Source organism: Actinocorallia aurea (genome assembly GCF_054783995.1).
This window is the reverse complement of the sequence record NZ_BAAGPQ010000011.1, coordinates 1-54,934: the sequence shown is the minus strand read 5'-3', so window position 1 is coordinate 54,934 and position 54,934 is coordinate 1. Positions and strand designations below refer to the sequence as shown.

59 protein-coding genes and 2 pseudogenes (1 of these 61 cut by a window edge) are annotated in these 54,934 nt (G+C 71.8%); 31 read left to right on the top strand and 30 right to left on the bottom strand.

What is annotated here, in order from left to right; translation table 11 throughout:
- Positions 1-622: the 5' portion of an SDR family NAD(P)-dependent oxidoreductase gene (locus ACYVOM_RS11905; protein WP_460303354.1), read on the bottom strand. Its footprint begins 140 nt before the window's first position; the window shows 622 of its 762 coding nt (coding positions 1-622); the start codon lies at positions 620-622; its stop codon lies beyond the left edge, outside the window.
- A gap of 119 nt (positions 623-741) precedes the next feature.
- Here ACYVOM_RS11905 and ACYVOM_RS11900 point away from each other — a divergent pair, with 119 nt between their 5' ends.
- Positions 742-1,257, top strand: coding sequence for a hypothetical protein (locus tag ACYVOM_RS11900; RefSeq protein ID WP_460303353.1), 516 nt, complete (start codon positions 742-744; stop codon positions 1,255-1,257).
- A 4-nt stretch (positions 1,258-1,261) separates the two neighbouring features.
- On the opposite strand, the gene ACYVOM_RS11895 is transcribed toward ACYVOM_RS11900, so the two are convergent.
- Complete coding sequence (locus ACYVOM_RS11895) at positions 1,262-1,825, bottom strand: TetR/AcrR family transcriptional regulator (RefSeq protein WP_460303352.1); 564 nt, start codon at positions 1,823-1,825, stop codon at positions 1,262-1,264.
- Positions 1,826-1,893: 68 nt separating this feature from the next.
- Here ACYVOM_RS11895 and ACYVOM_RS11890 point away from each other — a divergent pair, with 68 nt between their 5' ends.
- The gene (locus ACYVOM_RS11890; protein WP_460303351.1) at positions 1,894-2,391 is read left to right on the top strand and encodes an FBP domain-containing protein; all 498 of its coding nucleotides are present in this window, start codon (positions 1,894-1,896) and stop codon (positions 2,389-2,391) included.
- Between the two features lie 32 nt (positions 2,392-2,423).
- Here the strand turns inward: ACYVOM_RS11890 and ACYVOM_RS11885 are convergent, their stop codons facing one another.
- Positions 2,424-2,732 carry a hypothetical protein gene (locus ACYVOM_RS11885; RefSeq protein ID WP_460303350.1) on the bottom strand — a complete coding sequence of 103 codons (309 nt, stop codon included), beginning with the start codon at positions 2,730-2,732 and terminating at the stop codon, positions 2,424-2,426.
- A gap of 90 nt (positions 2,733-2,822) precedes the next feature.
- On the opposite strand from ACYVOM_RS11885, the gene ACYVOM_RS11880 reads away from it, so the two are divergent.
- Both ACYVOM_RS11880 and ACYVOM_RS11875 read left to right on the top strand, forming a co-directional pair.
- A complete protein-coding gene (locus ACYVOM_RS11880; protein ID WP_460303349.1) occupies positions 2,823-3,614 on the top strand; it encodes a metallophosphoesterase family protein in 792 nt (263 codons plus the stop codon).
- A 50-nt stretch (positions 3,615-3,664) separates the two neighbouring features.
- Positions 3,665-4,090 carry a glutaredoxin domain-containing protein gene (locus tag ACYVOM_RS11875; RefSeq protein ID WP_460303348.1) on the top strand — a complete coding sequence of 142 codons (426 nt, stop codon included), beginning with the start codon at positions 3,665-3,667 and terminating at the stop codon, positions 4,088-4,090.
- An 18-nt stretch (positions 4,091-4,108) separates the two neighbouring features.
- Here ACYVOM_RS11875 and ACYVOM_RS11870 read toward each other — a convergent pair whose 3' ends face one another.
- The 3 genes from ACYVOM_RS11870 to ACYVOM_RS11860 are packed head-to-tail and all read right to left on the bottom strand — an operon-like array spanning position 4,109 to position 6,107.
- On the bottom strand, positions 4,109-4,681 hold the full coding sequence (locus tag ACYVOM_RS11870) for a dihydrofolate reductase family protein (RefSeq protein WP_460303347.1): 573 nt from the start codon (positions 4,679-4,681) through the stop codon (positions 4,109-4,111).
- A 29-nt stretch (positions 4,682-4,710) separates the two neighbouring features.
- Positions 4,711-5,442 (bottom strand): SRPBCC family protein, encoded by a 732-nt coding sequence (locus ACYVOM_RS11865; protein ID WP_460303346.1) that lies wholly within the window; start codon positions 5,440-5,442, stop codon positions 4,711-4,713.
- On the bottom strand, positions 5,439-6,107 hold the full coding sequence (locus ACYVOM_RS11860) for an ArsR/SmtB family transcription factor (RefSeq protein WP_460303345.1): 669 nt from the start codon (positions 6,105-6,107) through the stop codon (positions 5,439-5,441). The genes ACYVOM_RS11865 and ACYVOM_RS11860 overlap by 4 nt, the downstream gene beginning before the upstream one ends.
- Positions 6,108-6,241: 134 nt before the next feature.
- Between ACYVOM_RS11860 and ACYVOM_RS11855 the strand changes: the two genes are divergently transcribed.
- Genes ACYVOM_RS11855 through meaB form a run of 3 tightly spaced genes read left to right on the top strand, consistent with a single transcriptional unit; the run spans position 6,242 to position 9,751 of the window.
- The gene (locus ACYVOM_RS11855; RefSeq protein ID WP_460303344.1) at positions 6,242-7,669 is read left to right on the top strand and encodes a class I adenylate-forming enzyme family protein; all 1,428 of its coding nucleotides are present in this window, start codon (positions 6,242-6,244) and stop codon (positions 7,667-7,669) included.
- Entirely contained in the window at positions 7,662-8,801 is a 1,140-nt protein-coding gene (locus ACYVOM_RS11850; protein ID WP_460303343.1) for a thiolase family protein, read from the top strand. Before ACYVOM_RS11855 ends, ACYVOM_RS11850 begins: the two co-directional genes overlap by 8 nt.
- Entirely contained in the window at positions 8,798-9,751 is a 954-nt protein-coding gene (gene meaB, locus ACYVOM_RS11845; protein WP_460303342.1) for a methylmalonyl Co-A mutase-associated GTPase MeaB, read from the top strand. Before ACYVOM_RS11850 ends, meaB begins: the two co-directional genes overlap by 4 nt.
- A gap of 223 nt (positions 9,752-9,974) precedes the next feature.
- On the opposite strand, the gene ACYVOM_RS11840 is transcribed toward meaB, so the two are convergent.
- The gene (locus ACYVOM_RS11840; protein WP_460303341.1) at positions 9,975-10,559 is read right to left on the bottom strand and encodes a 3'-5' exonuclease; all 585 of its coding nucleotides are present in this window, start codon (positions 10,557-10,559) and stop codon (positions 9,975-9,977) included.
- 343 nt (positions 10,560-10,902) lie between these two features.
- Between ACYVOM_RS11840 and ACYVOM_RS11835 the strand changes: the two genes are divergently transcribed.
- A complete protein-coding gene (locus tag ACYVOM_RS11835; protein ID WP_460303340.1) occupies positions 10,903-11,118 on the top strand; it encodes a hypothetical protein in 216 nt (71 codons plus the stop codon).
- Positions 11,119-11,166: 48 nt separating this feature from the next.
- Here the strand turns inward: ACYVOM_RS11835 and ACYVOM_RS11830 are convergent, their stop codons facing one another.
- Entirely contained in the window at positions 11,167-11,967 is an 801-nt protein-coding gene (locus ACYVOM_RS11830) for an acyl-CoA thioesterase (protein WP_460303339.1), read from the bottom strand.
- A 155-nt stretch (positions 11,968-12,122) separates the two neighbouring features.
- Entirely contained in the window at positions 12,123-12,800 is a 678-nt protein-coding gene (locus tag ACYVOM_RS11825; protein WP_460303338.1) for a TetR/AcrR family transcriptional regulator, read from the bottom strand.
- 137 nt (positions 12,801-12,937) lie between these two features.
- On the opposite strand from ACYVOM_RS11825, the gene ACYVOM_RS11820 reads away from it, so the two are divergent.
- From ACYVOM_RS11820 to ACYVOM_RS11795, 6 genes are all read left to right on the top strand, one after another.
- Positions 12,938-15,109, top strand: coding sequence for an acyl-CoA dehydrogenase (locus tag ACYVOM_RS11820; protein WP_460303337.1), 2,172 nt, complete (start codon positions 12,938-12,940; stop codon positions 15,107-15,109).
- Positions 15,110-15,119: 10 nt separating this feature from the next.
- A complete protein-coding gene (locus ACYVOM_RS11815) occupies positions 15,120-15,905 on the top strand; it encodes an enoyl-CoA hydratase (protein WP_460303336.1) in 786 nt (261 codons plus the stop codon).
- A gap of 94 nt (positions 15,906-15,999) precedes the next feature.
- Positions 16,000-17,196: a PP2C family protein-serine/threonine phosphatase gene (locus tag ACYVOM_RS11810; protein WP_460303335.1), complete on the top strand. Its 1,197-nt coding sequence runs from the start codon at positions 16,000-16,002 to the stop codon at positions 17,194-17,196.
- A 413-nt stretch (positions 17,197-17,609) separates the two neighbouring features.
- The gene (locus ACYVOM_RS11805; protein WP_460303334.1) at positions 17,610-18,437 is read left to right on the top strand and encodes a peptidoglycan-binding domain-containing protein; all 828 of its coding nucleotides are present in this window, start codon (positions 17,610-17,612) and stop codon (positions 18,435-18,437) included.
- Between the two features lie 30 nt (positions 18,438-18,467).
- Entirely contained in the window at positions 18,468-19,349 is an 882-nt protein-coding gene (locus ACYVOM_RS11800; RefSeq protein ID WP_460303333.1) for a peptidase inhibitor family I36 protein, read from the top strand.
- 5 nt (positions 19,350-19,354) lie between these two features.
- Positions 19,355-20,302, top strand: a complete 948-nt coding sequence (locus tag ACYVOM_RS11795) for a peptidase inhibitor family I36 protein (protein WP_460303332.1) — start codon at positions 19,355-19,357, stop codon at positions 20,300-20,302.
- On the opposite strand, the gene ACYVOM_RS11790 is transcribed toward ACYVOM_RS11795, so the two are convergent.
- Entirely contained in the window at positions 20,275-21,234 is a 960-nt protein-coding gene (locus ACYVOM_RS11790) for an NBR1-Ig-like domain-containing protein (RefSeq protein WP_460303331.1), read from the bottom strand. The genes ACYVOM_RS11795 and ACYVOM_RS11790 overlap by 28 nt on opposite strands.
- Positions 21,235-21,980: 746 nt before the next feature.
- Here ACYVOM_RS11790 and ACYVOM_RS11785 point away from each other — a divergent pair.
- Together ACYVOM_RS11785 and ACYVOM_RS11780 are read left to right on the top strand one after the other, a co-directional pair.
- Positions 21,981-22,733 (top strand): annotated as a pseudogene (locus tag ACYVOM_RS11785) (Scr1 family TA system antitoxin-like transcriptional regulator); the annotation flags it as partial.
- 55 nt (positions 22,734-22,788) lie between these two features.
- Positions 22,789-22,908: pseudogene (locus tag ACYVOM_RS11780) on the top strand (DUF397 domain-containing protein); the annotation flags it as partial.
- An 80-nt stretch (positions 22,909-22,988) separates the two neighbouring features.
- Here ACYVOM_RS11780 and ACYVOM_RS11775 read toward each other — a convergent pair.
- The gene (locus ACYVOM_RS11775; RefSeq protein ID WP_460303465.1) at positions 22,989-23,336 is read right to left on the bottom strand and encodes a MerR family transcriptional regulator; all 348 of its coding nucleotides are present in this window, start codon (positions 23,334-23,336) and stop codon (positions 22,989-22,991) included.
- 63 nt (positions 23,337-23,399) lie between these two features.
- On the opposite strand from ACYVOM_RS11775, the gene ACYVOM_RS11770 reads away from it, so the two are divergent.
- The 3 genes from ACYVOM_RS11770 to ACYVOM_RS11760 all read left to right on the top strand — a co-directional run bounded on the left by ACYVOM_RS11770 (position 23,400) and on the right by ACYVOM_RS11760 (position 25,792).
- On the top strand, positions 23,400-23,717 hold the full coding sequence (locus ACYVOM_RS11770) for a putative quinol monooxygenase (protein ID WP_460303464.1): 318 nt from the start codon (positions 23,400-23,402) through the stop codon (positions 23,715-23,717).
- Between the two features lie 318 nt (positions 23,718-24,035).
- The gene (locus tag ACYVOM_RS11765; RefSeq protein ID WP_460303463.1) at positions 24,036-25,418 is read left to right on the top strand and encodes an FAD-dependent monooxygenase; all 1,383 of its coding nucleotides are present in this window, start codon (positions 24,036-24,038) and stop codon (positions 25,416-25,418) included.
- A gap of 98 nt (positions 25,419-25,516) precedes the next feature.
- Entirely contained in the window at positions 25,517-25,792 is a 276-nt protein-coding gene (locus tag ACYVOM_RS11760) for a DUF427 domain-containing protein (protein ID WP_460303330.1), read from the top strand.
- 178 nt (positions 25,793-25,970) lie between these two features.
- On the opposite strand, the gene ACYVOM_RS11755 is transcribed toward ACYVOM_RS11760, so the two are convergent.
- The 8 genes from ACYVOM_RS11755 to ACYVOM_RS11720 all read right to left on the bottom strand — a co-directional run bounded on the left by ACYVOM_RS11755 (position 25,971) and on the right by ACYVOM_RS11720 (position 32,516).
- A complete protein-coding gene (locus ACYVOM_RS11755; RefSeq protein ID WP_460303329.1) occupies positions 25,971-26,597 on the bottom strand; it encodes a C39 family peptidase in 627 nt (208 codons plus the stop codon).
- Positions 26,598-26,860: 263 nt separating this feature from the next.
- Complete coding sequence (locus ACYVOM_RS11750) at positions 26,861-27,652, bottom strand: acyl-CoA dehydrogenase family protein (protein ID WP_460303328.1); 792 nt, start codon at positions 27,650-27,652, stop codon at positions 26,861-26,863.
- 5 nt (positions 27,653-27,657) lie between these two features.
- Positions 27,658-28,752 (bottom strand): acyl-CoA dehydrogenase family protein, encoded by a 1,095-nt coding sequence (locus tag ACYVOM_RS11745; protein WP_460303327.1) that lies wholly within the window; start codon positions 28,750-28,752, stop codon positions 27,658-27,660.
- Entirely contained in the window at positions 28,749-29,180 is a 432-nt protein-coding gene (locus ACYVOM_RS11740) for a nuclear transport factor 2 family protein (RefSeq protein WP_460303326.1), read from the bottom strand. The genes ACYVOM_RS11745 and ACYVOM_RS11740 overlap by 4 nt, the downstream gene beginning before the upstream one ends.
- The gene (locus ACYVOM_RS11735; RefSeq protein ID WP_460303325.1) at positions 29,170-30,378 is read right to left on the bottom strand and encodes a metal-dependent hydrolase family protein; all 1,209 of its coding nucleotides are present in this window, start codon (positions 30,376-30,378) and stop codon (positions 29,170-29,172) included. Before ACYVOM_RS11735 ends, ACYVOM_RS11740 begins: the two co-directional genes overlap by 11 nt.
- The gene (locus ACYVOM_RS11730) at positions 30,378-30,704 is read right to left on the bottom strand and encodes a hypothetical protein (protein WP_460303324.1); all 327 of its coding nucleotides are present in this window, start codon (positions 30,702-30,704) and stop codon (positions 30,378-30,380) included. Before ACYVOM_RS11730 ends, ACYVOM_RS11735 begins: the two co-directional genes overlap by 1 nt.
- Positions 30,688-31,959 carry an aromatic ring-hydroxylating oxygenase subunit alpha gene (locus ACYVOM_RS11725; RefSeq protein WP_460303323.1) on the bottom strand — a complete coding sequence of 424 codons (1,272 nt, stop codon included), beginning with the start codon at positions 31,957-31,959 and terminating at the stop codon, positions 30,688-30,690. The genes ACYVOM_RS11730 and ACYVOM_RS11725 overlap by 17 nt, the downstream gene beginning before the upstream one ends.
- A gap of 23 nt (positions 31,960-31,982) precedes the next feature.
- A complete protein-coding gene (locus ACYVOM_RS11720) occupies positions 31,983-32,516 on the bottom strand; it encodes a carboxymuconolactone decarboxylase family protein (RefSeq protein WP_460303322.1) in 534 nt (177 codons plus the stop codon).
- Positions 32,517-32,836: 320 nt separating this feature from the next.
- On the opposite strand from ACYVOM_RS11720, the gene ACYVOM_RS11715 reads away from it, so the two are divergent.
- From ACYVOM_RS11715 to ACYVOM_RS11675, 9 genes are all read left to right on the top strand, one after another.
- Positions 32,837-34,963 (top strand): branched-chain amino acid ABC transporter permease, encoded by a 2,127-nt coding sequence (locus ACYVOM_RS11715; RefSeq protein ID WP_460303321.1) that lies wholly within the window; start codon positions 32,837-32,839, stop codon positions 34,961-34,963.
- Between the two features lie 4 nt (positions 34,964-34,967).
- Entirely contained in the window at positions 34,968-35,654 is a 687-nt protein-coding gene (locus tag ACYVOM_RS11710; protein WP_460303320.1) for an ABC transporter ATP-binding protein, read from the top strand.
- Positions 35,651-36,358, top strand: coding sequence for an ABC transporter ATP-binding protein (locus tag ACYVOM_RS11705; protein ID WP_460303319.1), 708 nt, complete (start codon positions 35,651-35,653; stop codon positions 36,356-36,358). Before ACYVOM_RS11710 ends, ACYVOM_RS11705 begins: the two co-directional genes overlap by 4 nt.
- The gene (locus ACYVOM_RS11700; protein WP_460303318.1) at positions 36,355-36,744 is read left to right on the top strand and encodes a hypothetical protein; all 390 of its coding nucleotides are present in this window, start codon (positions 36,355-36,357) and stop codon (positions 36,742-36,744) included. The genes ACYVOM_RS11705 and ACYVOM_RS11700 overlap by 4 nt, the downstream gene beginning before the upstream one ends.
- Positions 36,745-36,756: 12 nt before the next feature.
- Positions 36,757-37,065, top strand: a complete 309-nt coding sequence (locus ACYVOM_RS11695) for a hypothetical protein (RefSeq protein WP_460303317.1) — start codon at positions 36,757-36,759, stop codon at positions 37,063-37,065.
- A gap of 13 nt (positions 37,066-37,078) precedes the next feature.
- The gene (locus tag ACYVOM_RS11690; RefSeq protein ID WP_460303316.1) at positions 37,079-38,377 is read left to right on the top strand and encodes an amidohydrolase family protein; all 1,299 of its coding nucleotides are present in this window, start codon (positions 37,079-37,081) and stop codon (positions 38,375-38,377) included.
- A 64-nt stretch (positions 38,378-38,441) separates the two neighbouring features.
- Entirely contained in the window at positions 38,442-39,608 is a 1,167-nt protein-coding gene (locus tag ACYVOM_RS11685) for an acyl-CoA dehydrogenase family protein (protein ID WP_460303315.1), read from the top strand.
- 131 nt (positions 39,609-39,739) lie between these two features.
- The gene (locus ACYVOM_RS11680; protein ID WP_460303314.1) at positions 39,740-40,381 is read left to right on the top strand and encodes a TetR/AcrR family transcriptional regulator; all 642 of its coding nucleotides are present in this window, start codon (positions 39,740-39,742) and stop codon (positions 40,379-40,381) included.
- Between the two features lie 41 nt (positions 40,382-40,422).
- Positions 40,423-40,860 (top strand): hypothetical protein, encoded by a 438-nt coding sequence (locus tag ACYVOM_RS11675; RefSeq protein ID WP_460303313.1) that lies wholly within the window; start codon positions 40,423-40,425, stop codon positions 40,858-40,860.
- A 45-nt stretch (positions 40,861-40,905) separates the two neighbouring features.
- Here ACYVOM_RS11675 and ACYVOM_RS11670 read toward each other — a convergent pair whose 3' ends face one another.
- The 10 genes from ACYVOM_RS11670 to ACYVOM_RS11625 form a co-directional block, all read right to left on the bottom strand.
- Entirely contained in the window at positions 40,906-41,184 is a 279-nt protein-coding gene (locus ACYVOM_RS11670) for an SCO4225 family membrane protein (RefSeq protein WP_460303312.1), read from the bottom strand.
- On the bottom strand, positions 41,177-41,728 hold the full coding sequence (locus ACYVOM_RS11665) for a lamin tail domain-containing protein (RefSeq protein WP_460303311.1): 552 nt from the start codon (positions 41,726-41,728) through the stop codon (positions 41,177-41,179). The genes ACYVOM_RS11670 and ACYVOM_RS11665 overlap by 8 nt, the downstream gene beginning before the upstream one ends.
- Positions 41,729-41,788: 60 nt before the next feature.
- A complete protein-coding gene (locus ACYVOM_RS11660) occupies positions 41,789-42,733 on the bottom strand; it encodes a serine/threonine-protein kinase (RefSeq protein WP_460303310.1) in 945 nt (314 codons plus the stop codon).
- A 36-nt stretch (positions 42,734-42,769) separates the two neighbouring features.
- Entirely contained in the window at positions 42,770-43,015 is a 246-nt protein-coding gene (locus ACYVOM_RS11655) for a DUF2630 family protein (protein WP_460303309.1), read from the bottom strand.
- Positions 43,012-43,755, bottom strand: a complete 744-nt coding sequence (locus ACYVOM_RS11650) for a pyridoxamine 5'-phosphate oxidase family protein (protein WP_460303308.1) — start codon at positions 43,753-43,755, stop codon at positions 43,012-43,014. The genes ACYVOM_RS11655 and ACYVOM_RS11650 overlap by 4 nt, the downstream gene beginning before the upstream one ends.
- A 112-nt stretch (positions 43,756-43,867) precedes the next feature.
- Positions 43,868-44,737, bottom strand: a complete 870-nt coding sequence (locus ACYVOM_RS11645) for an alpha/beta fold hydrolase (protein ID WP_460303307.1) — start codon at positions 44,735-44,737, stop codon at positions 43,868-43,870.
- Between the two features lie 83 nt (positions 44,738-44,820).
- The gene (locus ACYVOM_RS11640) at positions 44,821-45,540 is read right to left on the bottom strand and encodes an alpha/beta fold hydrolase (RefSeq protein WP_460303306.1); all 720 of its coding nucleotides are present in this window, start codon (positions 45,538-45,540) and stop codon (positions 44,821-44,823) included.
- Positions 45,541-45,669: 129 nt separating this feature from the next.
- Entirely contained in the window at positions 45,670-46,602 is a 933-nt protein-coding gene (locus ACYVOM_RS11635; protein ID WP_460303305.1) for an alpha/beta fold hydrolase, read from the bottom strand.
- Between the two features lie 85 nt (positions 46,603-46,687).
- The gene (locus ACYVOM_RS11630) at positions 46,688-47,299 is read right to left on the bottom strand and encodes a TetR/AcrR family transcriptional regulator (protein ID WP_460303304.1); all 612 of its coding nucleotides are present in this window, start codon (positions 47,297-47,299) and stop codon (positions 46,688-46,690) included.
- Between the two features lie 4 nt (positions 47,300-47,303).
- Positions 47,304-47,591 carry a hypothetical protein gene (locus ACYVOM_RS11625; RefSeq protein WP_460303303.1) on the bottom strand — a complete coding sequence of 96 codons (288 nt, stop codon included), beginning with the start codon at positions 47,589-47,591 and terminating at the stop codon, positions 47,304-47,306.
- Between the two features lie 200 nt (positions 47,592-47,791).
- Between ACYVOM_RS11625 and ACYVOM_RS11620 the strand changes: the two genes are divergently transcribed.
- The gene (locus ACYVOM_RS11620) at positions 47,792-51,154 is read left to right on the top strand and encodes an ATP-binding protein (RefSeq protein ID WP_460303302.1); all 3,363 of its coding nucleotides are present in this window, start codon (positions 47,792-47,794) and stop codon (positions 51,152-51,154) included.
- Positions 51,155-51,207: 53 nt separating this feature from the next.
- Positions 51,208-52,005, top strand: a complete 798-nt coding sequence (locus tag ACYVOM_RS11615) for an alpha/beta hydrolase (RefSeq protein WP_460303301.1) — start codon at positions 51,208-51,210, stop codon at positions 52,003-52,005.
- Between the two features lie 246 nt (positions 52,006-52,251).
- Here the strand turns inward: ACYVOM_RS11615 and ACYVOM_RS11610 are convergent, their stop codons facing one another.
- Positions 52,252-53,631: a DHA2 family efflux MFS transporter permease subunit gene (locus ACYVOM_RS11610; protein ID WP_460303300.1), complete on the bottom strand. Its 1,380-nt coding sequence runs from the start codon at positions 53,629-53,631 to the stop codon at positions 52,252-52,254.
- An 83-nt stretch (positions 53,632-53,714) separates the two neighbouring features.
- On the opposite strand from ACYVOM_RS11610, the gene ACYVOM_RS11605 reads away from it, so the two are divergent.
- The gene (locus ACYVOM_RS11605; RefSeq protein ID WP_460303299.1) at positions 53,715-54,389 is read left to right on the top strand and encodes a TetR/AcrR family transcriptional regulator; all 675 of its coding nucleotides are present in this window, start codon (positions 53,715-53,717) and stop codon (positions 54,387-54,389) included.
- Positions 54,390-54,934: the final 545 nt, after the last annotated feature.

The window sequence follows — 54,934 nt, the reverse complement described above, 5'->3', positions numbered from 1 at the left end:
AGTAGGCCTCCAGCTTGTCTCCGGCCTTCCCGTACGCGGGCGTGAGGAACGTGCCGGGGGCGATCGTGGTGACGCGGATGCCCAGCGGGGACAGGTCGCGGGCCGCCACGAGCGTCATGCTGACGACGCCGCCCTTGGCCGCCGCGTACGGGAGCTGCCCTACCTGTCCCTCGTACGCCGCGATGGACGCCGTGTTGACGATGACGCCCCGGGACCCGTCGATAGGCTCCTGCTTCCCTATCGCGGCGGCCGACAGCCGCATCACGTTGAAGACCGCGGTCAGGTAGAACTCCAGCGTCCTGCGGAACCCGTCGAGGTCGAGGGGCTCCCCGTCCTTGCCGATGAGCCTTCCGCCCGAGGCGGGCCCGCCGTGCGCGTCCACCGAGAACCGGAACGGCGCGAGCGCGTTCGCCTCGGCGATCGCCGCCTTCACGTCCTCCTCGGACGTCGCGTCCGTCCGCACGTACCGGACGCCGAGTTCGTCTTCGAGCGCCTTGCCCTTCTCGTCGGCGAGGTCCGCGACGACCACCTCGGCCCCCGCGGCCCGCAGCCGCCGCACGGTCGCCTCCCCGAGCCCGCCCGCGCCGCCGACCACCAGCGCCGAACTCCCCGAGATCTCCATAAGGGTTTCCTCCTCGCGTAAGTAAGGCTCTACCAAATTGAGAGCCACATTCTCATGCAGGCGCACGGCACGACAAGCCGCCCCGGGTTTCGGGACGCGCCGCGAGGGCGATGGGAGGGATGGGCAAGATCACGGAGGTGCGCATGGGCCACGACGCCCGGGCCTGGGCCGACTTCGCCGCGGCCGTCATGGCCGCGTCCGGTGCGCTGAGCGGTCTCCTGATCGTCGCCGTGACCATCAACATCGACCGGATCCTCGCCTACCCGGGGCTGTCGGCCCGCGCCGCGGCGACCCTGATCCTCTTCGCCTCGCCCCTGGTCTTCTGCGCCCTCGTCCTGACGCCCGCCCAGCCCCGCTGGGCCCTGGCCGCCGAACTCGTCGCCGCGGGCGTCCTCCTCGGCTGGGCTCTCACCTCCGCCCACGCCCGCGCGGCCCGCGCCCCCGACCTCCGCGACCGCAGCCGTCCCCTGCGCGCCGTCTCCACCGCCCTGTGCGCCGGCTCCCTCATCCTCGCCGGCGCGACCCTCCCCCTGCACACCGCCGGCGGCCTCTACTGGCTGCTCCCCTGCGTCCTCACCTCCTTCACCGCGGGCCTCCTCACCACCTGGGTCCTCCTCGTGGAGATCCTCCGCTGACGGCTCAGGGGGTGGCGGCGAGGGCGTTGTGGAGGGCGGTGAGGGTCCAGGTCCAGGAGGAGGCCGTCGGGCGTTGGGTGTGGCTGAAGGCGCCGGTGAGTTCGAGGGTGATGTAGCCGTGGAGGGCGGCGCCCAGGAAGCGGATGGCGTCGGTCTGGGCGGGCTCGGAGAGGGGGTAGGCGCGCAGGAGGGAGCGGGTGAGGGCGGAGTGGCGGGGGGCGGCGCTGGCCAGGGCGGTCTCGGGGTCTAGGTCGAACCGGGTGGCGGCGTAGCGGCCGGGGTGGGCGTGGGCGTAGTCGCGGTAGGCGTTGGCGAAGGCGAAGAGCGCGTCCTTCCCGGCCCGGCCGGCCAGGGCCTCGGCAGCGCGGTCGGCCAGCTCCTCCAGGGCCAGGAGGGCGACGCGGGTCTTGAGGTCGTGGGCGCTGGAGATGTGCGCGTAAAGGCTCGGGTCCTTGACGCCGAGCCTGCGGGCGACCGCCGAGACCGTCAGATGCTCGAAGCCGACCTCGTCCGCCAGGTCGGCGGCGGCCCTGGTCAGACCGTCGAGGGTGATGCCCGACCGCGCCATGCGACCTCCCGGACTAGATGAATTAATGTTTTGCCTAATTCTATTAGTTGCGGGTAGCCTCGCGAAACATGCGACACCTTTCCGAAGCGGAGATCCGCGCCTCGTTCGTCAACTGCTCCAAGGGCGAGGCCAAGCGGATCGACGTGCCTCACGACCTCGCCGAGCGCCCGTGGGACGACCTGGACTTCTTCGGCTGGCGCGATCCCGGCGCGCCCGACCGCGGCTACCTCGTCATCGAGCAGCCGGGCGGCCTTGTGGGCGTGGCCTTGCGCGCCGCCCCTTCGGCCTCCCGCGGCTTCACCTCCCGCGGCATGTGCTCGGTGTGCCTGACCGTCCACTCGAGCGGCGGCACCTCCCTCATGACCGCCCGCCGGACGGGCGAGGCGGGCCGCCTCGGCAACACCGTCGGCCTCTACTTCTGCGCCGACCTGGCCTGCCCGCTCTACGTCCGCGGCAAGCGGCGGACGAAGGCCGCCCAGGGCCTCGACGAGACCCTCACCGTCGAGGAGAAGATCATCCGCGCCGAAGCCAATCTCGCCGCCTTCCTCGCGAAGGTCACCGCCTGAGGGGCCTCACCGCCTGAGGGGCCCGCGACCGCTCAGCGGGGCCCGCGCCCTGCGTCGTCCGCGGGCCTGCCGTTCGCCATCCGCACCTCGGCGAGCAGCAGCAGCGCGCGGTCCCGCAGCGCCTCGAACTCCCCGTCGGTGTTCAGATCGAGCGCCCGGCTCGCCTCGAGTTCGTCGACGAGCAGGGCGAGCGCCCCGGCGAAGCGGCCGGTCGGACCGTCGAGGTGGATCTCCTCGCGGATCTCGACGAGCAGCATCTCCACCTCGTCGAGCATCCTGAGGTCGGCCCTGATCCGCAGCGCCTGCCGGACCACCCGCCACAGCCTTCGTCCTCGCCCCATCCACGCAGCATCCACCTTCGGCCCCCGAAGGGGAAGGGTCCGCAGCCCGTCGGCCCGCGATCCGGCCCACCGCCTGCCAGGATGTGAGACGTGAGCACGCCCGAGAAGATCCTGGTCGCGGGGGACTGGCACGGCAACGGCGCGTGGGCGCGCGACGTGATCCGCCGCCTGCCCGCGCTGCTCCCGGACGAGAGCCCGCGCCTCGTCCTGCACTGCGGCGACTTCGGCGTGTGGCCGGGCGGCGAGGAGTACCTGCGCGAGGTCGACACCGCGCTCGCCGAGGCCGACGCCGTCCTGGGGTTCGTCGACGGCAACCATGAGCAGTTCCCCGTCCTGCACGCCGCTCCCGAACTCGACGGCAGGGGCCGCGTCCGCGACAGGGTCTGGCACCTGCGCCGCGGCCACCGCTGGACGTGGCACGGCAGGACCTGGCTCGCCCTCGGCGGCGCCGTCACCCTCGACGCGGTGGCCCGGACCGAGGGCGAGACCTGGTGGCCGGAGGAGGAGATCACCGAGGCCGAGGCGGAGGCCGTCCGCGCGGCGGGCCCCGCCGATGTGATGGTCACCCACGACTGCCCGCCCGCCGTCGGCCACGAGTGGGGCCCGCCCCCGTCCTGGTGGGCCCGCGCCGACGTCGACCGCAACGAGGCCCACCGCGCCCTCCTCCAGGCCGTCGTCGACGACATCAGGCCGTCCCATCTGATCCACGGCCACCTCCATCGCCCGTACCAGCGCACCGCCCCCATGCCCCACGGCCCCGTGTGCGTCACCGGCCTCGCGGCCGACGGGGACCCCGCCAACTGGTCGGTCCTGAACGTCAGGACCATGGACTGGTCGCCCGTCCCCGCGGACTCTCAGAGCCCTGTCACGCGCGGTTCGTAGCACGGGCGGCTTTGCGCGGTCGGGGAGTCATGTGCCAGCGTGGCCGTGTGATGCGCAGGTGGGGTTTCCTTCTGGGGCTGCTCGGGATGGCACTGGTCATCGGGGGAGTGCAGGCGGCGAAGGGGAACCACGGGGCCGCCGTCGCGTGGATCGTCGCTTATGCCGCGTTCGGCGCTCTGCTGTCGCCTCTGGCCTTCCCGCGTTCGGTCTCCGCCGCGGAGGCGCGGCGGCGCAGCGAGGGCGACGGCCGCCCCGTCGTGTACTGGCGTCCGGGCTGCCGCTACTGCCTGAGGCTGCGCCTCCGCCTGCTCGGCGTCGCCCGCCGGGCCCACTGGGTCGACATCTGGCGCGATCCCGAGGGCGCCGCCGCGGTCCGCGCCGTGACCGGCGGCGACGAGACCGTCCCCACCGTGATCCTGGCCGACCGCGCGCACGTCGACCCCGCCCCTTCCTGGCTCCGCCGAAACCTCACCTGAGCGGGGCCGCGGCGGCGCTCAGCGCACCACGTCGAAGACGTTCTTCTGGAGACCATTGGCGTAGGTCTCGTGCTCGACGAGCTTGAGGTGCTGGGTGTCCTTGTCGGTGGCGCTGAACAGGCGTTTGCCGGCGCCGAGGAGGAGCGGGAAGACGAGCAGGTGGTAGCGGTCGATGAGGCCGGCGTCGGAGAGGGCCTGGTTGAGGGCGGCGCTGCCGTGGACGATGATCGGGCCGCCTTCGGTCTCCTTGAGGGCGGCGACGTCGTCGAGGGAGCGGAGGATCGTGGTCGGACCCCAGTCGTCGACCAGCGCGTTCTCGGTGAGGGTCGTGGAGACGACGTATTTCGGCAGCGTCTTGTAGCGGGCGAAGTCCGCCATGTTCGGCCAGACCGGGCTGAAGGCCTCGTAGCTGACCCGTCCGAGGAGCATCGCGGTGGCCTCCTCCTGCTCCCGGCCCTTGATCTCGTAGGCCTCGGGGACGAACTCGATGTCCTTGAAGGTCCATCCGGAGTTGCGGTACTCGGGCTCGCCGCCCGGGGCCTCCACGACGCCGTCGAGGGAGATGAAGGCGGTGCTGATCAGGGTGCGCATCGGGGTTTCCTCGGTTTCTCGGGTGTCGGTCAGGTGAGCGTGCCGGTGAGCCAGCTCTGCCAGGCGGCCTCCGCGCCGGAGGCGTCCGGCGCGAACAGGTGGTGGAACATCAGGGCGACGCCGGGGAAGTGGTGGAAGGTGCACAGGGCGTCGGCGGTGCGTATCCCGAAGCGCTCGGCGTCGGCCCAGACGACCTCGCCGTCCAGAGGCGGCAGGCCCTCGGGCGCGGCGTGGACGGGCGTGCCCACCGCGAGTTCGGCCGGGAGCCCCAGCGCGCGGGTGAGGGCGGCCCTGACGTCCTGGGCCGGGTCCGTCTGCGCGAAGGCGAAGACGGGGACGCCGACGCGGCCGGGGAAGTGCGCCAGGTACTCGTGGAGCGTGTGGAGGTGGAAGGGCCAGCCGCGGCGCAGCGCGTCGTACTCGTCCTCCCAGTCGTCGCCGAGCAGGCCGCTGTGGACGACGCGCAGGACCGTGCTGCCGCCCTCCCGGCCCTCGATGAGGTACTCGAAGGCCATGAACCTGCCGTCCTCGGCCTCCGCACTCCGGAGGGCGAACCGGCGGCCGGGCTCGAACGCGGTGACGACCGCCTCCTCCCGGTTCCCGCCGGTCTCCATCACCGTGACGCCGCCCTCGCGCGGCTCCACCTCGTTGCGGCCCATGAACCACGAGTCGATGCCCGGTCCGGTGGCGATCGCGTCCCAGACCTGCTCCGGACTCGCGGGAAGGGTCGTCTCCAGCTCGATCTCGAACGGGTGCGTCATCGTCGGTCGTCCTGTTCTGCGTCGGTCTCGGGCGCGGTCCGCCCGGCCGCGTCGGTCTCGGTCTCGGTGTCGTGCTGCGCGGGCGGGGCCGCGGGGATCTGGTGCAGGCCGACGACCACCCGGTGGGCGCGCCCGCCCGGCGCGGACTCGTCGTGGTAGCGGCTGACGAGCGCGGCGACGGTCCGGGCGAGCTCGTCGGCGAAGGCGGTCCGGTCGGCGGCGGAGGCGAAGCGCACCTCGGCGTCGATGCCGAAGGAGGCGACCCGCCGCCGTGCCTTGGCCGCGCCCGTCAGCAGCATGCCGACCTCCTGCACCAGCCGCGATCCCAGCGCGAGCAGCCAGCGCGCTGACAGCTGGTCGGGCGACCTCGACGGATCAGGGCTCACCGCACCCAGCGCGCTGGGCGAGATCACGTACGACGCGGCCGTGGCCCGGTACACCCGCTCGGTGACGTTGCCCTTGCGCCGCTCCTCGACGAGCTCGACCAGCCCGTGCCGCTCCAGCTCCTTCAGGTGGTAGTTCACCTTCTGCCGCGGCAGCCCCAGCCTCCCGGCCAGCATCGCCGCCGACCCCGGCTCGGCGAGCGCGGCCAGCACGCGGGCCCGCAGGGGCGCCAGCGACGCCTCGGCCGCCGCGGGTTCTTCGATCACCGCCACTTCCAACATGCCCCCAGGATGCATCCGACAATAAATTTTGTCAAGACAAGGGATATTGTCGGTGGCCGCGCACCGGCCTGCCGGGAGGACTCTTGCAAGTAGGTCTCTTCATGGGTGAGAATCTGACTCTCATGAACATAAACATGATTCTCGAAATGGCGGCGGCTGCCGGGGATCGGGCGGCGCTGACCGCGAACGGGCGGACGCTGACGGCCGCGGAGCTGGTGCGGCTCACCCAGGCGGCGGCTGAGAGGTTCCGGCGGTATCCGGCCGTCCTGTACCTCGGGGCCAACCACCTGGCCTACCCGGTGGCGCTCTTCGGCGCGGCCCGCGCGGGGGTGCCGTTCGTGCCGCTCAACTACCGGCTGAGCGACCAGCAGATCGCGGCGCTCCTCGACAAGCACGACGGGGCCCTGGTGCTCCGGCCCGAGGACCTCGACGGCTTCGTCGCCGGACTCGACGCCGTCGCCCTGCCCGACGAGCCCGCCCCCGTGCCCGACGACCGCGACGCGGTGGCCGTCGTCCTCTACACGAGCGGCACCACGGCGGCCCCCAAGGCCGCGCTGCTCCGCCACAAGCACCTGCTCGCCTACGTGCTCAACACGCTGGAGTTCGCCTCCGCCGGCGAGGGCGACGCCGCGCTCGTCGCCGTCCCGCCGTACCACATCGCGGGCCTCGCCAACCTGATCTCCAACCTCTACACGGGCCGCCGCGTGGTCTACCTGCCCGCGTTCGACGCCGCCGAGTGGCTCGCGACGGTCCGCCGCGAGAAGGTCACCCACGCCCTCGTCGTGCCGACGATGCTGGCCCGGATCGTCGCGGAGGTCGAAGGCGACGACGCCGCTACACCCACCCTGCGCAACCTCGCCTACGGCGGTGCCCGGACCCCGCGCCCTGTGCTGGAAAGGGCGCTCGCCGTCTTCCCCGACACAGGGTTCGTCAACGCCTACGGGCTCACCGAGACCGCGTCGTCCATCGCCGTCCTGGGCCCCAACGACCACCGCAAGGCCATCGCCGCCACCGACCCCGCCCACCGCGAACGGCTCGGCTCCGTCGGCAGGGCCGTGCCCGGCGTCGAGTTCCAGGTCCGCGACGAGGACGGCAAGGTCCTCCCCGCCGGGGAGACGGGCCTCGTCTTCGCCCGCGGAGAGCAGGTGTCCGGGGAGTACGGCGGCCACAGCGCGCTGGACGCCGGCGGCTGGTTCCCCACCCGCGACCGCGGCCGGCTCGACGAGGACGGCTACCTCTTCATCGAGGGCCGCGCCGACGACACCATCATCCGCGGCGGGGAGAACGTCGCCCCCGCCGAGATCGAGGACGTCATCCTCACCCACCCCGGCATCACCGAGGCCGCCGTCATCGGCGTCGCCGACCCCGAGTGGGGGCAGCGGATCGTCGCGGTCGTCGTCGGCGAGGCCGACCCCGAGGAGATCCGCGCCCACGTGCGCGAGCGGCTCCGCTCGTCGAAGACGCCCGACACCATCGTCTTCCGCGACGCGCTGCCCAAGACCGACACCGGAAAGCTGCTACGCCGCACCCTCGTGGCGGAACTGGAGACGTCCCATGCCTGAAGCCGTGATCGTCGAAGCCCTGCGCACCCCCATCGGCACCTCGTTCAAGGGCTCCCTGCGCGACGTGGACGCGTTCGCGCTCGCCGACCGGATCGTCTCGGCCGCCGCGGCGAAACTCGACCCGGGCGCGATCGACGACGTCATCCTCGGCGAGGGCCTGTACGGCGGCGGCGTCGTCGCCCGGCACGCCGCCGTGACGGCCGGGCTCCGAGACGTGCCGGGTCTCGCCCTCAACCGGCACTGCGCGGCGGGCCTGTCGTCGGTGCAGATGGCCGCCGCGAGCATCCGCGCCGGCATGGACGAGCTGATCATCGCGGGCGGCGTCAACAGCATGTCGACGTCGCCGCGCGGCTACCGCGTCGTGGGGGAGGAGCGGGTCGACTGGAACTCGCCCACCCACCCGAACCGCCCGGACGCCCCCAACCGGGACATGTCCATCACCGTAGGGTGGAACGCCGCCCAGCGCGCGGGCGTCACCCGCGAAGAGATGGACGCGTGGGCGCTGCGCTCGCACCGGAACGCGCTCCGCGCCATCGACGAAGGCCGCTTCGCCGACGAGATCGTGCCGGTCGAGACCCCACGCGGCCTGTTCGAGACCGACGAGCACCCGCGCCGCGACACGACCCTGGAGAGGCTCGCCTCGCTGAAGCCGCTGCACCCCGAGATCGAGGGGTTCAGCATCACCGCGGGCAACGCGTCCGGGGTGAACGACGCCGCCGCCGCGCTCGTCGTCGCGAGCAGCAGCCTGGGGCTGCCCGCCCTCGCGACGATCCGGTCGTGGGCGTCCGTCGGCGTCGACCCGGCCGAGACGGGCCTCGCCCCGGTCAAGGCGATCCCGAAGGCCCTCGCCCGCGCCGGCCTCACCCCCGGCGACGTCGACCTCTTCGAGATCAACGAGGCGTTCGCGTCGATGTGCGTCGCGACGATCTCGCTCCTCGGCCTCGACCCCGAGCGCGTCAACGTGAGCGGCAGCGGCTGCGGCCTCGGCCACCCCGTCGCCGCCACAGGCTCCCGCATGCTCGTCACCCTCGTGCACGAGCTCCGCCGCCGCGGCGGCGGCATCGGCGTCGCCGCCATGTGCGCGGGTGGCGGCATGGGCTCCGCCGCCGTCATCGAGGTCCCCGCCCCGTGACCGAGAACCGTCCCGCGGCGGGGGCGCCGGACGGGCGGCGCGCACGGCTGGGAGGCGCGCGCGCCGCCTCGACGGACCCGGCGGTCCTGCTCAAGGCCGCGCGCGACGGTTCGGTGCGGGCGACGGGAAGGCTGCTGACCCTCGTCGAGGGCGACGCCCGCGACGAGGTCCTCGCCGCGCTCCCCGCCGACGCCGCGGGCCCCCGCGTCGTCGGCGTGACGGGCCCGCCGGGCGCGGGCAAGTCGACCACGGTGGCCGCCCTCGTGGCGGCCTACCGCGCCCGCGGCCTGCGCGTCGCCGTCCTGGCGGTCGACCCGTCGTCCCCGTTCAGCGGCGGCGCCCTCCTCGGCGACCGCATCCGCATGGCCGAGCACACGACGGACCCCGGCGTCCTCATCCGCTCGGTCGCCGCGCGAGGCCACCTCGGCGGCCTCTCCGCGGCGGTCCCCGCCGCGATCCGCGTCCTGGCCGCCCTCTCCTACGACCTGGTCCTCCTGGAGACGGTCGGCGTGGGCCAGTCCGAGATCGAGATCGCCGCGGTCGCGAACCCGGCCGTCGTGATCCTGGCCCCCGGCGCGGGCGACGCCGTCCAGGCCGCGAAGGCGGGCCTCCTGGAGGTGGCCGACCTCCTGGTGGTCAACAAGGCCGACCGCGAAGGCGCCGACCAGACCGTCCGCGACCTCCACATCGAGACCGAACTGCCCATCCTGAAGCTCGTCGCCTCCCGGGCCGAAGGCGTCCCCGCCCTCATGGAGGCCATCGACTCCCACCACCGCAGCGCCGACCCGGCCCGTGCCGCGGCCCGCGCCGCCACCCAGCTCCTCGCCCTCGCCCAGACCCGCCTCCGCACCCATCCCGACCTCCCCTGGCTGGCCTCCGCCGTGGCCTCCGGCGACCTGGACCCCTACGCCGCCGTGAAACTCCTCTTCCAGAGCAACACCTCCCCCTGACCCGGGTCCGGCGCCGGACCGAGATCCCGGCCCCGGTGGACGTCCTTCACCGCGCGGTCGGCGACCCATGGGCTCGCGGGTGGCCGACGCGGCTCGGCCTCGGCTTCGCAACGGCCTGAGCAACCGGTTGGTCTCCTGGACCGCGCAGAGGAGGGCCCCTGCGTGACTCGGCGCTGTCCGGCGGCGTCGTGTCGCCGGACGTTCGCCGTCGTCGGCGGGGCGGCTAGTTCAGCGCGCGGGACAGGCGGGGCGGGGCGGGGCGCTGGGCGGGGATCGTGAGCGCGGGGACGGGCTGGCCGGAAGGCGCCGGGTGGGTGGTGAGGAGGTGCCGGAAGAGCTGGGCGGTGGCGAGGGTGTCGGCGAGGGCGGCGTGCGCGCCGGTGTAGGGGATGCCCAGCTCGTAGCAGCAGTCGGGGAGTTTGAAGGTGGGGCCGGCGAGGGTGCGGCGGGCCAGTTTCAGGGTGCAGACGCCCTCGGCGATCTGCGGGGCGGGCAGGCCCGCGGCGTGGAGTTGGGCCGTCAGGAAGCGGGCGTCGAAGGGGAGGTTGTGGGCGACGACGACCCGGCCTGCGAGCATGGAGCGGATCTGGGCTGAGATGTCCTGGAACATCGGGGCGTCGCGGACCATCGCGGGGGTGATGCGGTGGACGTGGGTGCCCGAGACCGGTCCGCGCGGGCGGACGAGGGTGTCCCACGAGGCGGTGACGGTTCCGGCCGCGTCGGTCTGCGCGATCGCGACCTCGACGATCTCACCGGCGGACGGCGTGAACCCCGTCGTCTCGACATCCACCACGGCGTACCCGCGCACGCGTTCTCCCTCGAACGGCCCATCCCGGTGAGGCCACGCCGCACCCGGGCGCGGGCCTCTGGTCACGCGAGAATCTACGCTCGGTGACCGCCGCCCGCCCCGCGCCGTTCCGGGCCGTGATGACAGCGTTAGACATGAGGCCCCTGACACCCGCTACATCAAGGACATTCGCGTCAAAGCGCTCGCGATGCCGCCCGATGGGCCCGCGCCAGGACGGCGGACCAACGCGGGTTCGGCCGCGGCGGGTGTGGCCGGTCGGGGTCACGGCCCTGCCGGTGGCGGGCGCTCGGCGGGATGATCTGCGGTCAAGCGTCGGCGACGACGTCGACGGGTCGCGGGGAGCGTGCGTTTGAGGTCTAAGGGCAGGAAGAATCCTGCGTGCCGGATCAGCCCCGAGAAGCTGTGGTTCCGTGATCGGATCGCCGCGGAACTCGCGCTCGCCGCACTGCAGCGGCCGAACGGCGGCTGGGAGCGCCGGGAGAAGGCGATCAGCAGCGTCTACCGCTGCCCGTCCTGCCGCGGCTGGCATCTGACGAGCAGGAGCCGCCGCGGCAGGTGAGCGCCCCCGCCTCGGCGCGCGCGGTGCGGGAAGCGCGAGGGGAGGGGCTCAGGCGTGGAAGCGGACCATGGACTCCTGGGCGTAGGAGGCGATGAGGGTGCCGTCGGAGGTGAGGACGTCGCCGCGGCCGTAGGTGCGGGCGTGGGCGAGGATCGGGCTGTGCTGGCGCAGGAGGAGCCAGGAGGCCGAGGGCACAGGGCGGTGGAACCAGAGGGTGTGGGAGGTGACGGCTGAGGTGAAGGCCTTGCCCGCGTCCTGCTGGGAGACGCCCGCTACGGGGCGCAGAGCCGTGCCGATGAGGGTGAGGTCGGTGGCGTAGGCGAGCAGGGCCGGCGCGTACGCGGGCTCGGTGGCGGGCGTGCGCGTCCAGAGTTCGTACTCGGGGGCCTCGGACCCGGCGGTGTCGAGGTCGGTGGTCGCGCGGGTCTCCCACGGGATGAGGTCGAGCTTGACGGTCTGGTCCGCGCCGGGCACGGCCGGGGCCTCGGCGACGGTCTGGAGCGCGCGGCCCTCCTCGACGGCGTGCAGCGAGGCTGACGCGGTCGCGATGACGCCCCGGGACTGGACGGCGTTCAGCGTCAGCGTCGCGAACGACGATCCCGCGTGGTGGACGGTCGCCTCGTAGCGGACGGGTTCGTCGGCGTGTCCGGCGCGGGGAAAGAGGGTGTGCAGCGATTTGAGCGCTTTATCCGGGCAGGTCAGTTCGGCGGCGCGGACGAACTGCGCGAGGAGCTGCCCGCCGAACAACCGGTGGTAGGTCAGCGCCTGGTTGCGGCCCTCGAAGGAGCCGTCCTCGGCGGGGCCGGTGAGTTCCAGGCAGCCGAGGAGGTCGGTCCACAGATCGGTCACGGCGTTCGCCTTCCACCCGAGGGTCGGCCGCGTCGGGACCGGCCGTCGGGGAGTCAGTGGGGTGGTCGATCAGCCCACTGTAAGGCACGCTCTATGAATCTGAGAATGGCGTTCTCGGGTCGGCTCCGTCGCCGGGTCGAGTTCGCCCCGACGCCCTAGTGCGCGGCGAAGCCCCCCGCGCAGAAGTCCCACACCTCTTCGGCCGTGACCGGGTGCTGGGTGTGGTCGTCCTCGGAGCCGTTGGACTGGGCGATGAACATGACGGTCTGCATCGTCAGCGCCGCCGCCCGGCGCGGCGTGATGAACTCGCGCAGCGCGCCCGCCTCGGCGGCGGCGTCCATCAGCTCGGTGAAGAGCGCGAGCAGCGGGGCGTGCGCGATCTTCACCTCGGCCGGGTGGGACACGAGGAGCTGCGGGGCGAAGTCGGTGAACAGGGGGCGCTGGGCGACGGGGTCGGGGCGGCAGAGCTCGAAGAGCAGCTCGACCGCGACGCGGACGCGCTCCAGCGGCTCCGGCAGGCCGGTCGAGGCGGCCCGGATCTGGTCGGCGGCGCGGCGGAGCGCGTCCTCGAACAGCGCGAGCAGCAGCTCGTGCTTGCCGTCGAAGTGCTGGTAGAAGCTGCGCAGGGACTGCCGGGAACGATCCACGACCTCCTGCACGGTGAAGTCGGTGGTGCCCTTCTCGGTGATGATCGCCTGGGCGGCGTCGAGGAAGCGCTCCACCCTCTGCTCGGCGCGGAGCTTGGCGGCCTTGGTGGAGCGCTCGACCGCGCGCTGCTTCCATGCCGGCTCTTCACTCGGGCTGCTCACGGGCGGGTCCGTCTTCTGGGCCATAGGAGAACCTTACTGCACGGCTTTGGCACGTCGCCTTATTGACGTCGCGGGATAGGGGTTGGTTCCGGCGAGACTCTTACTTTCATTCTAAGAGAATGTTATTCTCCGCCGGAAGCCGAGCGAAACCCGGAGGTCCGATGCTGCTCGAGTTCGACGCCGACCAGCGGCTGTGGCAGGACACCGTCCGCGGTGTCGTCGCCAAGGAGTGCCCGCCCGCGCTCGTCCGTGCGGTCGTCGACGACGGGGCCGATTCCGGCCCCCCCTGGCGCGCCTACACCGGACTCGGCTGGACCGAACTGACAGAACAGGCCGAAGCCGTCGAACTCGGAATCGTCTTGGAGGAACTGGGCGCGGCCTGCGACCCCACCCCCTACCTCGCCACCATGACCTGGTTCGCCCCGCTCGCCGGGGAGGCCCCCACGGACGGAGCACCGGGCACCGCGGTCTTCGACGGCGTCACCGCCGCGCCCGATGGCGACGGATGGCTCTTGGACGGCACCGCCCGCAACGTCCTCGACGGGGATCGCGCAGCCGAGATCGCGGTGGTGACCGACGCGGGGGTGTTCGTCGTCCCCGCGTCCGCGGTGGAGGCCCGTCCGGTGCCCGTGTTCGACCCCGGCCTGCACTTCGCCGACCTCGTCTTCGAGGGCGTCCGCGTCACCGGGGCCGAGCGCCGCGCCGCCGACCCCGCCGCCGCCCTCGACCTGGCGCGCACCGGCCTGGCCCTCACCATGGTCGGCGCCTGCCGCCGCGTCCTCGACCTCGTGCTCGCGCACGTCCGCGACCGGCGCCAGTTCGGCGTGCCGATCGGCTCGTTCCAGGCCGTCAAGCACAAGGCCGCCGACATGCACGTCGCGATCGAGCGCGCCAGGGCCCTCGCCTACTACGCGGCCCGCACCGTCGCGGACGGCGACCCGCGCCGCCCGCTCGCCGCCGCGATGGCCAAGGCCGCCGCGGGCGAATGCCAGTCCCTGGTCTTCCGGCACGGCCTCCAGCTGTTCGGCGGCATGGGCTACACGTGGGAGAACGACCTCCAGTTCGCGCTCAAGCGCGCCAAGGCGGGAGAACTGCTGCTGGGCGGCGCGGCCGAGCACCGCGCGTTCATCGCCGCCGCGCCCTCCGGTGAGGGGTCCATCCGGCTCACCTTCGACGCCGAGGTCGAGGCGTTCCGCGCGGAGTTCGCCGCCTTCCTCGACGCCCACCTGCCGTCCGAGGCCGACGCCGCCGAGCGCCCGAACTCGACCGCGCACATCCCCGACTGGGCCCGCCCCTGGCAGCGCAGGCTGTTCGACGCAGGCTGGCTGCTGCCCGGCAACAGCCCCGAGTTCGGCGGCCGGAACGCCGGCATCATCCAGCAGTACGTCCATCTGGAGGAGCTGGCGCGCCGCCGGATCTACCACAGCTTCAACCCGCAGGGCCTCGGCATCATCGCCGCGTCCCTGCTGTCGTTCGGCACGCCCGAGCAGAAGCGCCGCTGGGCCGTCCCGATCCTGCGCGCGGAGATCACCGCCGCGCTCGGCATGAGCGAGCCCGAGGCCGGCTCCGACCTCGCGGGCCTGCGCACCCGGGCCGTCCTGGACGGCGAGGAGTTCGTGGTGAACGGGCAGAAGGTGTGGACGTCCGGCGCGCACGACGCCGACGTGATCCTCGCCTTCGTCCGCACCGACCCCAAGGCGCCCAAGCACAAGGGCATCAGCGTCCTCGTCGTCCCGACCGACACCCCCGGCGTCACCCGCCGCCCCTTCGGCTCCATCGCCGGACGCGCCGACCTCGACTTCAACGAGGTCTTCTTCGAGAACGCGCGGGTGCCGAAGGAGAACCTCGTCGGCCCGCTGAACGACGGCTGGCGGGTCGCGAACGGCTCACTGGGGCATGAACGCACCCTTCTGTGGCTGAGCTTCGCCGACCGGCTCGAAGACCTCGTCCGCGACTTCGAGCCCGTGACGCCGCTCGACCGCGACAGGTTCGCCACCCTCGTCATGGACGCCCACGCGCTGCGCCTCATGGGCTCGACGGCCCTGGCGAAGGCCGCGCGCGGCGACCAGGACGTGGCGGCCCTGTCGGTCCTGAAGGTGTTCGGCTCCGAGGCGGTCCAGTCCGCCTCGGAGGCCGCCCTGGACTCCGCGGGCGGCGCCGCGCTCGCCCACCCCGCGTGGACCGCCCCGTTCGCCCCGCTGAACCTCGACGAGTTCTCCGCCGGCTGGTTCGAGCGCTATGTCCGGAGCTTCTCCGGCACGATCGCGGGCGGCACCTCGGAGATCCAGCGCACGATCATCGCCGAGCGCGTGCTCGGCCTCCCGAGAGCCTGAGGAGCCCTCCATGGCATTCATCGACTACGAGGTCGCCGACAGGATCGCGACCATCACCCTGAACCGCCCTGAAGCGGCCAACGCCCAGAACATGCAGTTCCTTGACGAGCTCGACGCGGCCTTCGCCCAGGGCGCGTCGGACGAGGACGTCGCCGTCATCATCCTGCGCGCGAACGGCAAGCACTTCTCCGCGGGCCACGACCTGAACGACCGCTGGCCCTCCCCGGACGAGATCACCCTGGAGTGGATCTACAACGCCGAGACCCGCCGCTACCTCGAATACACCCTCCGCTGGCGGGGCATCCCCAAGCCGACGATCGCCGCGGTGCAGGGCCGCTGCATCGCGGGCGGCCTGCTCCTGTGCTGGCCGTGCGACCTCATCCTCGCCTCCGACGACGCCCTCTTCTCCGATCCCGTCGTCACGATGGGCATCGGCGGCGTCGAGTACCACGGCCACACGTGGGAGCTGGGCGCGCGCAAGGCCAAGGAGATCCTCTTCACCGGCCGCCCCCTCACCGCGGAAGAGGCCGAGAAGACCGGCATGGTCACCCGGGTCGTCCCGCGCGCCGACCTCGACGCCGAGACCCGCGCCCTCGCCGCCCAGATCGCCGAGATGCCGTCGTTCGGCCTCCGCCAGGCCAAGCGCGCCGTCAACCAGACCCTCGACGTCCAGGGCTTCTACGCCGCGATCCAGTCGGTCTTCGACGTTCACCAGACCGGCCACGGCAACGCGCTCAGTGTCGGCGGCTACCCCATCCTCGTGAAGCTCGACGAGATGAAGCGGAAGCTGAAGTGAGGTAACGGCGTGATCCGCGATTTCCCCGCGCGAGGTGCCGCCCCGCCGGAAAACGGGTAGGGGCGCGGGAACGGGCGGCCGCGGGGGGAGACGGGTGGAGGACGGACACGGTCTCGAACGGATGCTGACGGGCCTGCTCGACGCGAGCCACAGGGTGTCGTTCGAGCAGCTTCCTTCGGTGGTCTCGGCGCACGCCCGCCTCGCGGGCCTGGACGAGGTGCTCATCTACCTCGTCGACCTGCGCCAGCGGGTGCTGCGCCCGATCACCTCCGCGGGCGAGGACGCCGAGGTACGCGTCGAGGGCACGATGGGCGGCCGGGCGTTCCAGGAGCTGCGCGTCCTCACGACCAAGCCGGACGCCCCGGCCCAGTACTCCTGGGTCCCGCTCCTGGACGGCACCGAGCGCCTCGGCGTCATGCGGGTCCGCACGGCGGGTCCGGCCGAAGAGCCGCAGCTCGGGCGGATGCGCCACCTCGCCTCGCTGGTCGCGCTGATGCTGGTCAGCACCCGCCCCTACAGCGACTCCTACGCCCGCCTCGTGCGCACCGAGCGGATGAACGTGGCCGCCGAGATGGAATGGAACCTGCTGCCGCCGCTGACTTTCGCGGGCGACCGGGTGGCGATCGGCGCCGTCGTCGAGCCCGCCTACGAGGTCGGCGGCGACGCGTTCGACTACGCGACGGCCGGCGACACCGTCCACCTCGCGGTCTTCGACGCGATGGGCCACGACGTCGCGGCGGGGCTCGCGGCGAACCTCGCGATCGCGGCCTGCCGCAACCAGCGCCGCCACGGCGTCCCGCTGGCCGAGCTCACGCAGGGCATCGAGGCGGTCCTCCTGTCGGAGTTCGGTGAGGACGCCAGGTCGGTCACCGCGATCATGGCCGAGCTCGACACCGTCACCGGCCGCTTCACCTGGGTCAACCGCGGCCACCACCCGCCGGTGGTGATCCGGCACGGCCGCTGGATCACCACGCTGTCCTGCCCGCCCTCCCACCCCATCGGCATGGACCTGGGCCTGCCGGTGTCCCTGTGCGTCGAGCAGCTGGAGCCGGGCGACCGCGTCCTGCTCTACACCGACGGCATCATCGAGGCCCGCGACCGCCAGGGCCGCGAGTTCGGCCTCGAGCGCTTCGTCGACTTCGTCATCCGCCACACCGCCGACGGCCTCCCCATCCCCGAGACCCTCCGCCGCCTCATCTCCGCCCTCCTCACCCACCACGCCCAGCCCCTCCAAGACGACGCCACAGTCCTCCTCCTCGACTGGCACGGCCCGTCCTCGACGGCCGACTAGCCCCGTCCGACTCGGCGGTCCGGCCGGCCCGCGGCCCGCCCGGCGATGGAGGGGGCTCGGTCTAGGGCGAGCAGTTCCGCCAGGAAGGCCCCGTCCTTCGCCGCGATGGGGGCGACCGAGCACCCCCGTGGGTGATCTCGAGAGGGACCAGCACGCGGAACTCGACGGCGCGATCGCCCCATTCCCGCTCCGCGCCTTTCAAGATCGGATCCCCGCGGCGTTCTCCAGAAGTGCAGACCTGTTCGGCGGTTCTGTCATCACCACAGTTCAGGCACGGTTGACAGAACTGAATTGCGCGCTGAACAGGCTGACAACGGCAACTCCTTGTGGATCACCCGGGCCGTTGCCGACAGTTGATCCAGGCCGCGGCACCGTCCCCGGCCGTTTCCCGAAGCGCCGCGATCAGGAGAACCATGAAGTCGCCCTCACCGGCCGCCCTCGCGGTCGCCGCCCTGCTCGGTCCGCTCCTCGGAGCGTTCCCGACGGCGGCGTCCGCGGCACTGCCCACCGTCAACATGGAGGCCACGGTCAAGGCCGCCCAGATCGACCCGCGCCGGGCCGACAGCACCCTGACGCCCGGCGCGAAGGCGAGCGTGCTCCTCGTCGAGCAGGCGCTGCGCGACCGGGGCCTCCTGGCCGCGCAGTGGGTCGACGGCTACTTCGGCACCCTGACGGTCACCGCCTACGCCCAGTACCAGCAGTCGCTCGGCTACACCGGGCTCGACGCGAACGGCCTGCCCGGCAAGACGTCGCTCACCGCGCTCGGGAGCGGGCGCTTCACCGTCACCGCGGTCCTCCAGCCGGGCGCCAAGGTGATCGTGGACGCCCTCACCGTCAACACCCGCACCCAGAACATGCTGGCGAAGGCCGAACAGCTCCTCGGCGTCGACCTCGTACTGGAGCAGGGTTCCTACAACCCCGGCGGCGACCCCACGTCGGCCGGCACCCACGACGGCGGCGGCGTGGTCGACATCTCCGTCCAGGGGCTGACGACCGCCGCCCGCACCCAGGCCGTCACCGCGTTGCGCCGGGTCGGCTTCGCCGCCTGGCTCCGCAGCCCCGCCCAGGGCGACTGGCCGTGGCACATCCACGCCGTCGCCATCAGCGACACCGACCTGTCCACCCAGGCCCAGCACCAGGCCGGCGACTACTACCTAGGCCTCAACGGGCTCGCCGGACGCGGCCCCGACGACGGCCCCCAGGTGGAGATCCGAACCTGGGAGGAATACCAGCGCCTCTGAACCCCCGCCACTCTCATCTCGGAGAAGACCATGAAAACCCCCCGCAAGCTCCTCTCCACCGTCACCGCCCTGTTCGCCGTCGGGCTGGGCGTCGTCGTCACCGCCACGCCCGCCCTCGCCGACGCCCGCAACGGCGTCTGCGAGGACGGCGAGTTCTGCTACTACTACAACAGCGACAACGCCGGGTCGGTCTCGGACTTCACCAGCTCCCTCGGCAACTACGGCACGACCCAGCCCGACTGCTACGAGTTCAAGGGCGCGGGCGCCGGCCAGGGCCAGTGCATCAAGAACGACGCAGCCTCGGTCTGGAACCGCAGCGACCAGACCGTCACGGTCTACTTCAACAGCAACTACGCGGGCTCGTCCCAGTCGTTCGCGCCCGGGGCCAAGGGAAACCTGAACGCCACCCTGAAGAACAACAACGCCTCGCACCAGTTCGGCGCGGCGACCACCAGCCTGTCCCACGGGCTCTACCAGGCGAGCGGCGGCGGCATCAGCTGCCCGTTCGACGGCTACACCAGCACCCCCGGACGCCACGAGGGCATCGACATCGCCCGCAGCGTCGGCTCCGACGTCCACGCCCTGGTCAGCGGCACCGTCACCCGCGTCACCTACGGCGCGAACGGCAGCGGCAGCCTGTCCACCATCGCCATCTACAACGCCACGCTCGACAAGACGATCATCTACCTGCACACCGCCCCGCGGACCCTGTCGGTCGGCCAGTCGATCAGCAAGGGCCAGACCATCGCCGACGAGGCGTGGCGCGGCGTCAGCTCCAGCGGCGCGGCGCACACCCACGTGGAGATGCGCTACGGCCGCCAGACCGCCGCTTCGGTGAGCGTCGGCGACCCCGTGCTCGACAACCCGAACCCGTACTCGTTCTGGCGCAGCCAGGGCTACAGCATCGCCTGACGACGATGAAGACGACGAACGTGTTCGCACGGTCGTTCTCCCGGGCCATCGCGGCGCTCGCCGCGGTGGCCCTCGGGGGAGCGGTCCTGGCCACCGCGACGCCCGCCTCGGCGGCGGCCCGCGACGGCGTCTGCGACAGCGGCGAGTTCTGCTACTACTACAACAGCGGCCTCTCGGGATCGCTGTCGGACTTCACCGACTCCGTCCCGGACTACGGCACCGAGCAGCCGTCCTGCTACGACTTCAAGGGGGCGGGCGCGGGCAAGGGGCTGTGCGTCAAGAACGAGGCGGCCTCGGCCTGGAACCGCAGCGGCAAGACCGTCCGGGTCCACTACAACAGCGACTACAGCGGCTCCTACCAGGACTTCGCGCCCGGCGCCCAGGCCAATCTGAACGCCACCCTCAAGAACGAGAACGCCTCGCACCGGTTCCTCACCACGGGCACCGGGTGCAAGACCGACGGGACGCACAGCACCCTGCCCACGTCGATCCTCGTGTACCGGGTGTCGCTCGGCCGCGTGGACCGGGTGGACTTCAAGACCTACGTCAAGAACGTGCTGCCCAAGGAGTGGATCCCGAGCTGGCCGGCCGAGTCGCTGAAGGCGGGCGCGATGGCCGTCAAGAGCTTCGGCTGGCACTGGGCGCTGACCTCCACCCGCACGACGTCGTGGGGCGAGTGCTACGACGTCACCGACACCACCTCCAGCCAGGTGTACGTGCCCGGCTCGGCGACGGCCGCCACGAACGCCGCGGTCGACGCGACGTGGGGCACCCGGATGACCCGCTCCGGAAAGATCCTGGAAGCCCACTACTGCTCGACGACCACGGCATGCGGCGGCTGGGTGACCGGGGACTGGATGTCGCAGTACGGCTCCGCCGACCAGGCCGCGGCGGGCGCCGGTTACGCCGCGATCCTCCGGAGCTACTACTCCGGGATCGTGCTCGGCTCCTGATGTCGCGCGGCCCCCGCCGTGTCATGAACGGCGGGGGCCTGCGGGTCGATGATGATCTGGAAGTTGACGGGGCGGGTCCCGGGGAACGCGATCCGCCCCTCGGCGTCCACCATCTTGAAAAGCATGTAGCAGAGGCCGGGAGACTTCTGCGGGGTGACCTGGGCCCGGATCTCGACGGTAGCGCCGGGCGGCGTGTCGTCTATCGGCACCTCGGCGATCGTCTGGCACCGGCCGATCTGCTGCGGCGAGTCGAGGCGGCGCAGGCTGTAGCCGTTCCACGGGACGGTCCCGGCGTTCTGAAGCCGCCACACCTTGGTGACGGGTTCGTCGGGGGGCACCCGGGCGCAGTCGATCAGCGTGACGTCCGCGACGAAGACCGCGAGGTCGCCGGCATGCGCGGGAGGGGAGGGGGGAGGGTTGGGGGTGAGGACGGGGCAGTCGGCGGGGCCGGGAACCACGGTGGCCGGGCTGCCGGTCGGTTCGTCGGCCCCGGAACCGGGGTCGCCGGAGAGGGTGAAGAAGGCCGCCGCCCCCGCGCCGAAGACCGCGACCGCGAGCACCGCCTTCGCCGGGGTGGAGAGCCGGGGTCGTATCGGGCCGTCGGAGTTGGCGGGCGCGGTGCGGGAGAGCCGTGGCCGTTCCCGGCCGGGCGGCGGGCTCGCCCGGTCGGTGCTCTGGTCGGACAGAGGTAGGTCCGGAAGGTCGGATTCGGTGGCCCGGAGAGCAGGGGAGCCGCTGGCGGTGACGGGGACGCCGGCGGCGCTCGCTCCCCTGACCGTCCGGTTCGCCTGCTCCCAGCGGGCCCGGTAATCGGCGGGATCCGCGCCGCACGCCTTGATGAACTCGACGGTGGTCTCCCAGCTCGGAAGCCGGTTCCCTTTGGTGGCCTCGTACAGGGTCGTGTGCGAGATCGCCCCGGATCGTCCGGACATCTCGCGGAAAGATGGATTACCGAGTGAGGTGCGAAGGTCCCGTAGGACCGAGGCGAAGTCACGAATTGCCGCCACCCGGGCGTCAATGTCCTCCATCGGGCGAAGTTAACGCGCTTCGAGTCCTCATTCAACACAGATCCTGACTCTCTTCCCAACCGTTCCCCGGGGTTCACAGGGAAGCGGCGGGCCGCCCGCCCCGTCGACACCGCGGGGGTCGCGTGGACACGGCGGGACGGGCGGCCTTCCCCGCGGGAGGGTGGAGCCTCTGCGGGGGTCGCGGCCCGGCTTCCCCGGTCCGCGCCGGTCGGGGAAGCCGGAGATCCGGGGAGGTCGGGGACGGGGCCGGACGAGGCGGGCTCGTGGGGCGGCGGGTCGAGGAGGAACCAGTGGGACTTCCAGCCGCCGGGAAGGCGGGTCCAGCCGTGCTCGGTCGCGAGCATGTCGACGAGCGGGAGGCCGCGGCCCCCTTCGGCGTCGCCGTCGGGCATGCCGGGGGTGTCCGGGCACTCCCGGAGCCGGTCGGCGCAGTCGAAGTAGATCCCGCCGGACAGCGTCGGCCGCGTCGTCGCCCGCAGCGCGTCCCCCTCCGGGCTCGACTTGACCGGGCTCGACTTGCGTTGGTGACGATCTCCGAGACGATCAGCTCCGCCGTCTCGACGAGTTCCTCGGGCAGGCACCACGCCCGGCATGCCACGCCCCACCTCCATAAAGGGTCCAAATCGGACTCCCGGGATTGGGGGCTCGACATGGAACATTTTCGATTGTTGATGTTGTCGTCGGTCTGTATTACCTGTTCTTGCTGCAAGAGTGAGACCTGGCGCGTGCCGTGTCCAACCGTTCCGCAATGCCAAAACAACTCGAACAACCGCTCACAACTTTGGAGGCGGCAGATGGGTGAGTCGACTTATCCCGACCCGGCTGCGTCGCTCTGGTTCGTAGTGGCCCGTGAGCTGCATGAATTCCGCACGGTCCTCGGCCTCACGGGGAGTGAGCTCGGGGCGATTCTGGGTGTCGACAAGGCCGCGGTTTCCAAGATCGAGCACGGCAAACTGCGCCTCAAGCCGAACCAGGCCCGTCTTCTCGATGTCTGGGAACGCTCCGTCCTCACGATGAAGCTCGCGGAAAGCGGCAGGACCCGTCTCGTCAGCCGGGCTCCCGCACTGTCGGCGGGCCGGTGGGAGTTGCTCGTCTTCCATGCCGGTCGTGAGAACTCCGACGACTGGCGGGAGGCCTACGAAACGCACCGGGAGCAAGCCACCGTCGCCCGCGTCTGGGAGCCGGCGTGGGTTCCGGGCCTGATGCAGACGCAGGATTACGCGCGCGAAGTGATCAATGCGGGCTACCCGGAGAACCCTGAAAAACTGCTTCGGGAACGCATGCAAAGGCAGGAGCGCTACCTCGCGGGAAGCCAGCACCTGTGGGCGCTCATCGACGAAGACGTGCTGAGCAAGTTCAGCGGCCATCCGGAGATCATGCGCGCACAGCTCGCACAACTCCTAGAATTCTCAAAGCTGGACAAAATCGGCTTGCGTGTAATTCCCAGTCGAAGCCGCCCGCTTTGGATCCACCATGGTGGGCATTCGCGACTCCAAGCACATCCGGATCGGCCATCTGACCCTGCCCGCGTCCCGATTCCGGGAGTTTCTGGGCGCGGTCAAGGCGAACAGGTACTGACCCCCACTGACAAGGTCCCTCTGCTTTGGGGCCTTGTCCTTTCTGGCGGTGGGCCACGCGCGGTCCCCGGGCCCGGTCGCCTAGGAGGCGGCGGAGGCCGTGAGAAGGGTGCCGAGGGCGGCGCGGGCGGAGGTGAGTTCGGCGATGCGGGCGTCGAGTTCCGCGGCCTGACGGGCGAGGTGGTCTGCGACACAGGTTTGGAGGGCTTCGCCGTCGGGCGTGAAGCAGGGCATGAGGTCGCGGATGACCCTGGTCGGGAGCCCGGCGGCGAGCAGCCCCCGGATCCGCGCGACGGTCTCGGGCGCGTCCGCCTCGTACTGACGGTGCCCGCCGGACGACCGCCGCGACGTCAGCAGTCCCTGTTCCTCGTAGTAACGCAGCAGTCGGACGGCCACGCCCGTCTCCCGCGCCAGCTCCCCGATCCGCACGTGACCCACCCCACATCGAGCGCACTTGAACCTCACATCAATGTCAGATCATACGGTCCGACCATGACGAACAACGCGACCCACCGGCCCGTCACCCTCTACGGCTTCCTCACCCCGAAGCCCGGCAGCGCCGACACCCTCCGCGCCCTCCTCCTCTCCCTCGTCGAACCCTCCCGAACCCACCAGGGCAGCCTCCAGTACCACCTCCACGAACAGGAGGACGGCCGCTTCTTCCTCTACGAGGTCTGGCACTCCCGCGAAGACCTGGACCGCCACAACGCCACCCCCCTCCTCCAGGACGTCCTGGCCCGCATCGCCGACCACCTGGCGTCCCCTCCGGAGTCCTACTTCGCCGACATGCGCAGCCCCCTCCCGGCCTGAGGCGGCGACCGGCCGTGGACGTCAGGCGGCCGGAAAAGAAGTGGACGAGGCGACGGGCGGGCCGGTAGCTTGCACGCGACCGTGACACGGCCCGAGGAGGTGAGACCCATGAACGAGGTACCGATGTGGGTGCTCCCCCTTACCGCCACGGCCGGCGACTGACGCAGGTGTCGCCGGGAGCGCCTCCCTGACAGGGCACTCCCGAAAGGCAACACCATGGACTCTTCGCAGTCGACCGTCCCATCGTTTTCAGGCTCCGGCGCCGATCGAGCGCCGAGGTTCGACGTGATCATCGCCGGGTGCGGGCCGACCGGCGCGATGCTGGCCGCGGAACTGCGGCTGCACGGCGTGCGGGTGCTCGTTCTGGAGAAGGAGACCGAGCCCAAGTCTTTCGTCCGCATCGTCGGCCTGCACATCCGCAGCATCGAGCTGATGGCGATGCGCGGGCTGCTGGACCGCCTCCTCGAACACGGGAGGCGCCGTCCGGCCGCCGGGTTCTTCGCCGGCATCGCCAAACCCGAGCCCGCGGGCCTGGACTCCGCGCACGTCTATCTGCTGGGCCTCCCGCAGCCCGTCATCGAACGCCTCCTCGAAGAGCACGCGATCGGACTCGGCGCGCAGGTCTGGCACGGTCGCGCGCTGGCCGGTCTCGTGCAGGACGACGAGGGCGTGACGGTCGAGCTGGACGACGGGGAACTGCTGCGGGCGCGCTATCTCGTCGGCTGCGACGGCGGGCGCAGCACGGTGCGCAAGCTGCTCGGCGTCGGCTTCCCGGGCGAGCCCTCGCGGAACGAGACGCTGATGGGCGAGATGCGCGTGCGCGCGTCACCGGAGGAGATCGCCGCGAAGACCGCCGCGGTCGGCGCGGCCCACCGGCCGTTCTGGCTCAGGCCCTTCGGCGCGGGCGTCCACGGCGTCGTCGTCCCCGCCGAGGGGGTCGGCGACCGCGCGGAACCGCCCACCCTCGCGGATTTCCAGCGGGCGTTGCGCGCCGTCGCGGGAACCGACTTCGGCGTGCACTCCCCGCGCTGGCTGTCCCGGTTCGGGGACGCCACCCGGCTGGCCGAACGCTACCGCGTCGGGCGGGTGCTGCTGGCCGGCGACGCCGCGCACATCCATCCGCCTGCCGGCGGACAGGGCCTCAACCTGGGCGTGCAGGACGCGGTCAATCTGGGCTGGAAACTTGCCGCGCTGATCCGCGGCCGGGCGCCGGGAACGCTGCTGGACACCTACGAGGCCGAACGCCGACCCGTCGCGGCGGACGTGCTGGACAACACCCGCGCCCAGCTCGAACTGCAGTCCGCCGAACCCGGCGCGCAGGCCGTGCGCAGGCTCCTCACTGAACTGATGGACTTCGCGGAGGTGAACCGCCGCCTGATCGAGAAGATCACCGCCATCGACGTCCGCTACGACTTCGGCGAAGGCCCCGACCTGCTCGGCCGCCGCCTGCGCGACATCGACGTGCGGCAGGGCCGCCTCTACGACCTGCTGCACCGCGGCCGCGGCCTGCTGCTGGACCGGACCGGACGCCTCACTGCGGGCGCCTGGTCGGACCGCGTCGACCACCTCGCGGACCCCACCGCCGCTCTGGACGTCCCGTGCCTCCTCCTGCGCCCTGACGGCCACGTCGCCTGGATCGGCGACGACCAGCGAGACCTGAACCACCACCTCACCCGCTGGTTCGGCGAGCCCATCACCTGATCGCGCTCGGCCGGGCGGACGGCCGGGGCGAGCGCGCCGAGGCGCGTCGCCGTGCACCCCCGCGGCCGGACGGATCGGCCGCGGGGGACAATGGACTCATGCGAGCGATGTGGAAGGGCCAGGTCATCGCCGACAGCGATGACACCGTGATCGTCGAGGGCAACCACTACTTCCCGGTGGAGTCGGTGCGCGCGGAGCTGCGCGCGTCGGACACGCACACGGTCTGCCCCTGGAAGGGAACCGCCTCCTACTACCACGTGGTGGTCGACGGCGAGGTCAACGAGGACGCCGCCTGGTACTACCCCGAGCCTTCCGAGAAGGCGCGGGAGATCCGTGGCCGCGTCGCCTTCTGGAAGGGCGTCCAGGTCGACTAGCCCCGGCACGGCCGCTGAGACGTCGTCCCGACCCGCGACGACCAGACGGCGCGGGTCGGCGACGCGCGCCGGACCCGCGACCGGTTTCGTCGCGGAGCGGGCCCGCCGACGGGTCGCTCCGTGCGCCCCGAGCGCGCTGGGCCGGTGCGCTCGGGATGTGGCGGGGCTTCTCGGCAGGTCACAGATGCAGGGCGATGCCCCGGCGGGCGGCGAAGGAGTCGAAAGTAGGGGCGGGGAGGGCCGCGGCGACGGTTTCGGGGGTGTGGCCGGAAGGATTGTGGAAGTGGACGGTGTCGCCGGGGTGGGCGGTGGCGAGGACGAGGTGGCCGCCGCGGCCGGGGGAGGGGCGGTCGGGGCGGCGGATCTCGACGTGCACCGAGGCGATGACGAGGCGGCCCGCGTCGAGTTCGGCGCGCAGCCTTTGCGGGGTGAGGTCGGTGATGACCTCGGCGGAGAGGCCGTGGTGCTCGGCCGCGTACCCGACGAAGGGCCGGTAGAGCAGCCCGGGGCCGGTCGTGCCGTCGTCGCGCTCCTCGTAGACGCCGTGCGCGAGGGCCCCGGTGCGCAGCTCCCACAGGGTCGGCGCCTGCCCGTCGCGCGCGAGGAGGGCCATGCGCAGACAGGTGAGCCCGCACCACCGCCGCGACCAGATCCCGTAGTCGGCCCGCGTCGGGGCGCCGCTGGCGGCCCAGCCCGGGTCGTCCTCGGCGGGACGCCCGTCGTAGACGATCGAGGCGATCAGCCCCGGCGTGGCGAACTGCGTGAGCGCCGGCACGGCGCGGCGCACGGCCTGCTGGTCGGACAAGGCTCCTGGCCTCCGGTCGCGAGTGTCGACGGCCACCTTACGTCAGCAAGGGCAAGCCCTCGCCCCGCGCCCACGTATGGGAACGCCTAGGAGGCGGCTGCCGATGGTGGAGTTCGACGGGACGGTCGAGGTCGTGGGCGCGCGGGGCCCTGTGCCGTTCCTCGACCACGATCGCGACGACGGGAAGGGCCCCTACCACTGACGTGAGGCGGCCGGGCCCCGCGAGAGGCCCGGCCGGTTCCACCTGTGCTGTTCGCGGACCGTCACAGGTGGGTGAGCCGGGGGGCGGCGCGCTCCGACCGCAGGAGGGCGCCGGCCTCGCGGCCCAGCTCTTTGGCGCTGCCCAGGAGGCCGTCGAGGACCAGGGCGCGTTTGACGTGGTGGTGCAGGGGGTGTTCGGCGGTGAAGCCGATGCCGCCGAGGACCTGCTGGCAATGGCGGGAGGCGGTGAGGGCGGCTTCGCCCGCGGCGGCCTTCGCCAGGAGGGAGGCGAAGTCGTCGGGGCGGGACGTGGCGGCGACCAGGGCGGCCTCGGCGCCGTCGAGGGCGACGAGGGTCTCGGCGAGGCGGTGGCGGACGGCCTGGAAGGAGGCGAGGGGCTTGCCGAACTGGACGCGGTCGAGGACGTGGGCGCGGGCCAGGGCGAGCATCGCGTGGCCCGTGCCGAGCAGCCACCAGCCCAGCGCGCGGCGGCCTGCCGCCAGGGGGACGGGGTCGCTGCCGGAGGCCGTGCGGAGGGGAAGCGCCGGATCGAGGGAGATGCCCGGGACGTCCGTGCGCTCCCACACCACATGGGCGCGCCCCGCATACGGGAGCGTAAGGGTGCCGCCCAACGGTCGCCCGGCCTCGGCGAGGACCACGTCGTTCAGCACCGACGCGTGCGCGCCCGTCTCGCCGAGCAGCCGGAACACCGCGGGAACCGCGACCTCCGGCAGCTCCCGCAGCAGGTCGGGCCAGCCCAGCTCGTCGAGGGCCGCGTCCAGGGCGGCCCCCGAAGCCGACGCCATCGTCTTGCGCAGCGTCTCGGCGAGGAGGTCGCGTTCGGCGGCGTCCATGGCCGTCACTCCTTTCCGAGGTCGAGGAGGCGGCGGGCGATGATGTTGCGCTGGATCTCGGAGGTGCCGCCGTAGATCGTCGCCGCGCGCGAGTACAGGTATTCGGGCTGCCAGGGCGACGAGCCGAGTTCCAGGACGCCCGGCAGGAGGTCCCGCGCGGTGTCGAACAGCCGCTGTTCGGCCGTCGCGAGCAGCACCTTGTCGACCGACGTCTCCGGTCCGAGCTTCGCGCCCGCGCCGAGCCGCTCCTGGGTGGTGTGGGAGCGGCACCGGGCGGTGTGCAGCGCGAGGTAGGCGGCCCCGAGCGCGGCGTCGTCGCGGGCGTCGAGGTCGGCCTGCTCCAGCACCCGGTCGAGCCGGGCGAACAGGTGGGCGATGCGGTGCCAGAAGCAGGTGGACCGCTCGTGCGGGAGCAGGTCCATCGCGAGGCTCCAGCCGTCCCCGGGGTTCCCGAGCATCCGGTCGGCGGGCACCGCGACGTCGTCGAAGAACACCTCGGCGAACTCGTCGACGCCGTGCATGGTGCGCAGCGGCCGGACGGTGATGCCGGGGGAGTCCATGTCGACGAAGAACGCGGTGATCCCCGCGTGGCCGGGCGCGGTCCGCGTCAGCAGCACGCAGCGCTGGGAGAACTGCGCGAGGCTGGTCCACACCTTCTGCCCGCTGACGATCCAGTGGTCGCCCCGCGGGACGGCCTTCGTCGTCAGGGAGGCGAGGTCGCTCCCGGATCCGGGCTCGGAGAAGCCCTGGCACCACTGCTCCCGCCCGCTGAGCAGAAGCGGCACCATCTCGGCCGCGAGCGCGGGCTTGGCGTAGGAGATCAGCGTCGGCACGAGCACTTCGACCATCGAGTAGATGCCCGGCGCGGCGAGCCCCCTCGTGGCGACCTCCTCGCCGAGCACGGCCCGCAGGACGGCCGGGCCCCCGAGCCCGCCGACGAGTTCGGGCCACCCGTGCCGCATCCAGCCGGCGTCGAACAGCTCCCGGCGGACGCGGGCGAGCTGGGCGACCTCGGCTTCGAGCGAGTGGTCGGGGCCGGGCGCGAGGTCGTTCTCCGTCAGCCAGGCGCGCAGCCCCGACCGGAACTCCGCGACGTTCACCCGAGGGATTCCTTGTAGGCGTGCGGGATGCCGTGGTCGTGGTCCCCGTTGCGTCGGATGAAGGTCATCGAGCGGGTCGCGAGCCGCCAGCCGTCGGCGGTGCGCCGGTAGGTGTCGGAGTAGTACCCGATCCGCATGTGGTGGTTGGTGTGGTCGATGAACGCGAGCGGCTGGGTGCCGCTCGCGGCGTCGCCGTCGATCTCGACGAGGGCCGTGCCGGTGAGGAACAGGCCCTTGGGGGCGGCGGCGACGAGGTCGGGGAACTCGGTGAGCGGGTAGGTGTCGCCGAACGCGCTGTAGGTGCCGTCGGGGGTGAACACCGAGACGAGGCCCTCGATGTCGCCCCGGGTGATGGTCACCGCGTACTTGGCGAGCAGCTGGTGGATCGCGACGAGGTCCTCGGTGACCGAGGGGGATTCAGCCGGCAAAGACCTTCCCTCCCTTCATGACGAACTTGACGTGCTGGGTGACGGAGATGTCGGCCAGCGGGTCTCCGGGGACGCCGATGATGTCGGCGAGCAGCCCTGGCGCCAGCCGTCCCCGGTCGGTGACCCCGATCAGTTCCGCCGCGTTGACGGTCGCGGCCCGCAGCACCGCGAGCTCCGACATGCCGCGCGTGGTGAGCGCGACGAGTTCGGCGGCGTTCTTGCCGTGCGGGATGGCGGGCGCGTCGGTGCCGACCGCGATCTTCACGCCCGCCTCGATGGCCGCCCGCACGGACTCCCGCGCGCGCGGGAACATCTCGGCGGCCTTCGCCTTCAGCTCGGGCGCGGCCTTGGAGACGTCCATGCCGTCCGCGAGGAACGTCGTCGGCACCAGCCAGGTGCCGTGCTCCAGCATCAGCTTGATCGTCTCGTCGTCGATGAGGAAGCCGTGCTCGATGCAGTCGATCCCGGCGAGGACCGCGTTCTTGACCGCGCCCGCGCCGTGCGTGTGCGCGGCGACCTTGAGCCCGCGCCGGTGCGCCTCGTCGACGATCGCGCGCAGTTCCTCGTCGGAGTAGTGCTGCGCGCCCGGCAGGCCGGTGTGCGACATGACGCCGCCGGAGCAGCACACCTTGATGAGCTGCGCTCCGTGCTTGATCTGATACCGGACGGCCTTGCGCACCTCGTCGACGCCGTTGGCGATGCCCTCCTCCAGGGTGAGGGGCATGATGCCGGGCGCGAACGCGGCGAACATCGTCGGGTCGAGGTGCCCGCCGGTCGGGGTGATGGCGTGCCCGGCCGGGACGATGCGGGGCCCGTCGATCCAGCCCGCGTCGATCGCCTTGGCGAGGGCGACGTCCAGCAGGTAGCCGCCGGTCTTGACGAACAGGCCGAGGTTGCGGACCGTCGTGAAGCCCGCGCGCAGGGTGCGCCGCGCGTTCCCGACGGCCCGCAGCATCCGCAGCGGCGGGTCGTCCTGGACGGGCGAGTACGCGACGGTCTCGCCGCGCCCGCCCATCAGCAGGTTGACCTCCATGTCCATGAGCCCCGGCAGCAGGATCAGATCGCCGAGGTCGATGACCTCGCCTTCCGGCGCGCCCCCGATCCCGGCGATCCGGTCGCCGTCGACCCGGATGATCCCGGGCCGCACGATCTCGCCGGAGTCGAGATCGAGCAGCCCGGCGGCCTTCAGCGTGAGCATCAGAAGCCCGGTTCCACGAGGAGGTCGAGGTAGGCCGCGCCGCTGTCCGGCACGCGCGCCTGGCTCCAGCACTCGACGGGGAACGACACCATGACGAGGGACTGGAGCAGATGCATCAGAGTCCGGACGTCGTCGGGCAGGTCGTTGAAGTCGTACTTGTCGCAGTGGTCCATCGCGGCTTCGAGACGGGGCATGGCCGCGTCGTAGAGCGCCTGCATCTCGTCCATCGTGGAGGCGAGGCGCTTGGCGTAGCGCTCGGGCTCGGTCGCGAGCGCCCAGTCGGCGGTGAAGCGCTCCAGATCGGCGAACTCAGCGGGCAGCGGCATCGCGGTACTCCTCGACCTTGTCGGCGACGACCTTGTGCAGGTGGCGGAGCAGCAGCTCCTGGTCGCACAGCGGGAATTCGGTGACGGTCCTGGTGGCGATCATCGTCTGGGTCGCCTCCAGGGTGTTGGCGTCCTGCAGCGCGTACTCCTTGAACGTGACCGCGGCCAGCTCCTGGGCGAGGCGCTCGCGGGCGTTCTTCGGCGGCACGAAGTACAGGTTCGCCTCGAAGACGTGCCGGTCCACGGCGGTCGGCCAGTAGTGGTAGGTGAGGTACCAGCCGGGCGCCCAGAACAGCAGGGTGAAGTTGGGGAAGAACTCGAACGAGTCGGTGCCCCACGCGCGGTGCTTGGCCGGGTTGATGCCGCGCGGCAGCTCCCCGGGCTCCAGGCCCTCGATCGCCGGCCGGTCCCACGGGCCGAACAGGCCGCTGCGCAGGATGCGCTCGATCGGCTTCACCATGTTCGGGTCCTTCGGGGGGGCCATGCCGCCCCAGGAGGAGATCATCGAGTGCGGGCTGAACAGCTCGTAGTGCAGCGCCTCGAAGCCGTAGCCGAGGAGCTTGTCCGCTTCGTCCTTCGTCGCCTGCTTCTGGTGCAGGACGGGCGCGTGGTAGAACTCGGCGAACGCGTCGATGAACAGCTTCCAGTTGGAGCCGATCTCGGCCTTGTAGGTGTAGACCTCGGTCATCTCGTGGAACGGGTAGCCCTCAAGGCCCGTCGCCATCTCGCCGAGGTACTCCGTGAGGGTCTCCTGCGGGTCGAGGTTCACGAAGATGAACCCCTCCCAGACGTCGCAGGCCACCTCCTTCAGCCCGAAGTCCTTCTTGTCCAGGTCGAAGAACTCGCCTTCCTGCTGGACGAAGGTCAGCTCCCCTTCGAGGCTGTAGCGCCACGCGTGGTACTTGCAGGTGAACTGCCGGCAGGTGCCGGAGACCTCCTCGTTGGGGTAGTCGTTCCACACCAGTTTGTTGCCGCGGTGGCGGCAGACATTGTGGAAGGCCCGCACCTTCTTGTCGGCGCCCCGCACGATGATGAGGGACGTCCCGGCGGCGGCCAGCTCCTTGGTGAAGTAGTTCCCGGTGCGCGGGATCCGCTCGACCCTGCCGACGTTGAGCCACGTCCGCTTGAAGATCGCCGCGCGCTCGTCCTCGTAGAAGGCGGGGTCGATCGAGTCGGTGTAGTCGACGGGCGCGGTGCCGAGCTCGGGGTACTGCTCCGTCCAGCTCCCCGCCGGGGGCTTGGCGAAATGGGCCACGTTGATTGACCTTTCGTGCGCGTTCAGTGGTGGATGTCGGGGTCCAGGCCGAAGGTGTTGAACGCCATGGCCAGAAGGCAGTAGGCGCCGATGGTGAAGACCAGGTCCATGAGCTGGTGCTCCGAGAGGTGCGCGCCGAGGGCGCTCCACGTCGCGTCGCTCAGGTTCGAGGTGTCGTCGAGTTCGTCGACCGCCCGCAGGACCGCGGCGTCGAGCGGGTCGGCGGCCTCGCCGCGCCCTGCCGCGTCGATCTCCTCCTGCGTGAGGCCGTTCTCCAGCGCGAGCTGGGTGTGGTGCACCCACTCGAACGCGCAGTCACGGCGGCGGGCGACGCGCAGGATCGCGAGTTCGCGCAGCCGCGCGGGCAGCGTGGAGTGGATCAGCAGGTGGGTGTTGAAGGTCAGGAACCGCCGCGCGAGCGCGGGGTGCCGCACGAGCTGGGCGAGGGCGGCGCCGACGTCGGCGCGTTCGCGCCGGCCCTCGGGCATCAGGTAGGAGACCGCCTTGCGCTCCTGGTCGCCCCACTCTTCGGCCGTGATCGGCGGAAGGCGCGTCATGGTTCCTCCCTCTCGGTTAGGAGAATGGCGTTCTCATCTTCGAGCACCAGATTTCCACGGTTTGGGTCCCCGAGTCAATGCGACGGCAGGAGTCATCCGCGACGAGCTGGGGAAGAACCCTTGCCAGACTGAATGGTTGATTCTCTTTGAGCGAGAAGCTAGTTTCCTCTCACCGGTAGGAGTGTGATCCACCGAACACCCCGCACGCGGACAGCGACCCGCGTGAACCCAGGCGCAGGCCGGGAGCAGTACGAGGAGGAGACCCCGTTGAAACCGCATGAGACCAGCGCCGCCCGCCGAAGAGCGGCCTCGGACACCCCGTGATCGACGAGCTTCTGATCTTCGGGGTCGTCGGGCTGAGCACCGCCGCGATCTACGCGGTCATCGGCAGCGGCCTGGTGCTCACCTACACCACCACGGGCGTCTTCAACTTCGCGCACGGCGCCGCAGGCATGCTCTCGGCCTTCGCCTACTGGCAGCTGTCCGAAGGCTGGGGCCTGCCCGTCCCGCTCGCCCTCGCCGTCGTGCTGCTCGTGCTCGCGCCGCTCTTCGGACTGGCGGTGGAGAAGTTCGTGCTCCGCCCCGTCCAGGGGCTCGGCGAGGCCGAACGGCTGGTCATGACCGTCGCGCTGCTCAGCGGGCTCATCGCCGCGGCGCGCTGGATCTGGGACCCCAACGAGCCCCGGCCCCTGCCGACGTTCTTCGCCGACGCCGACCCGATCCGCCTCGGGCCCGCCACCGTCACCTGGCACCAGGCGATCACCATGATCGTGGCGATCGCCGTCGCCGTCGGCCTGCGCGTCCTGATGTTCCGGACGCGGGTCGGCGCGGAGATGCGCGCGACCGTCGACGACCGCGCGCTCGTCGGCCTCACCGGCGCCGACCCGCTGCGCGCGGGCCGGGTCGCGTGGGTCCTCGGCACGCAGCTCGCGGCGGTCGGCGGCATCCTCATCGCGCCGACCGTCGCGCTGGACGCCGTCCAGCTCTCCCTGCTGATCGTCAGCGCCTACGCGGCGGCCATCTTCGGACGGCTGCGCAGCCTCCCGCTGACGTTCCTCGGCGCGGTCGTCGTCGGCTGCTCCGAGAGCTACCTGACGGGGTTCCTCCCGCAGAACGACTACCTGCCCGGACTGCGGCTCGCCGCGCCCGCCCTGCTGCTGTTCCTCGCCCTACTGGTCTTTCCGCAGCGGCGGCTGCACGGCGGCGACAAGCGGGCCCGGCGCGTCCCTGAACCCGGCATGCGCGGCACGCTGGTGTTCGCGGCGGTCGTCGTGGCCTTCGGCGTGGTCCTCGCGACGGTGCTCAGCCCCTCCGAGCTCGTCAGCTACGGGCCGATGTTCTCGCTCGGCATCGTCGCGCTCTCCTTCGTGCCGCTGGCCGGCTACGCGGGCCAGATCTCGCTCTGCCAGCTCAGCATGGCCGGGATCGGCGCCGTCGTCTGGGCGCACGCGGGAGCCGACGGGCAGCCTTGGGCGCTGCTCGTCGCGGTCGCCGTAGCGGCGCTGGCCGGGGCGCTCGTCGCGATCCCCGCGCTGCGGCTCTCCGGCGTGTACCTGGCGCTCGGCACCGCGGCGTTCGCGGTCGTGCTCGACCGGTGGATCTTCTCGCTGCCCGCGTTCGACGTGCTCGGCGTCCGGATCGCCTTCTTCGACCAGGGCGCGGTGGACGTCGCGGGGCCGACCCTCTTCGGCTTCACGCTCGACACCGAGGCCGAACTGCTCGTGCTCGCCGCGGTCGCGCTCGGCCTCGCGTCGATCGGCGTCGCGGCGCTGCGCCGCGGCAGGTTCGGGCGGCGGCTCATCGCACTGCGCGACAGCGAGGCCGCCTACGCCACGCTCGGCGGCAACCTGCTGGCCGCCAGGGTCGGCGTGTTCGCGCTGTCGGCGGGCATCGCCGGGTTCGGCGGCGCCCTCTACGGGATGCAGCAGCGGGCCGTCACGCCCGAGCAGTTCAGCTTCATCGCCGGGCTGCCGCTGTTCCTCGTCGCCGTCATCGGCGGACTCGGCTCCGTCGGGGCGGGGCTGTTCACCGGCGTCGCCTTCCTCGGTCCCGCGCACGGCCTGGCGCTGCTCGGGCCGTGGGCGTCGAACGTGCTGTCGCTGCTGCCGAGCCTCGCCGGCCTCGGCCTGGCGCGCAGCCCCGACGGCATCATCGGCGGGTTCCGCAGCCAGTGGGGGCCGCTCGGCCGCGACAGGCTGGTGCTGCCGCTGCTGGTGGCCGCGCTCGCCGGCGCGTGGGCGCTGCGCCTCGCCGAGGTGATCGGCGGCTGGGCCCTGACCGGCCTCTGCGTCGTCGCCGCGGTCGCGCTGCGCACCTGGGCCGCCGCGCGCGAGACCGCGCGCAGCGCGCCCGCCACCCCGGAGATCCCCGTCGAATGGTGGGGGCTGCGCCGCGAGTGGCGCGGCGAGGACGAGGAGGTGTTGGCCCGTGGCGTCGCTGGAGGTTAGCGGGGTGACCGTCGTGTTCGGCGGCCACCGCGCGCTTGACGGAGTCGCCCTGACGGCCGAGGAAGGCCACGTCACCGGCCTCATCGGACCGAACGGGGCGGGCAAGAGCACCCTTTTCGACGTCGTGTCGGGGCTGCGCAGGCCGTCGGCGGGGCGGGTCTCGCTCGGCGGGAAGGACGTGACCCGGCTGGGCCCGGCGCAACGGGCGCGGCGCGGGCTCGCCCGGACCTTCCAGCGGCTTGAGCTCTTCAACCGGCTCAGCGTCCGGGACAACCTGCGCGTCGCCGCCGAACTCGGGCCGGAGAAGCGCAGGGCCGACGCCGCGGTCACCGCCATCATCGACCGGCTCGGCTTGCGCGCCGTCGCCGGCGACCAGGTGGACGCCCTCCCGACCGGGCTCGCCCGGCTCGTCGAGGTCGGCAGGGCGCTCGCGGTGCGGCCGTCCCTGCTCCTGCTGGACGAGCCCGCCGCCGGACAGGACGCCGAGGAGACCGACCGGTTCGCTGCCCTCCTGCGCTCGGTCGCCGCCGACGGGACCGCCGTCGTCCTCGTCGAGCACGACATGGGCCTCGTCATGTCCGTCTGCGACCGGGTCCACGTGCTGGACCTCGGCAAGATCATCGCGTTCGGCACCCCCGACGAGGTCCGCGCGAACGAACTGGTACTCGCCGCCTACCTGGGGGACGCATGAGCGCGTTGCTGGAGTTGCGCGGCGTCCGCGCGGCCTACGACCGGATCACGGTCCTGCACGGGGTCGACCTCGCCGTCGGCCCCGGCCAGGTGGTCGCGCTGCTCGGGCCCAACGGGGCGGGCAAGACGACCACGCTCAAAGTGGCCGCCGGAATCCACCCGGCGGCCTCCGGGCGGCTCGTCCTCGGCGGCAGGGACGTCACCGGGGCGGCCCCGCGCGACCTCGCCAAGGCCGGGCTCTGCCTCATCCCGGAGGGCAGGGGCGTGTTCCCGAACCTCTCCGTCCGGGACAACCTCCTGATGATGACCTTCACCGGGCGGCCCCGGGAGGAGATCGAGGAGATCGCCTTCCACCGCTTCCCCGTGCTGGCGAAGCGGGCCGGACAGACCGCCGGGACCCTCTCCGGCGGCGAGCAGCAGATGCTCGCCCTCGCCCGCGGCCTCGCCACCGACCCGGCCGTGCTCCTGCTGGACGAGCTGTCGATGGGCCTCGCGCCCCTCGTCGTCGCCCGGCTCTACGAGCAGGTCGCCGAGATCGCCGCCTCGGGCGTCGCGGTGCTCGTCGTCGAGCAGTTCGCCGCCGCCGTCCTCGGCATCGCCGACCACGCCGCGGTCCTCGTGCGCGGCCGCATCGAACGGCAGGGCAGCCCCGACGACGAGCTGCGCGCCGAACTCTCGTCCCTCTACCTGGGGAGTGCCTCATGACCACAGCACCGACACCCGACACCGCTCCCGCCGCGCCGTCGGCGGACCCCGGATCGCGCGCCGATCGCTTCGCCCGCGAGATGGCCGAGCTGAAGATCCCCGACCCCGCAGCGGGCCGCGCCGCCCTCTGGCTGCGCACGGGAGGCGTCCTGATGGCCCTCGGGGTCGCCCTCGGCGTCGTCGCCTACTTCCTCGCGCACGGCACCACCGACCCGCTCGCCCAGCGCGACGCCCTCGCCCTCGGGCTGCTCGGCGTCTCCTCGGCCGTCGTCGGCTCCGCCCTCTTCCTGCGCTACTCCCTGACCGGATTCCTGCGGTTCTGGATGGCCCGGCAGTCCTTCGACCTGGCCCGGCTCACCGAAAGCCTGCACGGCCCCCGCGACTGAAGGAGAACCACGTTGACAGCACCGCGCAACGGCGAACAGCTCGCCAGCACCGTCTGCGCCACCCGGGTGGTCGTCGTACGGGCCCCCGCGGGCGCGTCCGGTGTGCTGGCCTGCGGCGGCAGCCCCATGGTCCCCGCGGCGTCGGCCCCGCCCGCGCCGCCCACACCGGCGGGCGAGGCGGTGACGTTGCTCGGCAAGCGCTACACCGACGCCGCCGAGACCCTCGAACTGCTCTGCACGTCCGCAGGGACGGGCGAGCTGACGTACGACGGCGCGCCCCTCTCCCTGAAGGCCGCCAAGCCACTTCCCGCCTCGGACTGAAAGGACAAAGGCCATGAACCGCGACGACATGATCCTCATCAGCGTCGACGACCACATCATCGAACCGCCCGACATGTTCGTGAACCACCTTCCGGCGAAGTACAAGGACGACGCTCCCCAGCTCGTCCACCGCGAAGACGGCACCGACGTGTGGACGTTCCGCGACACCGTCATCCCCAACGCGGCGCTCAACGCCGTCGCGGGCCGCCCGAAGACCGAGTACGGCATGGAGCCGCAGGGACTCGACGAGATCCGGCCCGGCTGCTACGACGTGCACGAACGCGTCAAGGACATGAACGCGGGCGGCATCCTCGCGTCGATGAACTTCCCGTCATTCCCCGGATTCGCCGCGCGCCTGTTCGCCACCGAGGACGCCGACTTCTCCATGGCCCTGGTGCGCGCCTACAACGACTGGCACATCGACGAGTGGTGCGGCGCCCACCCCGGCCGCTTCATCCCGATGGCGCTGCCCGCGATCTGGGACCCGCAGCTGTGCGCCGAGGAGGTCCGCCGCGTCGCCGCGAAGGGCTGCCACTCCCTCACCTTCACCGAGAACCCGGCCGCGCTCGGCTACCCGAGCTTCCACAGCGAGCACTGGGACCCGTTGTGGCAGGCCCTCACCGACACCGGCACGATCCTCAACGTGCACATCGGCTCGTCCGGCCGCCTGACGATCCCGGCCGTGGACTGCCCGCCGGACGTGATGATCACGCTCCAGCCGATGAACATCGTCTCCGCCGCGGCCGACCTGCTGTGGTCGCGCGTCATCAAGCAGTTCCCGACCATCAAGATCGCGCTGTCCGAGGGCGGCACGGGCTGGATCCCCTACTTCCTGGAGCGCCTCGACCGCACCTACGAGATGCACTCCACGTGGACGCTCCAGGACTTCGGCGGGCGGCTGCCGTCGGAGGTGTTCCGCGAGCACTTCCTCACCTGTTTCATCAGCGACCCGCTCGGCGTCCGGCTCCGCCACGACATCGGCATCGACAACATCTGCTGGGAGGCCGACTACCCGCACAGCGACTCGATGTGGCCGAACGCACCCGAGGAGCTGCACGAGGTCCTCACCAAGTACGAGGTGCCGGACGACGAGATCAACAAGATGACCCACGAGAACGCGATGCGCTGGTACCGGTTCGAGCCGTTCGCGCACGTCCCGCGCGAGCAGGCGACCGTCGGCGCGCTGCGGGCCGCCTCCTTGGGGCACGACGTGTCGATCCAGTCGCGCAGCCACCGGATCGTCGCGCCCGAGGAGAAGCTGGAGGGCTTCCGCCAGCGCGCCCGCGCCGCGGCCGCCCGCGCCGCCCAGTGACGCCGGAGTCTCCGCAGGGGCCGGCGCGGTCCGCGTCGGCCTCAGGACCGAAAGAAGGTGACCCTTGGACTTCGAGCTGACCGCCGAGCAGAACCTGTTCCGCCAGACGCTCCGCGACTTCGCCGAGAAGGAGATCATGCCGGTCGCCTCCGAGTGGGAGCGCACCGGAAGGTACCCGGCCGAGTTCGTCGAGAAGTTCCGCGAGATGGGGCTTTTCGGGCTTAACGTCCCCGAGGAGTACGGGGGACTCGGCGCCGACCGGGTGTCCTACGCGCTCGCGTTCGAGGAGATCGCCCGGGCGTGGCTCGGCGCGGCAGGGCTCTTCGGGCCGCACTCCGTCGCGTGCTGGATGGTGTCGCGGAACGGGACCGGCGAGCAGAAGGCGCGGTTCCTGCCCCGGATGGCGTCGGGCGAACTCCGCTCGGGGCTCGGGCTGACCGAACCTGGCGCGGGCACCGACCTGCAGGGCATCGTCACGACCGCCGTGCGCGACGGCGACCACTACGTCGTGAACGGGGCGAAGACCTGGATCACGAACGCGCGGGTCGCCGGGATGCTGCCGATCCTCGTCAAGACCGGGGCGGTGAGCGGCGGGCACGAGGCCATGTCCGTGCTGCTCGTCGAGACCGACACGCCCGGGTTCACCGTCACGCGGGACCTGCCGAAACTCGGGTACAAGGGGCCCGAGACGTGCGAACTCGTCCTGGAGAACGTGCGCGTCCCCGCGGCGAACCTGCTCGGCGGGGAGGAGGGGCACGGGCTCCAGCACGTGCTCGGATCGCTGGAGATCGGGCGGATCAACATCTCCGCGCGGGCCGTCGGCGTCGCGCAGGCCGCCTACGAGGCGGCGCTGAACTACGCGCGGGAGCGCGAGGCGTTCGGCAGGCCGATCGCGAACTTCCAGGCGATCCAGCTCAAACTCGCCGACATGGCCACCGAGATCCAGGCCGCGCGGCTGCTCGCCTACTGGGCGGCGTGCCGCTCCGAGGCGACGGGCGGGCGCGTCGACCTGGAAGCGGGCATGTCCAAGATGTACGCCTCCGAGGTGGCGATCAAGTGCGCGCTGGAATCCATGCGGATCCACGGCGGGTACGGGTACTCGGCGGAGTTCGTCGTCGAACGGCTCTACCGCGACGCGCCGCTCATGGCGATCGGGGAGGGCACCAACGACGTCCAGCGGCTCATCATCGCCAAGTCGCTGGTGTCCGGAAAGGGACGCCTCGGCTGGTGAACGGCAGGTGAGGGATTAGCCTCGGTCCTATGCTGAGCGGCTGCCCAGTTTTTACGCCCCTGTGAGCCTTGTCACAGGGGCGTAACCAACCTAGTGTGTGTTCAGTAGGTTGGTTCGAAAGGGGCCGGTCGGTGCAACAGGACAGAACTTCTGCCGCTTCCGCCGCCGACCCGCGCCCCTACGCCGCCCTCCTCGCCAAGGGCGAGGACAGGCGGCAGAGGATCCTCGCGGTCGCCCAGCGGCTGCTGCGGCGCCAAGGCTGGCGCAGCACCACGCTCGCCCAGATCGGCCGCGAAGCCGGGATCAGCACCGCGGGCGTCCTGCACCACTTCGAGTCCAAGGAGCAGCTGCTCCACGCGATCCTCGACGCCCGCGACGCGGACGACGAGTCGCACGCGGACTACATGTCGGGCGACCTCGTCGAAGAACTCGGCAAACTCGCCGAGCGCTTCCAGCGGTCACCCGACCTCGTGGGGCTGTTCGCCGTGCTGCGCATGGAGAACATCGACCCCGACGCCCCTCTGCACCACCGGTTCCGCAGCAGGCACCGCGTCGCCCTGGAGACCGTGTCCGCCTTCATCCGGGACGGCCAGCGCTCCGGCAAGTACCGGACCGAGGTGGACCCGGCCGTCCTGGCCGCCGAGATAGTCGCCTTCATCAACGGGATAGAGACAACATGGCTGCTCGACCCTTCGCTTCCCCTGAACGAGGTCTTCAGGGAGTACGTTGCGTCACTCGACCGGCGACTCGCCCCAAGGTCGGACGCGTCCTGAGGCCCCGGCTGTTCATCGCCGCCTCCAGCACCGACGAGGCGGTGCGCTCGGCCGGAGGCTGGCTGTTCGACTGCGTCATGGCGGGCTGGGACGTCACCGTCCTCACCCCGGGCAAGGCCGACCCCACGGCCCTGCGCATCCTCGGGGCCCGCCCCGGCGACCTGGAGGCCGCGATCCTCCGCTCGGTCCCCGGCCCCCGCCCCGCCGCCGTCGCCGTCGAGGCCCACCTCTGCGAACTGGAACCGCGCGTGGGCTCCCTCCTGCGCAAGGCCATCGACACCTCCACGACGGACATCCGCGTCTGGGGCCCGGCCCATCCCCCCACCTTCCCCGACGCCATCACCCCCGTCCGCCACCACCTCAGCACCGCGGCCCGAGCCTTCAAAACCCACGCCCTGGCCACCCTCCCGGCGGCCCCCACCCCCCACGTCTCCCTGACCGAGACCTTCCACCGGGCCCCCGCCCCAGCCCGCCCCTGACGTTTTCGGGGCGCGCCCCACCCCCAGAGCGCGCCCCCCTTCGCCTCATCGCCTTCGCAGCAGCCACCGCAGCCCGACGGCCTGCAACGCCCCCGCCCCCAGCACCAGCACCGCGTTCACCAGAGTCCACGGGGTGGTGAGGAACAGCGTGACCGGAACCGACGCGGGCGCCGCCGCGACGATGAGCCAGACGAACCCGAGCTTGTGCTCGTCGCCGTCCCACCCGCCCATGCCGTACCCGACGACCCCGACGGCGAACGCCGCGACCACGCACAGGAAGTAGCAGACGGGGACGAGGTCGCTGACCTTCTTCGTGCTACTCACACACGACGCCGTCGCCGTCCCGGTCGGTGTACCAGGCGTATTCGGGGTCGGTGCCCTCGTAGTAGGGGCCGTAGCCGGCGGCGGTGGCCTCGGCGCAGGTGTCGAACTTGGGGTCGTTGCCGGCCGGGGGCTTGGGCTTGGTCTTCTTCCAGGTCTTGGAGAGGACCTTGGTGCCCTGGGCGTCGCGGAGGGTCGCGGTGTCGCCCGAGTTGTTCCAGATGTACCAGCCGCGCTGCATGTAGAGGTGCATCGCGGAGTTCTTCCCCTTACCCGTGTGGACGGTGACGGACCTGCCCGCCTTCAGGGTGAACGCGGGGAACTTGTAGACGTGGTTCTGCGCGTCGCGCAGCGTCCAGTTCTTGAGCTTCACCGCCTTGCCGCCCGCGTTCTTGAGGACGACGTACTCCTTGTTGAGGTGGGCGTTCCCCCCGTTGTCCGCCCCCGGCGCGTCGTACTGGATCTTGCCGAACCTCAGCGTCGGCTTCGCCGCCGCCGACGCGGTGGTCCCCGTGCCCGCGAGGACCAACGCGATGGCCGCCAACACGGCTGCTACCCGAACAGAACGCACAAACGCTCCCTAGCTGAGAAAAACCGGAACGCCAATCTAGACCACCCCCACTCGCCTCGCCCGAGAATCCCACAAACCGGTCACCCTCCGCAGGCGGCTCCCGACACCTACCGGGCCGGGCGCGGTGGAGGCCGCGCGAAGGCCGAGGGACGCCTCCGCGGCAGAGCCGGGCCGCCGGTCCGGATCCTTGTCGAGAAGAGACATGATGACCGTGTCGATGCGGACCGAGACCCCTGCCCGATGGACGCTCGGCGGCTCGGGGACCCGCGTCAGGATCATGCCGAAAAGCGGGAGCAGAGCATCGGCGCGAAACACCGGTCGCCCGGTGAGCAGGTGATAGAGACTCGCGCCGAGCGCGTACAGATCGGCGCGGTGGTCGGCCCCCTTTCCGTTGAACTGTTCGGGGGCCATGTAGGCGGGAGTGCCCAACAGCGCCTCGTCGGCGGTCAGCCCGACGGTGACGTCCTGGATCCGCGCGATGCCGAAGTCGCAGATCTTGACGATGCCGTCGGTCCCGAGCATGAGGTTGGCCGGCTTGATGTCACGGTGCACGATGCCCGCGTCGTGAGCGGCGGCGAGACCGTCGCAGACCTGCATCCCGTACTCCAGGACGTCTCTGATCGGCAACCCGCCGGGGCGGTCCCGCAGCAGCGACTTGAGGTCGCGGCCGTCGACGAACTCCTGGACCAGGAACGGAGAGATCCGCTCCACGCCGTCAACGCTCTCCCAGTGGTCGCCCAGATCATGGACCGCGGTGATGGTGCGGTGGTTCAGCTGCGCCGCGGCTTCGCCCTCCCGCCGGAACCGCGCCAGCGCCAGCTCGCCCTCCGGATCGTCGTCCCGGAGGCCGGCCAGGAGCACCTTGACCGCCACCCGGCGGCGCAGCGTCTCATCGGTCCCCTGCCAGACCTGTCCCATTCCGCCGCGGCCCAAGAGCTGCTCCAAACGATAACGACCGGCGAGCAGATCACCTGCCTTCACTCCGATCACCCGCTCCCGTTCCGGCCTCCCCGCGACCTACTGCCAGTAGCCTTCGACCACCGAGACGGACCTGGCGGCGGCCTCGTCGGGATCCGCACCGAAGTCCCGCCTCGCCCTGCGCTGCCGGAGGAGGTCCCAGCACTGATCCAGCTGCGCCTCGACCGTGTGCAACTCCCGGTTCTCGGTCCGCTCGTTCAGGGAGCCTTCGGTTCGTTGCCTTCGCAACTCGTGCTCCCGCTCGACCAGCGCGGTGATCCGTTCCAGGATGGTGTCGTCGTTCACCGGTCCTCCTCCGCCCGCTCTGGCTTCGATGAGCCGGACGTTGGATTCTGCGCGGCGGCGAGCAGCCCGCGGAGCAGGTCGTTCTCGGCCTGGAGCGCCTCGATGCGGTCTCGGAGAGGGCGCAGCACCGGGGCCAGCTCCTCGGCCGTGTAGCGCGGAGTGATGTGCTGCGGGCAGTTCCAGTCGAACGCGGTGACCTCGATCCGCACCTCGCGTTCGACGACCGCGCGGTAGCCGGAGACCGCGGAGGCGCTCGCCGACGGCCCCTCGCCGCGTACGTCGGTGATGGTGGCGACTCCGAACAGCTTGAGGCGCAGCCGTCGGGCGTAGTCCACGAAGATGAGGGAGACGCGTGGGTCGTGCACCATGTTTCCGGTACTGATGTACTGGCGATTGCCGCGGAAGTCGGCCCACGCCAGCGTGTGCGCGTCCGGAGCGGTGACGAATCCCGGCGGTCCTCCGCGGAACTGGACGTACGGTCGGCCGTCGGCGGCGACGGTCGCCAGATAGAAGCCGTCCCGCCCGGTGATGAAGTCCTGTTCGTCGTGGCCCAGGGGGTCACCGGCCTGATCGGGTCCGCCGCTCGGAGCCGGGTCCGTCCCGTCCGTCACCGCGGCTCCCGAGGAGCCCCGGCCGGCGAGGCGCCGCTCCGCTCGGTGGAGGGCGGTCCTGCTCCCGTACTGTTCCTGAGCCTTCAGGACCGGCTCGGTGAATGCGATCGAATGGTAGTTGCGGCTCATCTTTTTTCCTCCGTCGGAGCGTGCCTCGTGCAGGGTCCGGCGCGATCGTCGCGCCTCCCGCCCGGCCGTCCGCGTGCACGCGGATGGCCGGGACGGTCAGGGGCTGCGTCGGCTACCCGGCCGGCGTCGACCGGTCGGCCTCGACGATCAGCTCCTCGACGGCGCGCGGGTCGGTGATCATGGACAGGTGTCCCGCCTCGACGGCGGTGATCTCGGCCCCCGCGTTCTCGGCCATCGCACGCTGCAAGGCGGCGGGGACGATGTGGTCACGGGTGCCGATCAGGGAGAAACTCGGCAGCGACTTCCAGGCCGGTGCACCGGACTCGGCCGTGAGCGCGCTGAGGGTGACGGGCCGCTGGGTCGCGGCCATCACCGCGGCGTCACGCGCCGGGATCCCGTTCGCGATGGCGCCGGGCAGCGCGCTCTGCTTCAGGAAGAGGTCGTAGTCGCCGTCCGGAGCTCCTGGGTACCGCGAGAAGTCGAACAGATCGGCCGGGTCGAGATGGTGGTCGGGGTCCAGCAGCCCGAGGACGCTGTCACCCTCGTCGGGAACGAACGCGTTGACGTAGACCAGGGCTTCGACGTCCCGGTCCGACCCGGCGGCGTTCGTGATGACCGCCCCTCCGTAGGAGTGGCCGACGAGGATGACGGGGCCGGTGGTGCGGTCGCGGAGGAACGCGGCAAGGTAGTCGGAGTCTTCGGCGAGCCCGCGCAGCGGGTTCGGCGCTGCGAGGACCAGGTAGCCCTGGGCCTGTAGCCGGCGGGTGACCTTCGCCCATCCCGAGGAGTCCGCCCAGGCCCCGTGGACGAGCACCACCGTCGGCTTGGGACGCGACTCATGGGAAGGCGCCGCGCTCGTGGGGGGGCGCCCGCCGTCTCCGTCGCCGGTCGCACCGGCCGCCGGGACACCGGTCAGGACCGGCAGTCCGAGGAGGACGAGAAGACCGGCCGTGCGCAGTCGGCTTGTTCGGAAGGGGCTCACTGCGGCTCCTGATGAGTTGGTGGGTGCGGGCACGGCACGTCGGCGGCGGCCGCGTCCGTCGTGGTTCGGGCGACCGGTGGATCTCACGCGGCCACGGAGGCGAGCGCCTCGCGGATCACCTTGAGGACCTCGGCCGGGGCGGCGTGCATCACCAGGTGAGAGGAGTCGACCTCGGTGACCTTGGCCTGGGCGCGCTCGTAGCCGAACCGCTGGACGTCGGGATTGATGGCCTTGTCTTCGGCCGCGACGATCCCCCACGCGGGCACGTCCTTCCAGGCCGCAGCCCCGGCCGGCTCGCCGAAGGCGGCTCCGGCGAGGGGCCGCTGGGACACGGCGAGGACGCGCGTGAGGGCCTCGTCCACGTCGGCGGCGAAGATCTCCGGGAACCTGGAGACGTCCACCGAGACGTCGATGCCCGGCTCGTCGGAGCCCGAGACGGGGAAGGGAGTGTAGACGAGCGCCCCGGCCAGCGGTGAGTCGGGAAAGCGGCTCTGGAGTTCCCCGAGGCTCTCGCCCTCGTCGAGGACGTAGGCGGCCAGGTACACCAACCCCACCACGTTGTCCTCGCGACCGGCGACGGTGATGACCGCGCCTCCGTAGGAGTGCCCGACGAGGAGGACGGGGCCCTCGATCTGCCGGACGACGGAGGCGATGTACGCGGCGTCGGCGGCGAGGCCGCGGTTGGGCGCGGCGGGAACCAGCACCCGGGTGCCGTCGGAGATCAGCTCCGCGACGACTCGGGCGAAGCTGGACGCATCGGCGAAAGCTCCGTGGACCAGGACCACGGTGGGCGTGCTGGACATGGCTTCTCCCTCAGTGAACCGCCGGCGGCGGTGGTGGGGACGCGCCGTCCGGCGCGTCCGTCGGATGCCGGGTGCTCCTCGGGGGAGCCCCTGCCATCGCCTTCGACGCTAGGGAGATGCGGTGAATGACTAGTGACCGATATGTGGATCGTTTTGGCTGGTTCGGTGGTTCCCGAGGTGCTTGTCCAGGAATGACCGGATGATCGGCACGGCCTCATCGAGGGCGCTCTCCAGCAGGAAGTGGCCTCCGGGCACCAGGTGAACCTCGGAGTCGGGAAGATCCGTGGCGAAGGCGAGCGCGCCGGCGGGCCCGAAGATCGGGTCGCCCTTCCCCCAGATGGCGAGCAGCGGAACCTGCCGTTCGCGGAAGCACCGCTGCACCTCGGGGTACAGGGCCAGGTTGGAGGCGTAGTCCAGGAACAGCGCGAGCTGTGCCCGGTCGTGGTCGGGCCGGGACAGGAGGCCGTGGTCGTGGGTCCAGGTGGTGGGGTCGACCAGGGTCTCATCGGGCACGCCGGCGAGGTACCGCCAGCGGGTCAGCTCCAGGGTGAGCGCCTCGCGGACACCGGCCTCGGTCTGCGGCGTCTGCTCGCGCCAGTAGTCGCGCACCGTCGTGAAGAACTCCGGCTGAAGGCCCTCTTCGTAGGCGTTGCCGTTCTGGGTGATGATCGCAGTGACCGCGGCCGGAGTTCTGAGGATCAGCCTCCACCCGATGGGCGCGCCGTGGTCGTGGACGAAGAGGCAGTACCGCTCGATGCCGAGCTGCGCGAGAAGGGACTCCGTGATGTCGGTGAGCGAGTCGAAGGAGTACGTGAACTCGTCGGCGCCGGGCGCGTCCGAGAGCCCGAAACCGACGTGGTCGGGTGCGACGAGGTGCCAGCGGTCCGCCAGCCGTGGGAAGAGGTTGCGGAACATCAGCGAGCTGGCGGGGAAGCCGTGGAGGAGCACCAGGGTGGGTCGGCCCGTCGACCCCGCTTCTCGGTAGAAGATCTGGTGGCCACCGACCATGGCGTACCGGTGGTGGATCGTGACCATGTTCTGTGCCGCCTTCGCCTGGTTCATCCGTGGCCTTGGAGTGGTGACAGAAACCTATGGACGCGCTGTGAACGGATAGTGAAGCCGGGAAGCGGGCGCCGCGGCCCCGGCCTCAGCCCCTGAGGATCGCGGCCGCGACCCTGTCCACGAGCCACCGCGTCGCGCGCTCGACGCCCCATCCGAACGTCTCCACGGCGAGGACGAGCTGCGGGTTGCGGAAGTGAAAGAAGATGATCTTCGCCGCGTCCTCGACCGAGAGCCCCTCGGCCAGGTCGCCGATCTCGGCGATGCTCTCGACGATCATCGCCAGCGCCGCGAGATGACGCTCGTCGCCTATGTCGAGGAACTCCTGGGCGGCGGGGGAGGCGGGTGCGGCCCGCTCCATGATGCGCATGATGTCCCCGGCCTCCTCGGCGTGCACGACGTAGCCCGCGGCCAAGGTCTCCAGCTTGGCCCGGCCCGTGGGCGCCGCCGCGGCGTCGGTGATGATCCTGCCCACGGTGGGGCTCGTCGTCCAGACGTCCATCAGCGTCCGGAGCAGGCCCTCCTTTCCACCGCATTGGGCGTAGACGGTGGCCGGCGAGACCCGCGCCTCGCGTGCGATCTTCTCGACCGTCGTCTGCGCGTAGCCGGGCACGGCGTACAGCTTGCGCGCGGCCCTGATGATCTCCTGCCGGGTCATCTCGGCGTACTCGTCACGACGATTCGGTGCTCGGTTCGGCAACGTCTCACTCCTCTTTCTGATGGGAACCTTCGGAGCCGGACCAGGTAAGGCCGAATGCTCTACCCGGGGTCCGGTCCGCACCTGCCGCGTACTCGGACCCGAACACGTCGTGCCGCTCCTCCAGCCGGCGCTCACCCGCACGCCGCGCGACGCCGATGGCCCGCTGCGCCAGGCCGGTGGCCTGTTCCAGGTCCCCCTCGCGGAGGGCGACCCGGGCCAGACCGTACAGCCCCTCCACCTCGCCGACCGGGTCGCCCGCCGCCCGCGAGCGCTCCACTTCCGCGTCCGCCATCCGGCGCGCAGCCTCGGTGTCGCCCTGCCGGAACGCCGCACGAGGGTTCCGTCCGCCGGTCACTGTGCCTCACCTGATCGGAAATGAGTCTGGCTAGAGTGGTACTCCAGCGAGTAGAGTTTGCTTGTAGCCATAATAGTGCAACTCCGGTCGGCCGCCGTCGGGCGGTGGGTCCGGTCGGCACATTGAAGGGGCCAGATATGACGGCAGTGCTCGTCATTCCCGAGAGCGCCGACGTGGTCAGGGGGCGGCAGATCGAGGGTCCACTTCGCCTGCAGGTGCTCGGTCCGCTCCGGGTGTGGCGGGGCGGCAGTGAGATCGAGCCCGGACCGCGCCAGCAGGCGTACCTGCTGGCGCTCCTGCTCGCCCGCGGGGGCCGCCCGACGGGCACCGGCGAACTGATCGACCTGATCTGGGGCGAGGGCGCGCCCGCAAGGGCCCTGAACGTGATCCACAAGTATGTCGGCTCGCTGCGCCGTCTGCTGGAGCCGAGCCTGCCCCCGCGGGGAACGGGCACGTACCTTTTGCGCCGGGGCGCCGGCTATCTGTGCGCGGCCGGGGCGGACGTCCTCGACCTCACGAGGTTCCGGCAGGAGGCCGCGGCCGCCCGCAGGGCGCAGGAGGAAGGGCGCGCCGCCGCGGCGCTGGATCACTACCTCGACGCGCTGCGTTTGTGGAGCGGTCCGGCCGGCGACGGGTGGGCGCACGGGCCGGTGGCCGCGCCGATCTTCGCCGGTCTCAACGAGGAGTACTTCCTGGCGTGCGTCGAGGCGGCCGACGCGGCGCTGGCGCTCGGGCGGCCGGCCCGGGTACTGCCCTCCCTGCACCTGGCCGCCGCCATGGCGCCGCTGCACGAACCGGTGCAGGCCGCCCTCATCACCCTCCTGGGCGGCTCGGGTCAGCAGGCGGAGGCGCTGGCCGTGTTCGACACGGTGCGCAGACGGCTCTCCGAGGATCTCGGCATCGACCCCGGGCAGGTGCTGCGGACCGCTCACCAGCGGGTCCTCACCCAGACCTCCGCGATCCAGACCTCCGCGATCCAGGCGCCTGCGATCCAGGCCACCGCGACGCAGGTTCGGGCCGTCGCGGTTCCGGTGGCCGCGCCCTCGGACGTGCCGCCTCCGGCGAACCCGCCGCCTTTGGCGGGCGACACCGGTCGGCTGATCGGCCGGTCGGACGAGCTCGCGGTGCTGAGACGCGCCGTCGAGCCCGCCCTGGAGAACGGCACGGCGGTGGTGCTGCTGGAAGGCGAGCCCGGGGTGGGCAAGAGCCGGCTCATGGAGGAGATCGCCTCCCATGCCCAGGGCCGTGGCGCCCTCGTGGTCTGGGGCCGCTGCGTCGAGGGTGAGGGCAGACCGACCATGTGGCCGTGGGTCGAGACGGTGTCCGGCCTGCTCGCCGTCCTGCCACCCGAACGCAGGCAGCAGTGGGTGGCCCGCGATCTCGGTCACCTCGTCGGCTCCCGCGTCGAGCGGTCGGCGACCCCCGCGATCCCGGACGGCAACGCCCGCTTCCGCCTGCTGGAACAGGTCGCCGATCTGATCGCCGAGGCGGCCGGCGAGCGACCGGTCGTGCTGATGCTCGACGATCTGCAGTGGGCGGACCCGAGCTCGCTCCAGCTCCTGGATCATGTCCTCTCCCGCCTTCATCCGGGTACGGCGGTCGTCGGCGCGTTGCGCAACCGCGGACCCGCACCCGGCCTGGAGCTGGTGCGGACGCTGGCCGCCGCCAGCCGGGCGGCAGGCCACCGGCGGCTGCTGGTCGGGCCCCTGAACCCGGACGAGGTGGCCGAGATCATCCATGTCGAGACCGGCGTCCGCCTTGCCGCCGACATGGCCGGATCAGTGCACACGCGCACCGCCGGCAACGCGTTCTTCGTCCGGGAACTGGGCCGGCTCTGGGCCGCCGGCGGCGAGGTCACCGCGGAGACGGTGCTGCGCAGCACCGTCCCGATGACGGTCCGGGACGTCGTGCGCGACCGCCTCGCCGCGCTCGACGGCCCGGCCCGGGAACTGCTCGAGATCGCGGCGCTGGTCGGCCAGAGCGTGGAGCTGGCCCTGCTCGCCCGAACGGCTCGCCTCGACGTGGGTTCCTGCCTCGAACGCCTGGAGCCCGTCCGCAACCTGGGTCTGGTCGGCCCGACGCCAGGCGACCCGTTCTCCTACCGTTTCACCCACGATCTGGTGCGCCAGGCGGTTTCGGAGGCGGTCCCGCCCGGTCGAGCCGCGGCGCTGCACGGTGCCATCGCCGACGCCATCGACGAGGTCGGCCTGAGCGACGAGTCCGTCGCCGAACGGATGGCGCACCACCTGTGGACCGCGGGCCCGATGGCGGACCCGGCTCGCACCGTCGGGGCACTGATCCGCGCCGGCGCCCGGGCCAAGGCGAAGACCGCGCTGGGCGCGGCCGAGCGCCACCTCGGGTCGGCGGTGGAGCTGGCCCGCAGGGCATCGCTTCTCGAACTGGAACTCGCGGCGCTCTCCCAGCTGATCGCGGTCGTCGGGATGCGCTCGATGTACGGTACGGCCTCCGTCAGCCTGCTCGAGCGGGCAGAGCAGGTCGCCCAGCGACTCGGACGCGATCGCGAGGCGGCCGGGTTCCTCTTCTCCCGCTGGACCGCGCACGGCCAAGCCCTCGACCTGGACCGCAGCAGTCCCCTCGCCCGTCGCCTCAAGGAACTGAGCAGTACGTCCGAGGACCCGGTCGTACGCTGCTACGGCAGTGCCGCCGTCGGCATCCACGAATGGTGTCTGGGCAACACCGGCGAGTCGTTCCGACGGCTGAGCGCGCTCAGCCCCGAGATCCTCGCCGAGCACGGCGACGCCGAGCCCGATCCGGTGCGGGACGGCGTGTACCTGATGACCGCAGGGATGTTCGCGGAGATCGCGGCCTACCACGGGCAGACGGCCAGGTCGCGCGCGGTGCTCGGCACCCTGGCGAAGACGACGGGCGAGGACCCTTACGCGGTGACCGCAGCGACCTCCTTCGAGGCCAGGACCGCCGTGGTCGTCGGTGACCCCGGGTGGGCCCTGCGCGCGGCCGAGCGCGGGATTGCCGCCGACCCGCACTTCTCCTTCGCCTCCCTCGGCACCTACCTGCGCCTGGCGCGGTGCTGGGGGCTGGCGGCCACGGGGCAAGATCCCGCGGCCGCGGCGGACGAGGCCGAACGGCTCATTCGCACCCATCTGGTCAGCCCGGCCCGCACCTGCGTCTCGACCTGGTACGCGCTGCTGGGTGAGATGCGCCTCGCCGAGGGTGCTCTGGACAAGGCCGCGGCGGCGCTCGACAGCGCCGAGGCGTGCCTTGAGCGCTACGGCCAGCGCTCGGCGGAGGCGCTGATCATCCTCGTTCGCGCGCGGCTGGCGCACGTCGCCGGGGATGACCGCGGTGCCGTACGCCTGGCCGCCCGGTCCCGCGCCGTGGCGGTCCGGCAGGGCGCGCATCTCTTCGCGCAACGCGCCGACCGCCTTCTCGCCGAAGTGGGCGGCGAGGCGCCCGCGGGCACGGCGAATCAGGAGTCCTTCACTCTTCCTTCACAGCGCGCTCCTAGGTTCTCGGCCTGAGAGGTGGGACCGGCTCACGGCCGGGTCCCCACCGCCGAACGAGGGAGAGACCAGTGAGCTCATCCGTTGTCTTCATCCATGGCCTGTGGGTCCACTCCGTCTCCTGGCGGCCCTGGCAGGATCTCTTCGAGGAGCGGGGCTACCGCACCCTCGCGCCCGGCTGGCCGGGCGACGGGAGCACCGCGGCGGCCACACGTGCCGGTGCCGGGGGGTTCCTCGACGTCGGCGTCGACGCGGTCACCGACTCCTACGGGCAGGTCGTCGAGAACCTGCCCGAGCCTCCGATCGTGGTCGGCCACTCCTTCGGAGGGCTGATCGCGCAGAAGCTGTGGGACCGCGGGCTGGCCGCCGGCGCGGTCTGCATCTCACCTGCGCCGATCAAGGGCGTCCGGGCGGTGCCGCCGAGTCTGCTGCGCTCGAGCCTTCCGGTGCTGAGGAGCCCGGCCAACAGGCGGAAGGCCGTCGCGCTGACGCCGCGCCAGTTCGCCTACTCGTTCGGCAACGCGATCCCGCCGGAGGAGTCCGCGAGGCTGTTCGCCGATCTCGCGATCCCGTCCCCGGGACGTCCGCTCTTCGAGGCGTCCACCGCCAACTTCCGCAGGACCTCGCCGACCGCGGTCGACACCCGTCGCGGTGACCGGGGGCCGCTGCTGCTGATCGCCGCAGGCGAGGACCGCACCGTGCCGGCGGTCGTCGTGCGCGGCGCGCACCGGCTGTACGCCGACGGTGGCGTCCCCGCCGAGCTCCGCACCTACGAGGACCGTGGTCACAGCGCTCCGTTCGACCACGGGTGGCGCGAGATCGCCGACGACACGCTCGCGTGGCTCGACCGTCACGGTCTGAGGCCGTGACGGGTGCGGCCGGCTCGCCGCGCTCGGGGCGCACCGGCCGCGCTCCGGAGGTCCTCGTGGCGAGGGAAGCGGGGGCGCCCGCGCGGGAAGGAGGGTCCTCGTCCATGCGAGTGCCTTCGCCCAGGCCGATGAACAGGCGGGCGTCATCGTCCGACGTGGACAGAGGGAAGGTTTACATGGTGTAACCGAGGGCGTCGCGGAAGCAGCGGAGCATGACGTCGTGGTCGTCGCCAGAGAGCGCGTTCGTCACGACCGGGGCAGGGCGCGGCTCAGCGGGAGGATGAGGGCGATGCCGACGGCGGCGACGAGGAAGGCGTGCCGGTAGCCGGTCACGGGGGACGCCGCGGAGGCCGCGACGGTCGCCAGGGCGGCGAGGCCGATGGAGCCGCCCACCTGGCGGGAGGTGTTGACCAGGCCGGAGACGAGGCCCGTGCCGGAGGCGGTCGCCGCGCCCGTGGCCAGGGCCGCGACGGGGGTGAAGAGCAGGCCGGAACCCAGGCACATGAGGATCGCCGGACCCAGGAGCCCGCTCACGTAGGACGTGTCCGGGCCTATCTGCGCCTGCCAGAGGAAGCCCAGCGCGCTGAGGACGGAGGCGATCGCCAGGACGCGCCGGGCGCCGAGCCGCCGCATCAGGTGGGGGGCCGACCGGGCGCCGGCGATGATGGCGAACGTGTGCGGCAGGAACCCGAGGCCCGCGCGGACGGCGCTGTAGTGCAGGACGTTCTGCATGTACAGGGACAGGAAGTACCACATCGCGAAGAAGGCGGCGCCGACCAGCACCATGATGAGGTTCGCCACGGAGACGGCTCGGGCTTTGAAGATGCCGAGCGGGACCAGCGGCGCCGTCGCGAAACGGGCTTCGACCAGCAGGAACACGGCCAGCGCCGCGACGCCCCCGGCGAGCGGGCCGAGCGCCGCGAGCGAGCCCCAGCCGTGCTCGTGGGTCTGCGCGGTGCCGTAGGCGACGGCCGAGAATCCGGCGGTGACGAGGATCGCGCCCGCGACGTCGAGCCTGCGCGCGGACGGGGCGGCGCGCTCGGCGAGGACGGCGGAGGCCGCCAGGAGGACGGCGCCTCCGACGGGCACGTTGATGAGCAGCACCCACCGCCACGACAGGTACTCGGTGAGGACCCCGCCGAGCACGGAGCCGATCGCCCCGGCCGCCGCGCCCGCCGCGCTCCAACTGGCGAGCGCCTTGGTGCGGGCCGAGGCGTCGGTGAACGTCGTCGCGAGGATGGTCAGCGTCGCGGGGGACAGGACCGCCGCCCCGACGCCCTGGAGCGCCCGCGCCGCGACGAGCAGGCCGGGTGATCCGGCCAGTCCGCCCGCGAGGCTGGCGACGCTGAAGAGCGCGAGTCCGGCGAGGTAGACGCGCTTCTGCCCGAAGAGGTCGGCGGCGCGCCCGCCGAGCAGGAGGAAGCCCGCGAACGTGAGGGCATAGGCGTTGACGACCCATTGCAGGCCGGTAGCGTCGAAGCCGAGTTCGGCGCGGATCGCGGGCAGGGCCACGTTGACGATCGAGACGTCGAGGACGACGAGGAACTGGCCGAGGCAGGCGACCAGCAGCACGAGCGAGGCCCGCCGGCCGGTCGGCGTCGCGGGGGGAGCTTCGGTGGACGTCATACGGGGAACTCCAATCGGAGCGGAACATTCCGCTCGGAAAGGCTAACGGAACGAACCGCTCCGGTCCAGATACACTCGCGGACATGAAGACGTCTCCGGCGGGCGGCCGCAAGGCTGAGGCCGCGCGCAACGACCGCACGGTGATCAACGCGGCGCGCGAGGTCTTCTTCGAACAGGGCCTCGACGCCCCCATGTCCGCCATCGCCGAACGCGCGGGCGTCGGCATGGGCTCCCTCTACCGCCGCTTCCCCAGCAAGGACGCCCTGGCCCGGCACCTGTGCACGCTCTCGATGGAGGGCACCCTCGCGGGCGCCGAGCGCGCCCTGGCCGAGGAGCCCGACGGCTGGTCGGCCCTCGTCCGGTTCATGAGCGACTCCCTGGACTGCGGCGTCGGCATCATGGCCCGGTTCGCCGGGTCCTTCCCCGTCACGCCCGAGATGGTGGAGCTGAGCCGCCGAGGCTCGGCCGCCATGCAGGCCGTCCTCGACCGGGCCGCCGCCGAGGGCTCGCTCCGCCCCGGCGTCTGCCCGGGCGACCTCGTCCTGCTCCTCCAGCTCCTCGCCGCCACGCACACCCCCGACCCCGTCCGCACCGCCGAACTCCGCGCCCGCTACCTCGCACTCGCCCTCGACGGCCTCCGCGCCGGCCCCGCCCCCCTTCCCGGCCCGCCGCCCACCTGGCCGGAGATCGCCTCCCGCTGGGGCCCCGCCACCGACGCCCCCGACACCGCGGAGGGCTCCGCCGACGGAAGCCGCTGACGGCACGCCGGCCCCGGCGCACCGCCGCTCGCGCCCGTCGCCGAGGTCCAGGCGCTCCCGGTCTTCTTCGCCCCGCGCAGGGAGCCTTTCCCGACGGGCGGGCGCCCGGCCCCGCCGTCTCGAAGCCGGGCGTCCGCGGCTGTCCCGGACGGCGGGCGGTCCGCGGGTCAGGCCGGGCGGCCTCCGGGGCTCCAGTGGTGGACCTCGACGGCGGCGTAGGCCGACGCGGTGAGCAGGGCGCGGGCCGAGGCGGGGGAGGCGGCCTGGAGGATCGCGGCGGTGCCGAGCCAGGTGGTGGCGTCGTCGGACAGCAGGGGGCCGTAGGCGATGAGGGCGCCGGAAAGCGGGGGGACCTCCTCTCAAGATCCAGAAGTGGTGCTCAGAGTCGTGAGCACGACCCACCCGACGATCACCAAGTGGTGCTCAAACCGGTGACGAACCGGTGCCCGCTCTCACGTTCATAGCCACGCCGAGGACCGGCTTGGTGCACTGTGGGCTTATGTGCGGTGCACTGACAGGCATGGCCCACCACTCCGCCGGTTCTA

Bases quoted from the DNA above. Each gene is read 5' to 3' on its own strand.
- ACYVOM_RS11900 (WP_460303353.1), top strand. From the start codon at position 742: ATGGGCAAGATCACGGAGGTGCGCATGGGCCACGACGCCCGGGCCTGG.
- ACYVOM_RS11895 (WP_460303352.1), bottom strand. From the start codon at position 1,825: ATGGCGCGGTCGGGCATCACCCTCGACGGTCTGACCAGGGCCGCCGCC.
- ACYVOM_RS11890 (WP_460303351.1), top strand. From the start codon at position 1,894: ATGCGACACCTTTCCGAAGCGGAGATCCGCGCCTCGTTCGTCAACTGC.
- ACYVOM_RS11885 (WP_460303350.1), bottom strand. From the start codon at position 2,732: ATGGGGCGAGGACGAAGGCTGTGGCGGGTGGTCCGGCAGGCGCTGCGG.
- ACYVOM_RS11875 (WP_460303348.1), top strand. From the start codon at position 3,665: ATGCGCAGGTGGGGTTTCCTTCTGGGGCTGCTCGGGATGGCACTGGTC.
- ACYVOM_RS11870 (WP_460303347.1), bottom strand. From the start codon at position 4,681: ATGCGCACCCTGATCAGCACCGCCTTCATCTCCCTCGACGGCGTCGTG.
- ACYVOM_RS11865 (WP_460303346.1), bottom strand. From the start codon at position 5,442: ATGACGCACCCGTTCGAGATCGAGCTGGAGACGACCCTTCCCGCGAGT.
- ACYVOM_RS11860 (WP_460303345.1), bottom strand. From the start codon at position 6,107: ATGTTGGAAGTGGCGGTGATCGAAGAACCCGCGGCGGCCGAGGCGTCG.
- ACYVOM_RS11855 (WP_460303344.1), top strand. From the start codon at position 6,242: ATGATTCTCGAAATGGCGGCGGCTGCCGGGGATCGGGCGGCGCTGACC.
- ACYVOM_RS11850 (WP_460303343.1), top strand. From the start codon at position 7,662: ATGCCTGAAGCCGTGATCGTCGAAGCCCTGCGCACCCCCATCGGCACC.
- ACYVOM_RS11825 (WP_460303338.1), bottom strand. From the start codon at position 12,800: ATGGCCCAGAAGACGGACCCGCCCGTGAGCAGCCCGAGTGAAGAGCCG.
- ACYVOM_RS11820 (WP_460303337.1), top strand. From the start codon at position 12,938: ATGCTGCTCGAGTTCGACGCCGACCAGCGGCTGTGGCAGGACACCGTC.
- ACYVOM_RS11815 (WP_460303336.1), top strand. From the start codon at position 15,120: ATGGCATTCATCGACTACGAGGTCGCCGACAGGATCGCGACCATCACC.
- ACYVOM_RS11805 (WP_460303334.1), top strand. From the start codon at position 17,610: ATGAAGTCGCCCTCACCGGCCGCCCTCGCGGTCGCCGCCCTGCTCGGT.
- ACYVOM_RS11800 (WP_460303333.1), top strand. From the start codon at position 18,468: ATGAAAACCCCCCGCAAGCTCCTCTCCACCGTCACCGCCCTGTTCGCC.
- ACYVOM_RS11795 (WP_460303332.1), top strand. From the start codon at position 19,355: ATGAAGACGACGAACGTGTTCGCACGGTCGTTCTCCCGGGCCATCGCG.
- ACYVOM_RS11790 (WP_460303331.1), bottom strand. From the start codon at position 21,234: ATGTCCGGACGATCCGGGGCGATCTCGCACACGACCCTGTACGAGGCC.
- ACYVOM_RS11770 (WP_460303464.1), top strand. From the start codon at position 23,400: ATGACGAACAACGCGACCCACCGGCCCGTCACCCTCTACGGCTTCCTC.
- ACYVOM_RS11765 (WP_460303463.1), top strand. From the start codon at position 24,036: ATGCTGGCCGCGGAACTGCGGCTGCACGGCGTGCGGGTGCTCGTTCTG.
- ACYVOM_RS11760 (WP_460303330.1), top strand. From the start codon at position 25,517: ATGCGAGCGATGTGGAAGGGCCAGGTCATCGCCGACAGCGATGACACC.
- ACYVOM_RS11750 (WP_460303328.1), bottom strand. From the start codon at position 27,652: ATGGACGCCGCCGAACGCGACCTCCTCGCCGAGACGCTGCGCAAGACG.
- ACYVOM_RS11735 (WP_460303325.1), bottom strand. From the start codon at position 30,378: ATGCTCACGCTGAAGGCCGCCGGGCTGCTCGATCTCGACTCCGGCGAG.
- ACYVOM_RS11730 (WP_460303324.1), bottom strand. From the start codon at position 30,704: ATGCCGCTGCCCGCTGAGTTCGCCGATCTGGAGCGCTTCACCGCCGAC.
- ACYVOM_RS11720 (WP_460303322.1), bottom strand. From the start codon at position 32,516: ATGACGCGCCTTCCGCCGATCACGGCCGAAGAGTGGGGCGACCAGGAG.
- ACYVOM_RS11705 (WP_460303319.1), top strand. From the start codon at position 35,651: ATGAGCGCGTTGCTGGAGTTGCGCGGCGTCCGCGCGGCCTACGACCGG.
- ACYVOM_RS11700 (WP_460303318.1), top strand. From the start codon at position 36,355: ATGACCACAGCACCGACACCCGACACCGCTCCCGCCGCGCCGTCGGCG.
- ACYVOM_RS11690 (WP_460303316.1), top strand. From the start codon at position 37,079: ATGAACCGCGACGACATGATCCTCATCAGCGTCGACGACCACATCATC.
- ACYVOM_RS11650 (WP_460303308.1), bottom strand. From the start codon at position 43,755: ATGAGCCGCAACTACCATTCGATCGCATTCACCGAGCCGGTCCTGAAG.
- ACYVOM_RS11640 (WP_460303306.1), bottom strand. From the start codon at position 45,540: ATGTCCAGCACGCCCACCGTGGTCCTGGTCCACGGAGCTTTCGCCGAT.
- ACYVOM_RS11635 (WP_460303305.1), bottom strand. From the start codon at position 46,602: ATGAACCAGGCGAAGGCGGCACAGAACATGGTCACGATCCACCACCGG.
- ACYVOM_RS11625 (WP_460303303.1), bottom strand. From the start codon at position 47,591: ATGGCGGACGCGGAAGTGGAGCGCTCGCGGGCGGCGGGCGACCCGGTC.
- ACYVOM_RS11620 (WP_460303302.1), top strand. From the start codon at position 47,792: ATGACGGCAGTGCTCGTCATTCCCGAGAGCGCCGACGTGGTCAGGGGG.
- ACYVOM_RS11610 (WP_460303300.1), bottom strand. From the start codon at position 53,631: ATGACGTCCACCGAAGCTCCCCCCGCGACGCCGACCGGCCGGCGGGCC.
- ACYVOM_RS11605 (WP_460303299.1), top strand. From the start codon at position 53,715: ATGAAGACGTCTCCGGCGGGCGGCCGCAAGGCTGAGGCCGCGCGCAAC.